This is a genomic window from Candidatus Limnocylindrales bacterium (genome assembly GCA_035626395.1).
Taxonomy (GTDB): Bacteria; Desulfobacterota; Binatia; order UBA1149; family CAITLU01; genus DASPNH01.
On record DASPNR010000002.1, the window covers coordinates 578,402 to 633,812 of the forward strand.

Consider the following 55,411-nt stretch of genomic DNA (forward strand, 5'->3'; position numbering starts at 1 on the left):
CACGATCACGCCGATGACCACGGCCATGAAGATGAGAATGACGGGACCGATGAGCGTCATCACGCGGGCCACGGCATTGGTGACCTCGCGGTCGTAATGGTCGCTGACGACGATCAGCATCTCGTCGAGGCGGCCGGTCTCCTCACCCACGCCCACCATCTGCAGGGCCAGCGGCGGGAAGACGCCCGTGCGTTCCAGCGGACCGCTCAGGCCCTTGCCTTCGCTGACGTCGCGCTGCACCGCGGCCAGCGCCCTCGAGATGATGACGTTGGGAACGATGCTGCGCACGATGTCGAGCGACTGGATCAGCGGCACTCCGCCGCGCAGCATCGTTCCGAGCGTGCGCGCGAAGCGGGCAACCTGCAGCTTGCTGACCAGGTCGCCGAAGACCGGCGCCGACAGCGCGAGCCGGTCGTAGCGCTCGCGCCCCGCCGGCGTGTCCACGTACCTGCGGATGCCGTACCAGACGCCCATGCAGGACAGGACGAGCAGCCACCAGTAGCTCTTCACGAACTCGCTGATGGCCATGACGGCCTGGGTCGACGCCGGCATCGCCGTACCGAGATCGGCGAAGATGGCGGCGAAGCGCGGCATCACCACGGTGAGAAGGATGGCGATGGCGCCGCCGGCCGTGACGATGAGGATGATGGGATAGACCATCGCCGACTTGATCTGCTCGCGCGTCTTCTCGCTGCGCTCCAGATAATCGGCGAGGCGTTCCAGAACGCCCTCGACGATGCCGCCGGCCTCGCCGGCCCGGATCATGTTCACGTACAGGGGCGGGAAGACCGCCGGATGCTCTCCGAGCGCCTGGGAGAGCGAGCGCCCCTCCTGCACCCGCGCCAGCACCTGCGAGACCACCGCCTTGAGCGTCGGGTTCTCCGAGAGCGCCGAAAGGCTTGCCAGGCTTCGATCCAGCGGCAGCCCGGCCTTGAGGAGCGTGGCCAGCTCACCGGTGAAGATCATCAGGTCGCGGCCCTTCACCTTCTTGGCGCGCCGCCAGGGCAGCGACATCGAGGCCAGGTCCGGAAGCGAGAAGCCGCGCGAGGATGCCGCGGCCGCGGTGGTTCCCTCGCGCACGGCAAGCGGGATGAAGCCCTGCCCGCGCAGGGAGGCGACCACGGCCGCCTCGCCCGAAGCCTCCATCAAACCTTCGACGATACGACCCTCACGGGTACTCGCCTTGTATGCGTACGCTGCCATGCAGGGTCTGCTCGAAAGCGCGCATCTTAACACCGCCACGCACACGCGCGACCGCTTGCGCACGTGCGGCGGGGAGAGCGACCAGGATGTCGAAGGCTTGTCGTCCCCGATGCCGGCAGCGAGCCCCGCAGCTCGCGCCTCGGAGCCTATGGACGTTGGTCATCCAGGATCGCTTCAACGAGTGCGTGCCACTGGCTGCGAAATGTCGCGGCGGTCATGACGGGCGCGGGTGCGCAGCCGTCTTCCAGAGCTTCGGCCAGGGCTGCGGCCAGAGCCACCGGATCGCCGGCGGGCACCAGCTCGCGACCGCTCGCCTGATCCGGCAGACCGCCGGCGTCGCTGGTCAGGACGCGGGCGCCGAGCGCGCGCGCCAGCGGAAGGAGTCCGCTCTGGGAGGCGGTCCGGTACGGCAGGACCAGCACCGTGGCGCGCTTCACGAGAAGCTGCAGCTCTTCGTCATCAAGATAGCGATTTTCCAAGATGATGGAGGAGTCGTCGGCGGCCGCACGAGAAACCCGTGCCAGTTCCCGGCGCAGAAGGTAGGACTCGCCCGCGATGACGAGCCGGCGTCCGGGGTGGTCGCCCGCGGCGGCCAGCATGCGCCAGGCGTGCAGGAGGACATCCAGTCCCTTGTAGCCGCGGAGATGGCCCGCGAAGACCGCCACCGCCGCGTCCTCGGCAATTGCGAACTTCTCGCGCGCCCAGGCTCTCGCCCTGCCCGCATCGATGGCGAGGGGCGCCGCCAGCGGCGGCATCGGCGCGATCGCGACGCGGGCAGCGATGCCGAGCTCTTCGACCGCGACCGCCACGCTTCGGCTGTGACACAGCACGCGACCGGCACGGCCCAGCGCCAGACGCGCCAGCGGGCGGGCCAGCGGAACGTGCTCATGCGGCTCGAGGTTGTGACACAGCGCGACGACCCGGCGGCGCGGAACTCCGGCAAGCGACGCCGCCAGCGCAGCGGCCGTCACCGGATGCCACCACTGGAACGCCACGACCTCGGCTCCGGCGGAACGGAGGAACCGGGCCGCCCGTTTCCAGCTGCGCGGGCCGACGACGTCGATCATCTCCTGGCCGACGCGACCGAGCGCGCTGTCGCGCTGGGCAGAGCCGGGAAAGAAGGCGCCGGGGTACAGGCGCGAGTACGACAGCACGCACGGCTCGATGCCGGCGGCCTCCAAGGCCTCGGCCAGGCGAGCGGTATGCGCCGAGATGCCGCCGCGCAGCGGCGGTGCCGGACCGATCAGCACCGCGCGCCTCACTGCGCATCTCCGGGCGCCTCTCCCCGGACCGCTTCGCTCCTGCGCCCTTGCGCGCCCGACTCGTTCGCCGCCTCGTGCTCGGCATCGCCGCTCTCGCTCGCGCGGGCATCGCCCGTTGCATCATCGGCGGCACCAAGCTCGGCCAGGCGCGTACGCGCTTCGGCATCGAGCGGCATGTGCCGCAGGTACTCGCGCAGCACCTTGCGCGCCGTCTCGGTGTCGCCACGCGTAGCCGCGAACTCGGCGCGCGCGAGGTAGGGCCAGTTGCGCTCGCGGTCGATACGCCGCGCGGCTTCCAGCGCACGCTCGGCGACGGCATCCAACCTGAGCGAATGCGCGACGTAGGCGACGAGCGTCCACGAGTCGGCGTAATACGGATCGAGCGAACGCGCGCGCAACGCGTGCCACAGCGCACGCAGGCTCGACCCGCGCCGGATGTGCGCCCACGCGAGGCAGCCGTGCGCCCACGCGCTTCGCGAGTCGGCCGCCACCGCACGCGCGAATGAGCGCAGCGCCGCCTCGGGCTCGCCGCGCGCATCCTCGCTGAAGCCGCGATCGATCCACGCCGCCACCAGCGACGGATCGCGTCTGGTCGCCTCCACGAGCAGCGCATGCGCGGTGTCGGACCGCCCGGGATCGGCTTCCTGCTGCGCCAGCGAGAGCAGAGGCCGGCCGTTGTGCGGCGAGATGGCGGCAAGCTCGAGCAGGCGCGTGCGCGACGGCTTCTCGACCATCGGCATCGCGCGCTTGTGCGGCCGCCAGCCGCCTTCGCACGTGGCCGGGTCGCCGAGCAGCTGGATGTCGGTCAGCGTCAGCGCATTGCCGAGCAGCGAGCGCACCGCGACATCGACGTGGCCGCGCAGCATCGCCGGATCCGCCACCGCCATGTCGATGGGAGCGTCGTGCACGGCCTGGCGACGCTCGATGCGACCGTCGACGCCGATTTCGTACGCTTCGCGGCGAAGGCGTGGGATGTAGGGAATCAGGCGCACCGCGGTGACGCGGCAGCGCGTCAGCATCTGCAGGCGCACGTGCACCTGCGCTGGAAGGTCTTCCCACGGCTCGCCGCCGCCGAGCCAGATCGGCTGCGGCGGCGTCAGCAGCTGCGGCGGCGGCCATGCCACGGCATGTCCGCCCGGATAGCCGACGGCCGAGGCAAGGACGCCGCGCGTGCGCGGCAGCGGGTCCTCGAAGAGAGGAGCCGCATCCGACGCGCGAGCGTCCAGCACCGTCAGCCACGTCGGCGACGCTCTCGCAGGATCGCCGCCGGAGGTTTTTGCCGCGCCACCAGTGGCTGCGTGGGCGCCGCTGCCGCGTTCGGCGTCGGCTCGTGCCGCTCCGTCCCGCGTCATGGCAGTCTCGGGCGGGTCAAGCCCGTCGCGCCGCTGCGTTGGAGCACCGTCACCGCCGCTGCGTCGCGCGATGAAGTAGTCGCTGTTCTCGAAGGCGATCGTCCACTGCTCGCCCAGTCCGCGCTGCGCAGCCTCTCGCCGGCTGCTCCACCACGGCTCGAGCGCATCCGCATCGCGTGCAGCCAGCAGCGCTTCGGGCCCGTAGCGCCGCAGCCACCGCTCCTCGCTGCCGGTGGCGACGAGGCGGCGCGGGAGCACCGCCCAGCGCGCGTCGTGGCGCATCGCCAGCTCGCGCCGGCGCTCCGCCGTCGTGTGAGAGGCGAAGAACTCGGAGCGGTCGCGAAGGCGACCGTAGGCGTTGCCCTCGTGGAGCGAGAACACCAGCGTCTGCCGCTCGGTCGATGCCACGACCGGCTTTCCCGTCAGCGCCGGCACCAGCTCGGCAAAGCCGCTCGGCGCCAGCACGCGGCCGCTGCCGTGCTCCGCTCGCAGAAAACGATAGGCGCCGAGCGCGGCGCCGCGCGGGGCCGGCGCTCCCGGGAATGGATGCTCGCCCATGTCGCGGCGCATCCTGTCGGTTGCCGTCGTGGCGGTGACGGCCAGAAGCGCGGCAGACATGGCGACCGCAGCCGCACGCAGCGCAGCGCCGCTGCTCCATGCCGCGTACAGGCCGCAGGCGAGCAGGAGCGGAACCGGCACCAGCCATCCGAGCCGATACAGCATCCACGGAACCCACAGCTTGCCTGCGGCCGCCGCCAGCAGCGGCACGAACAGCAGCGCGCACGGCACCAGCGTCAGCGCGATGAGCACGCGCGCCGCGGGCTGGCGGCGGCGACGCACGAGAAGCGGCAGCATCAGCATCGCCAGCACCGCCGAGGCGCCGAAGACTGCGCCCGGGTGGACGATCCAGCCGGGACTGCCGGCGAAGAGGATGCGCTCGAGCGCCAGGTGTGCGCGCACCACCGGGTTGTCGGCATTGGCCAGGGCGATGCCCTGATCGCCGAACGCCATGGCCAGCCGCAGCGCCTGCGCGACCGGATAAAGCGCGGGCAGCGCCAGCGCCGCGGCCACGCACTGCCCGTGGCGCGAGCGCAGGCACGCAGGCAGCCGCGACGGTGCCAGCCCCGCGACGGCAACGACGGTCGCGAACGCCGCCATCGTGTAGACCAGGCTGTGCACCGATACGGTCGCCGTCGCCACGCAGCCGACGAAGATCGCGCAGCCGGCGACGCCGCGATGGGGGACGCTGGTGACGTGGCGCCAGGAGCGCAGCGCCGCCGCGATCAGCACCGGCGCCAGCGCGAACGCCGCCACGTGCTTGTCCTGATAGATGCGCGTGAAGAACGGAATGGCCTCCGTGCTCCACAGCCACACCGCCGTCATCAGCGTCGACAGCGCGACGAGGCGGCGCTCTCCTCCGAAGACGGCGGCCGCCAGCGCGGAGAATGCGGACACCGTCATCGTCACCACCGCGGCCGTCCACGGCCCCGCCTGCGTGCGCCACGGCTCGGCGCCGGTGCATGAGGCGACCAGCGCCTGCAGCGCAAGCCAGACGCTCCACAGGAAGCGCGGGTGCGACTGGCCCGTATGCAGGAACGGCTCGTCGAAGTGGAAGTGGCCGCGCGCCAGCCAGCTCTGCACGAAGGCCAGGTCCCACCAGTCATCGACGTTGCCGCCGCAGTGCCGCAGCGCCACCGGCAGCAGCGCCGCCAGCGCGGCGGCGAACGCGGCGATCTCGATTGCCGAAGCCGGTGCCGCGGGCGGCACGCGGCCGCGGCGGTGCTGCTTCAGCGATGCGGCCGCGAGCAGGAGGAACACCGCTGCCAGTGCGAAAGGCGCAGCCGCCAGCGGTGCCTGCGCAACGTACAGCGGAAGCAGCGCTGCGGTGGCGACCGCGAGCGACAGTGCACCATCGACGGCGAGGCGCCCGGTGCCCCAGTCCTCTTCGGCGACCGGACCGATCAGCGGCGCGAGCACGCGGCCCGGGAGCCACAGCAGCGCCAGCACCAGCAGCGCCGGCGGAAGGTGCTGCCACAGGCCCGCGGCGCCGGCGGCGCCCATCAGCAGCAGCGCGAGCGCAGGGACGGGCATGGGTGTCAGTTCAAATATCCCAGATCCCGCAGCCGCTGCATGACCTCGGCCTCTTCGGCGGCATCGTAGTCGCGCGCGGCACCGCCGCCGTCGCCCTCGCCCGCGGCCTGGCTGTGGCGCACGGGATTGTCGGCGCGAAACTGCGCCGACAGGACTTCCTCCAGAACTCGCCCGTCCATGTCGTCGGGCACGGGCTGTCCGAGCAGATGAAGGATCGTCGGCGCCAGGTCCTGGATGCTCGCGCGCGGCGGCGGACTGCCGGCGGCGATGGCGCCGCCGGCAGCGATGAAGGTGCCGTTGTCGCGATGCATGCCCGAGTAGCGGTAGGTGGCGTCCCAGATGCGGCTCGAGCCGAAATCGGACAGGCCGTAGAAGATGTCGGCGTCGTCGTGCGGCAGCAGGATCAGATCGGGCGCCTCGTCGATGCGCGCGCCGTGGTAGACCTCCTCGCGACGGAGCACGCGCGACACCAGCGGACGGCCGAGCTCGGGATCGCGGTATTCGAGGACGGCGCGCGCGATCTCCTCGCGCGTGCGATCGTAGTCGGCGCCGCGCTCGACGCAGCCCTGTGGCTCGCGGCCCTGCACGTTGAGGAAGACCGACCCGTAGTGGCGGCCGTAGGAGTACGCGCGCGAGCGCGGCCAGTCCACGTTCAGGAACGACAGGAAGAAACGCTTGAGCACGCTGTCGAAGGAGTAGACGTTCTTGTACTCGGCATGCTTGGCCACGCCGAGCCGGTCGGCCAGCCGATGGACGTTGCGCAGGCTCAGCCCGCGCCGCAGCGCGAAGTGCTTCAGGCGCGTCGGCAGGTCGCCGGCCAGGCGCAGGAAGCCGAGCTCGAGCAGCAGGTTGTTGAGCACGATGAAGCGCGAGGCGCGTCCCATGCCGTGATCGGACATCAGCAGCACGGTGACGTCCTTGCCGGCCTTCTCGATGACGCGCGCGATGTCGGCATCCAGGCGCTGGAAGTAGCGAAGGACGGGGGCCGAGAGGTCTCGCGTGTCGCCGCTGGGCCGCCACGGGTGCTGCGGGTCCAGGTAGTGCCAGAGCTGATGGAGGATGCGGTCGGTGTCGAAGTACACCGTCATGAAGAAGTCCCAGTCGTCGCGATCCATCAGATGCAGCGTGGTGCGCGTGAGCAGCTCGAGCAGCTCGTCGCTGGCGCGGAAGAACGCCTCCCTGCCGCGCTCGGAGAACGTCTCGGACGGATAGATGCGGTAGTCGCCGACCTTGGCCTGGATCTCGGCGCCGAGCTCGCGCGGATACGTGTAGTCGGTGGCGAAGTACGGCGTCATCCAGCCGCTGATGAAGGTGCCGTTGACCGGCTCGACCGGATACGAGATCGGCACGTTGATGACGCCCACGCGAAGGCCGGCATCGCTCAGCAGCCGCCACAGGCTGCGGCCGCTTCGCATCGTCGCGTTGACGGGCGGAAACACGTAGCCGCCGGGCCGCCTGTACAGGAAGTCGTAGATGCCGGTCTTGCCGGGATTCTTGCCGGTGGCGAAGGTGCACCAGGCCGGGCCCGACGTCGGCGGCATCGTCGAGGCCATCACGCCGCCCGTGCCCTGCGATAGCAGCCGGGCGATCGTCGGCATGTGGCCGGCACGCGCCCACTGCTCGAGCAGCGGAAAGGGCGCCCCATCGAGGCCGATGACCAGGACACGCTTGCGAGCAGCCATGAGGAGCGGGTCTTACCAGCGCCAACCGCGGCTGCGAAACCGAGCGCGCATCGCAGCGATGCGTTGCGCCAGATCGGCGGCGTCGTCGCGGCGCTGGTCGACGATGTTGCGCGTCTCGCCCGGATCGGCGGCCAGATCGTAGAGCTCGCGACGCTCGGGCGTGTCCTCGGTTGGCGGCCGCCCGCTGTCGATCCTCTCCTTGGCCCTGCGCGGATCGGAAGGCGCGCCGGCTGGCGTGACGATCATCTTCAGGCCGCCCGAGCGCAACGCGAACGGATGATTGGGGCGCGGGCCGATCGCGAAGCAGTCGCGCGTCAGCGATCCCGCCGGTGCGTCGCCTCCGCGCAGCTCGCCTGCCAGCGAGGTGCCGTCGAAGTCGTGCGGCTGCGGGTCGACGCCGATCAGATCCAGCAGCGTCGGCACGATGTCGACCGTGCAGGCCTGCGTGCGAATGCGCGCGCCGGCCGGGATCTGGCCGGGCCAGGTGAAAACCAGCGGCACGCGTACGGTGCTGTCGTAGAGGAACCAGCCATGCTGCAGCAGCTCCTGATGCTCGGTCAGGCTTTCGCCGTGGTCGGCGGTCAGGACGACGAGCGTGTCGCGATGGCCGGAGCGCTCGATGCCGCCGAGAAGCGCGCCCACCTGGTGATCGGTGAAGCGGATGTCGCCGTCGTAGCGCCGCACGTAGTAGGACAGTCGCCGCTGCCCCTCCAGCACCTGGTATCTCGGAATGACGCCGAGGCCGAAGTTGCTGTCCGAGAACTCGAGCTCCGGATCCTCGCCGAACAGGCGCGCCGGGTACTGGAAATCCTTGCTCCACCACGCCTGCGCCGAGTTGTAGGGGCCGTGCGGGTCGAGCAGATGCACCCATAGGAACCAGGGTCTGTCGCGCGCGGCGGTGCGCAGGTGCCCGAGCGCGAGCGCCACCACGCGATCGTCCGTGCTGACCGTTGCGGGCGGCTCGATGGCGGCAACCTCGAAACGCTCGAAGCCCTGCCCGAACCCGTGCGCATCATCGACGATGCGGTTGGCGATGAACGCAGCGGTCGAGTATCCGCGCCCGGCCAGGATCTCGGCGATCGTCGTTGCCTTGTCGGGCAGATTGGCGCGGTTGAACGCCACGGCATGGCGGTCCTGATAGACGCCCGTGAGCAGCGTGGCCACCGCGGGCGCCGTCTCCGGCGCGCTCGCGATGGCGTGCTCGACGACCGTGCCGCGTGCCGCCAGATCATCCATCCACGGAGTGGTGGGATTGTCGTAGCCGTACATCCCCATGTGATCGGCACGCAACGTGTCGATGGAGAGGAACAGGATGTTGGGCGGCTCCTCCGGCGCGTGCGGCCGCCCCTGCGGCGCACCGTTGCAGCCCCCCTGGGTCATCAATACGGCCGCCGCAGCCAGGCTGCCCAGCATCCCGAAGGCCCGCCGAAGCGTCCAGCGCAGCCCGCGGCGCATCAGCTCGAGCGTCGACAGTTCGCGCACGTAGGCCTCGAGCATCTCGGTGCTTCCCTGCGGATGCGTGAGCAGGCCGAGTCGCAGCAGCCGGTCCTTTTCGTGATCGCCGGCGAACGCCGGCGCCTCCGCCCACTGCAGCAGCGGCGCTGCGGTGGCGGTAAAGCTGGCGTGCACGGCGGCGTGCCGGCGGCCTCGATCGCCGATGCGGTGCAGAGCCGACGGCTCGGCGGCCAGCTCGAGAAGCGCTTGCGCGAGCGACTCCGGATCCTGGCGCGCGCATCCCACCGCCAGCCCCTGCTCCACCAGCACCGCGCCGGCTTCGCTCAGCGCCGTGGTCAGACAAGGCAGTCCGTGCGCGAGCCATTCGACGACACGGTTCTCGGCGCCGAAGCGGCGTTCGTACAGCGGCAGCTCGATGTTGAGGCCGACGTCGGCGCAGGCGTAGATCGCCGGCAGCCGCGGCGAATCCACCCAGCCCAGCAGATGCACGCGATCGCACGAGCCGGCCAGCTCCAGGAAGCGCCCATAGCTGTGCTCGTCGTGACCGGGAATGGCGCCGCCCGTGACCACGACATGCATGCGCGAATCGCGCGCGAGCGCGTCTGCGGTCGCACGGCCGAGAGTGTCGACGTCGCACCAGGTGTTGAAGCCGCCCGAGCACAGCGCAACGAACGCATTCTCGGGGATGCCGAGCTCTCGCCGCGTCGCCCTTCGAAGGCGGTCGCGATCCTCGCGCGTGGCTGCAGGCGCCTCCGCGGCGCATGGGATCACTTCGACGAGATTCTCGCCGGCGGTGGCGGCGGAGAGGCGCCCGGCAAGGCCGAGCTGGCCGATGAGCGCGTGCGAGTGCGCGTGCGACACCGCCGAGAAGCGGTCGGCGGTTTCGAGCACCGGCGCGAGCAGGCTCCAGAAGTGGACGAGGCTCCAGTCGCCGCCGCTGCGTGCGGCCTTGGCCTGCGCCTCGCTGAGCAGGTCGCCGAAGACGTCGGCCCACATCGGAACGCCCAGGCGAAGTCGGCGCGCCAGCGCCGACGCATACACGGTGACACCGACCATCGCCTCGGGCGCGAACGCTTCCATGCGATGTCGCACCGCCTGACCGGCAAGCCGCTTCTCGTCGGTGAAGAACACCTCGATGCCTTCGGGCGCAGACGGCGCGGCGCCCGGCTCTTCGCCGTCGCGGCATACGCAGGCCAGGAGCACGCGGTGCCCTGCACGTGCCAATGCGCAGGAAAGGTGCGCCGCGCGGAGCCCCGGACCTGCGTGGCGAGAGGCTGGCACGTGAGCAGGCACGCCCATGGCGACCATGAGGACGCGACTCATCAGGCAATCCTCGGATGCGCACGATGCGCGCGTGCGAGAGCCGCAGCATCCGTCCGCTGTGCTACGGGCGCGGCCTCGGGCGGCAGTCCAGCGACCGCAGCGTCGCTGGCCGGTGCATCCACTCGCGGAATCCGTGCGGCCGCGGCGACGGCCGCGGCACTCTCCACCATCCGTCCCGCCTCCAGGCGAAGGACGTCATCGGCGACGCGCTCGACCAGCGCCATGTCGTGCGTGACCAGAACGATCGCGGTTCCGCGCGAGCGCAGGCTGGCGATGCGGTCGTCGCAGCGCGAGCGGAAGTCGGCGTCGCCCACCGACAGCACCTCGTCGACCAGAAGCACGTCGGGCTCGCCCGCCGTGGCCACAGCGAAACCGAGACGGGCCGTCATGCCCGAGGAATAGCTCTTGACTGCCACGTCCATCGCATCGGCCAGGCCGCTCATCTCGACGATGGAATCGTAGTCGCGGCGCAGCTCGCTCAGACGGCGGCCGAGCAGGACGCCGAACAGGAAGACGTTCTCGCGGCCGGTCAGCTCGGGGTCGAAGCCGGCACCGAGCTCGATCAGTGGCGCGAGGCGGCCGCGCACGGCGACGCTGCCGGCACTGGCCGGAACGATGCCGGCGAGCGCGCGCAGCAGCGTGGTCTTGCCCGCGCCGTTCGGCCCCACCACCGCGGTCACCCCTCCGCGCGCAACATGCAGCGAAACGTCGCGGAGAGCATCGAACCATTCCACCGACGGCGGGCGCCGCTGCACCGTGCGAACGAACAGCTCGCGCAGCGAGCGCACGCGGTGATGTTCACGGCGCAGCCGCACGGTAAGGGAGCGGGCATGCACGGCGCAGGTCATAGATAGAGGTGGAACCTGCGCGACAGCCGCTCGAACACGATCGCCGCCGCCAGCGCTGCAGCAGCGGCCAGCGTCGTGGCCGCCAGCAGCGTCGTCGCGTCCGGCCCGGTCCCCGCCCACAGCGACTGGCGAAGCGGCTCGATGGCCCAGTGCATGGGATTGAGGATGAGGAACGCATGCCACTGCGGCGGGATGACCGAGGCAGGGTAGACGACGGGCGTGGCGTAGAAACCGATCAGCAGCGCGCCTTCGACGAAATAGCGCACGTCGTGGAAGAAGACGTTGGCCGCCGACAGCAGCAGCGCCGCCGACGTCGCCAGCAGAACCAGCGGCACCAGCGACGGAATGGCGGTCACGGCCGCGGCCGGCGCCAGCAGTCCGGCCGCCATGCTCAGGCCGACGAGCAGACCGAGCGAGAGCGCCAGGTGCACGAGGTTGGCCAGGACCACGGCCAGCGGGAACAGCATCGGCGGCGCGCTCACCTTGCGCAGGATCGGCGCGGCGGCGTGCAGGCTGTCCATCGCCTGCATGACCGTCAGCGAGAAGAAGCCCCACGCGAACACGCCGACGATGACGTAGACCGGATAGCGCTCGATCTGCGGGAACACGCGCGCGAAGACGATGCTCAAGACCGCCATCGCCATCAGCGGCTGCAGAAGGCTCCAGGCAAAGCCGAGCACCGAGCGGCGATAGCGCACGGCCAGCGAGCGCGACACCAGCACGCGCAGACAGTCCCAGCCGGCGCCGTAACGCGGGCGCGCGATGCGCAGAGGCGTGATCACTTGCTGCGGTCTGACCACAGGTGCGTGTTTTTGGGAAGCGCACGCATCGGCGCATCGGCATCCGCGCACCCGCGGCATCGGCGACGGCGAGCGCCACACCGGCGCCGCAAGCGTGGGCGCGGATGCTCGCGCGGCGTCGTCCGCTGCTCGTGCCGCGGCGCCTGCGCCCCACCGGCAGGGGAAGCTGGCGATGCGCCTTCCCTTCGGCCGCGGCGTGCGCTACGTCGTGCGCCTTTCTCGCGGAGGCTGCCATGCCCAGATACGCCTATGACCGCCTGAGCTTTCTCGACAACTCCTTCCTGATCATGGAGAGGGAGAACACGCCGATGCACATCGCCGGCACCGCCACCTTCGATGCGGCGGCGCTGACCAAGGAAGACGGCGGCATCGACATCGACCGCATCCGATCCTACGTCGAATCGCGCCTTCATCTGATCCCGCGCTACCGCCAGCGGCTGCAGCAGAGCTGGTTCCTCAGCGCACCGATCTGGGTCGACTACGATCATTTCAACATTCACTACCACGTGCGACACACCGCGCTGCCCAAGCCCGGGGACGAGCGCCAGCTCAAGCGGCTGTCGGCTCGCATCATGTCGCAGCACCTGGACCGCGCGCGCCCGCTGTGGGAGATCTGGATCGTCGAGGGCCTCGATGACGGCGCCCGCTTCGCGATGGTGAGCAAGGTCCACCACTGCATGGTCGACGGAGTTTCCAGCGTCGACCTGATGAACGTGCTGCTGACGCCGTTTCCCATCGAGGAGTTCGAGCCGGCGCCGCGGTACGTTCCGCGGCCCGCGCCGAGCGAGCTCGATCTTCTCATGGAAACGGCCGGCGGAATCCTTCGCCTGCCGCTCGACGTCGGCAGCAAGATCACCGACCTCGCCACGCAGGCCGGCGATCCGCGCTCGGACGTGCGCGCCAGGCTTCGCGCGCTGCGCGGAATGGTCGGCGAGATCGTCGGCACGAGCCTCCGTAACGCCGACACGCCGCTGAACCAGAACGTCGGCCCGCACCGTCGCTTCGACTGGCTGGCGATGGAGCTCGACGCGATCAAGGCGGTCAAGAATCGCCTCGGAGGGACGGTCAACGACGTCGTGCTGGCGACCGTTGCCGGAGCGCTGCGGCGTTTCCTGGAACGGCGCCGCTTCAGCTGCGAGGGCATCGATTTTCGGGTGATGGCGCCGGTGAGTGTGCGGGCGCAGGACGAGCGCGGCGCTCTCGGCAACCGCGTCTCGGCCTGGATAGTGCCGATGCCGCTGACCGAGCGCGATCCGCGACGGCGGCTGCAGGTCATTCGCGAGACGACGTCGCATCTGAAGGAAGCCAAGCAGGCCATGGGCGCCGAAGTGCTGGCGCAGGTCGCCGAGTGGACGCCGTCGACGATCCTGTCGCTTGCGGCCGGCATGGCAACGCGTGCCCTCCCCTTCAATCTCGTCGTCACCAATGTCCCGGGGCCGCAGGTTCCGCTCTACATGCTCGGCGCGCGCATGCGCGACAACCATGGCTTCGTCCCGCTGCTGGATGGCCTGTGTCTGGGCATCGTGCTGTTCAGCTACGCGGGGCAGCTCTTCTGGGGTCTGACGGCGGACTGGGATCTGATTCCGGACCTGCACGACTTCGTCGAGGATATCGAGGAATCGTTCGCGGAGCTGCGTCAGGCCGCCGGGACGATCGAGGTTCGCGACGGTGCTGGCGTCGAGGCTGGCGACGGTGCTGCGCCGGCGACGACCGCGCCGGAAACGAACGGTTCGGAGACGGCGACTGTCACGGGCACGACGGCAGCCGGCAAGGCTGCGGTGATCCCGGGCAGCGCCGAGAGCGAAAGCCGCATGCAGAACGCGGTGGCGGCGGCGGCGCGCAAGGCGGCCGAAGCCGCTGCGCAGGCCAAGGGCGGCGCGGGGCGTACGGCCGGTGGCGCTGGTGCCGCCAGCCCCGGACTCGGCGTTGCGCCTGCCCGCGCCGGCGGCGAAGCGCACGGTGCAGCGCAGGCTCACGCCGCATGGCAGCCGGAGCGTCCGCTGCCGGTGCAGGAGGAAAAGGCGGCCAAGCCCGCGCCTGCGCTCAAGGCTTCGGTCAAGCGCGTGTCCCCGAAGCCGAAAGCGGTTGCGCGCAAGGCCAAGCCCGGTCCCAGCTCATCGACGACGAAGCGAAGCAGCGGACGCAAGCGCCCTTCGGGTGCGAACGGCTCGGATTTCCAGACGCAGCACTGAGGTGTGGTGGTGTCGCGCTGCCGCGGCGGCGCGTCGGCTTGCTCGAAGCAGTCAAGCCGCCACATCGCGCGTCCCGGCGGAACCGCGCCTACCTGGAGTTCCTCCGGCAGCCCCGCGAGTGCACGCGTGATCCGGAGGCGTCAGCGCAGGAGCTCGAGTCTCTCACCGACGCAGGCCTCCGCGTCGCGCGCTCCACGAACGAAGCCTGCGGTCCACCATACGAGGCCCAGCAACAGCACCGGAGAGAGCTGCGTCAGGGCAACCACGCCGGAGAAGCCGCTGCGCAGCTGCCAGGCCGCGATCCGCAACAGCCGCGCCGGCAGCAGCAGCGGAGCCAGCCAGCGGTAGCGAACGAAGACGGCGCCCGATACCGACGTCATCCGTCGCGCGGCGGCGGAGGTCAGGCCGAGCCGATGCTGATGCGCGAGCATCTCGGCGAAACCGGCCGGATGGCGGTGGTGCGTGCGCACGCGCGCGCTGAGCCCGACGCGGCAGCCGAGCCGCTGCAGGCGATGCATCAGCACCAGGTCCTCACCCGGCCACATATCGGGAAACCCTCCCGCGCGATCGAAGACCTCGGCGCGGCAGAGCATCGTGGTCGAAGGCGGCAGCCATGCCGGCGGCGCCGCATGCCTTCCCTCGGCTTCCTTGAACTCGAGCAGGTGCCGGGCGCGAGCGACGACTCCGTTCCCGTCGCACACCACGCGTGCGCTGATCGAAGCCAGGCCGCGCCCGCACAGCTCGCGCTGAAGCGCAGCCACGCCGCCGGCGTCGAGGCTGCAGTCGGCGTCGATGAACAGAAGGAAATCGGCATCGCCGGCATGGTCGCGGCCGACGTTGCGGGCGGCGCCGGCGCTCAGCGCCGCCGGGCCGGCGACGACTTCGATGCGAGGATCGACCTCGACGCAGCGCCGCGCGACCTCTGCCGTCGGATCGTCCGCAGACGTCACGACCAGGATGCGGGCGATCGGATCCTGCAGCCGCAGCGATTCGAGGGTACGTTCGAGCGTCGCCTCCGCACGGCGCGCCGGGACGATGGCGACGCAGGTCGTGCGCGCCGTCAAATCGCGCCTACTGGTCCTGCGTCACGCGCAGCACTTCACCGACGGTCGTGACGCCGTCGGCGACCTTCCAGTAGCCGTCGTCGCGCAGCGTGCGCATGCCGTGGCTGATCGCCTCGCGCTTGATCTGGTCGGCGGTAGCCTTGGCCACGATGAGCTTGCGGATGTGGTCGTCCACCGACAGCAGCTCGTAGATGCCGCTGCGGCCGTAGTAGCCGGTTCCGGCGCACGTCGGGCAGCCGACGGCATCGTAGACCTTGACCGGCCGCCCTCGCCTCTCGCCCAGGGCCTTGAGGAATTCGGCCTGCGCCGGAATCTCCTGGCGGCAGTTCGTGCACACGCGGCGCACCAGTCGCTGCGCCATCACGCCGAGCAGCGAGGATGCGAGCAGATAGTCCTCCACGCCCATGTCGAGAAGTCGCGACACCGCGCCGGCAGCGTCGTTGGTGTGCAGGGTCGAGAACACCAGGTGACCGGTCAATGCGGCCTGGATGGCGATCTCGGCGGTTTCGGCGTCTCGGATCTCGCCGATCATGATCACGTCGGGGTCCTGACGGACGATGGATCGCAGCCCGTTGGCGAACGTCAGCCCGATCTGGCTCTTGACGTGAATCTGGTTGACGCCTCGCAGCTGGTACTCGACCGGATCTTCGATGGTGATGATCTTGAGCTCGGGCGAGTTGATCTTGTCGAGCGCACCGTAAAGCGAGGTCGTCTTGCCCGAGCCGGTCGGGCCGGTGACCAGGATCAGGCCGTGCGGCTGCGCGATCATGTGCGTGAACGTGGCCAGCGTATCGTCGGGCATTCCCAGCTTCGTGAGATCCACGACGACGCTGCTGCGGTCGAGAATACGCAGCACCACGCTCTCGCCGTACAGGGTCGGCAGCGAGGAGACGCGAAGGTCGATCTCGCGTCCGACCAGCCGCAGCTTGATTCGCCCGTCCTGCGGAAGGCGCCGCTCGGCGATGTTGAGCTTGGCCATCAGCTTGATGCGCGAGATGATCGCCGCCGTCATGCTGCGCGGCGGCGGGTCCTGGTCGTGCAGCACGCCGTCGATGCGGTAGCGCACGCGCAGCTCGTTCTCGAAGGGCTCGACGTGAATGTCGGAGGCGCGCTGCTCGACGGCACGCGAGAGCATCTGGTTGACGAGGCGGATGACGGGAGCCTCCGAGGCCATGTCGCGCAGGTGCTCAACATCCTCCTCGTCGTCGTTGAGCACCTCGACGCCTTCGCGCTCGTCGGCCGCCGCGCCGCCCTCGAGCGTGCCGTAGACCGCCTCGAAGCGTTCCATCAGGTCGCGCGTGCGCATCAGCGCCGGCTCCACCATCAGGCCGGTGACCTGCTCGACCAGCTCGATGGCGGCCCTGTCGCCGGGATCGGCCATGGCCAGGCGCAGCGTCCCATTGGTCCGCTGGACGGGCAGGATGCGCGCCGAGCGCATGTATTCGACCGAGATGTGCTCGAGGTTGAACGTCTCCTCGGGCAGGTCCGTGCTGCGCAGCAGCGGGACGTTGTGGTAGCGGGCAAGGACCGGAAGCAGGTCGTCCTCGGACAGGAAGCCCAGCTCGACCAGCATGCGTTCGAGCCGCTCGCCCTTTTCGGCGGAGAAGCGGCGAACCTTGCGGAGGTCATCGACCGAGACCTTGCCGGAGGAAAGAAGGATATCGTCGAGGCCGCTGGAGACGGCCGGCACCACCGCCGGCTCGGCCGGCACTTTGGAAAGGTCCACGGTCTGTTGGGTTGCCATCGCGGGCCAGCCTGCCCCGATCCCCTGCGGCGCTCAACCGGGATTGCGCAGGCGATGCCGGTGCAGCCAATCCCCCGCGCCCGCCCGATCCCCGCGGGTGCTCGCGCGGCGGCCGCTCGACGCCGCGGCCGCCGCGACAAGCGCATGACGGCGGCGCCGATGAACGCCGGTCATGAATGTCGGGACCGGCCGCCGCGCAGGTGGTCGCGTTGAGGCGCGCATCACAGGCCGCGTTCGTGCGTGACCGCCACGCAGGCGCGCCCGGATGACGCACGGCGGCACACTGCATACTACACGTCAGTCACGGACGCGCCGCCGCAAGGCCGCAAAATCGCACGTCAAATCTCTGGCTGTCCGAGTGACAACTATGTAGAACACCGTCTGCCCGGGGGAAAAATACGGGCGAGTCGGCCGGACGTTCCGGGGACCGGGCTCGCCCCTCAAACCCTATCCAAGGAGGGAAGGGAATGACCATCCGTTCGACCAAGGGGAGCATCGCTCTGCTTTCGATGCTGGCGGCACTGGGAATGGGCTCGCAGGCATTGGCGAGCACGCTCACCCAGAACGTCTCATGGACGATCGACCGATCCGGTACCTCGACCAAGTACCGCATCACGGCCTACGGCGATTCCATCTACGCCGGCTACAACGGCTCGACCACCAACGCCGCCAAGTACGCCGCGACGACGGTGGATGCCGAGTATCTGTCGGCTCTGTGGAACGCGGACATCGAAAACGTCCGCCGCTGCAAGTCGGGCGCGGTAGCCAAGGACATCTACGACAACAAGATCGTGGCCGAACGCTCCTACATGCAGAGCACCAACACTCGCGTGGTGACGTTCGAGATGTGCGGCAACGACGGCCTCCAGGCGCGCAGCAGCTTCAAGAACCAGACCGGCACGTGCAGCTACACGGGCATGAACACCGCGCTGAACAACTGCACGACGTACCTGCAGGCGGCGATGTCGTACATCAACTCGAACGCCTATGCGGGCACGAAGCTGAAGGTCGTGGCCAATCTGTACTATCCCGGCTACGACGCCGATAACGTGTTGAGCAGCTGCACCGACTCGACCACGGGTCAGAAGGTGAACATGCGCGATACGTTCCTGCCGTACCTCGCGAAGATGAACTACCGTGCGTGCAACTTCGCGCAGCAGTACGGGTTCAAGTGTGTGGACAGCTTCGCCGAGTACATGGGCCGCGATTACGACTGGAATGGCGACGGCGCGGTAGACTCCGAGGCGCTGAAGTACATCCCGGGCGAGAGCGAGTCGGCGTACGTTACGCGTATCACCTCCACGCTGAAGTCCACCCTGCGGGACGCCAATTTCAAGGCCGTCAACTCGAGCACGACCTACGATTACATCCAGTCCGACAACACCCATCCCACCTACACGGGCGGAACGGTGACGGCGGGCCTGTTCGGCGGCACGACCGGCAGCGGCGCTCCGCGCTACACGTCGTTCACCAACGGCAAGAGCCCGATCTGGAATCAGTACGGCCACGAGCGCATGGGCTGGTCGTTGTCGACCTGGAACCCGCTGGCCCCGTAATCACGTCATCGCAACCGACGGCGCTCCGGCCGTCACGCAAGGCCGCGCTCAGCATGCTGAGCGCGGCCTTGTCGTCTGCGGCGCGTCGGGTCGACTGCGCGACGATCGAGATGGCGAGTTGCCGTACGTGCACCCCGAAACTAAACCTCGTGCAATGAACGATGGCGCCAGAGGCAGCGGGCCCGCGCGCGGCGACGGAGCCGTACGCATCGTGCAGGGCGATGCGCGCGCGCGCCGGCATGCGGTTCTCTATCAGGCGGCGGCCGTGCTGCTGGTAGGTTGCATGGCCGCCTACCTGCTGATGCCAGGCTCGCCGACGCCGTCCGCGCCGCAGGCCGCATCGTCGCCGCTGCCGGCCGACGCCGCGGCCATCGACGCGACACCGGCCTTGACGCATCGCCCGCTGGCGTTGCATGCGCGGCGCAGTCCCTCCGGACTGGCCGCGTCCACGGGCCGCCTTGCCACGCCCAAGCGGGCTGCACCGGCACAGCCGCAGGAGCCGGAGGGGGATCCCACGCTCGACATCTCCGCGTTCATCCCGCCCGGCGAGACTCCCACCGCCGGCCAGCTGATCGAGGAGCTGCACAAGCGCGGCATCTACGACGGCATTGCGGCCTTTCCTCCGCCCGGCACCAGCCCGCCGCTGGAAGGCCTGGCGGTCCCCGAGGACTTCGAGCTGCCCGAAGGATACGTGCGCCACTACCAGGCCACCGACGACGGTCAGCGCATCGAGCCGATCCTGATGTTCTCTCCCGATTACGAGTTCTTCGACGAGAATGGCCAGCCGATCCCGATTCCGGAGAACGGCGTCGTGCCGCCCGAGCTGGCGCCGCCGGGACTGCCGATCCGCCGCGTCGACATCCCGCAGAACCGGGAGTGAACGCCGCCGCCCCTGAGATGTCCGCCCGCGCCGCGCCCCTCGCCGACGCCGTCGTCCTTCCGCCGGTGTGGCGAGCCGTCGCGGCTGCGCTGCGCATCCTCGCGCGCGGCACGCTGCTCTACATGGCCGCAGCCATCGTGCTGGCGGAGACCCCGCCCAATCCGCTGAAGCAGATGCGGTTGTTCGCCGCGCTGTTCCTGGCGCCGGAGCTCGCGGCGTGGTCGATCCTGCGCGCATTTCGGGCGCACGTGCTCATCGGCCAGGGGCTGCTGGTGTTCGAGCAGCGATGGCGGCGCATCGAGATTCCGCTCGATGCCATCGCAGGCGTGCGGCCGTGGATCCTGCCCGTGCCTTCGACGGGGTTCACGGTCACGCTGCGCTCGGGCGCACGCTTCGCCGACGGAATCGCCGCCAGCGATCCGGTCGCGCTGATCGAGGCCGCTACCGGCGCCGGCGCGGCAGACGGCCTTCGCGACGTGCTCTCGCAGCGCACGATGTTCTATGCGCGAGCGCGGCTCGCGAGCTGGCGAAGCCGGCTCGACCAGCCGTTCCTGAAGTTCGTGGTGTTCGCGCTGGTGCCGGCGGTGCCCGCGTTTCGCCTGCACCAGATCATCGCCTACGGCGGCGCGCTGGGCGAGTACTACACGTTCGGCCTGAAGGCGTATCTGATCGCGTTCGGAATCTGGTGGGGCTCCTGGATCATCGGACTCGTCTTGTCCGCCGCCGTGCTGCGGGCCGTGATCGAGATCGTTACCGTCCTTCTGGCAGGCGTGCGATTCGCGTACACGGGCGGCGTGCGCCGCCTGCTCGAGGTGATCGCGCTGGCGATCTACTACATCGGAATCCCCGGCTGGCTGTTCCTGCGCATGCTCGAATAGGCCGCCGCCTCGCGCCGGCTTCGCGCGCTTGCAACGCTACGTCTCTCGCGCGCCACACTGCACGGTCTTGCCGCGCCTGCGGCCCGAGATCGCGCCGCGCGCTACCTCGCCGCCGGAAGCGTCTGGCCGGGGCGAGCACATCGCTCGAGCGCTCCGATGATCTGCGCCTTTCTGTCGACGATGTCGCGACCGATGAACACGCCCTGCACCGCTTCTTCGAGGCTTGCGAGCGCGATCGGCGCCAGTTCACTGCGGCCGCAGACGTAATTGAAGAGAAACGCCTGGCCGCCATCGGCGAAGCGCACGAATCCCTTGGCGCGAAACACCTGCGGCGGCAGCGCGGCCAGAAACGCTTCGAACGCCGCTCGTTCCAGCGCATGGTCCAGGCGGCACGAGAACGATTCGAAACGCTCTTCGTCGAGATGACCGTGCGGCTGCGATGCGCGCGCGTGAGCCTGCGCTTGCGCCCCGGTAACCCGCGCCTCCCCGCCGCCGGCAGCCTCCTTCGCCGCGCTGGCAGCCCACGCCCGCCGCACGCCCGCCGCCGTCAGCAGCGAGGCTCCTTCGCCGAGATCGCCGCGCATGCATTCCACGATCGCCGCGCGCGGCTGCAGCCGGCCGAGCCTTGCGCGCAGCGACGCGAGCTGTCGCGGCGTGACCAGGTCGGTCTTGCTGATGACGAGGAAGTCGGCGGCTCGAATCTGCCGCCGCGCCACCGCGCTGATCCGCCACGCGCTCGCCCACGCGGCCGCATCCACCACCGCCACGACGGCATCCAGCCCGAGTCCGCACCGCTCGATGCGTTCGATTGCCGGGGCCGGGTCGGCAACGCCGCTGGTCTCGATCAGCAGCAGCGTCGGATCGATCGTTCGCAGGAGCTCGTCGATGGCGAAGTCGAAGCGGTACTCGTCGATGCTGCAGCAGATGCATCCGCCGGCCAGCTCGACCACGCTCTCCAGGTGCTCGAAGCCGCCGAGAACGCGCCCGTCGATGCCGACCTCACCGACCTCATTGACGATGACGGCGATGCGCTCGCGCGACGGCGCCTGCTCGATCAGCCGGCGAAGAAGCGTCGTCTTGCCGCTGCCGAGAAAGCCGGTGAACAGATCGACGGCAACGCGCTTCAACGTCCCTACCGCCCGTAGCGATCCTCCAGCCGCACGACGTCGTCGAGCTCGGGCGTGGAAGCTTCCAGAAGGTCGACCGCCGTGGGCGCCTCGAACCGGTGCCGCAGCCCCGGCCGGATGTGAAACACCGACCCGGGTGGAAGATCCATGACCTGCGGCGGCTGCTCGTCGTGCGACCAGTGAAGGCGCAGCGTGCCCGAGAGCACGTAGATCGTCTCCTCCTTCTGGCGGTGGAACTGGTAGCTGAGCGCGTGCCCCGCCTCGATGTGCAGGATCTTGCCGACGTAGCGCTCGCAGTGCGCCCAGATCAGCTCGTATCCCCACGGCTTCTCGACGCGACGAGGCGCGGTGACTGCGGGTTGTTCGTCCTTGTTCATCGGCATCCTTCTAGAGCGCCGGACAGGCCCGCTCGCTCAAACGCGCGAATTCTTCAACGCCAACCGCCGGGCGCACCCCCGGCCTTCCCAGCAGCAGCGACACTGACTCGGGGGTGGCATGGCCGCCGACACTAGCGGAGCCGCGTTCCGAATGTGACCTGCGACGTCACGCACCCGGCGGCCGCAAGGCCACACCGATCCGGCCGCGCTGCCTGCGCCGGCACGTCCGTCGGTGTGGACACGCGCTGCGACATGGTCGTGGCCCACCGCCCGAGGCCGAGCCGGGCGCGGCGACGCCATTCTCATTTCGAGACAGAGACGACGCGTTCTCTCGACGCGCGGTCAGTAGCCGGTGCAGAACCGCCTCCTCGGTTCGGCCGCGATCCTCCACGGCTCCCGCAGCCTCATTGCCATAAGAGCCCAATGCGCGTTGACGAAGCTTCGCGAAAACGGTTCTAATGCGCCGCCGCGAGCGGTTCATCTCCAGGGGGAGGAAGACCGCGCCCAGACCGCGAGCTTAGGAGCACAAAGCTGATGACCACCGCGACCCGTCGCGAATCGGGGGTACTCTCCCTTTTGTCCATTTCTGTATGCGCCGCCATGCTGGCGGGCCTTCTGGCCCCGTCAGGCGCTCTCGCGCAGGTGCAGAATGCGGATCAACAGGACTGCGCCAACGCCGTCTTCAAGATGGCTGCCAAGATCGGAAAGTCGCAGACCAAGACCAACTCGGGCTGTCTCAAGTACTCGCACCTCAAGCTCAACGACAAGCTGGGCGCGGACGGTCAGGACAAGACCTCGGACTCTTGCCTGACCAATGATCCGAAAGGCAAGCTCGTCAAGGCGAACGAGCAACTCGCCGGCATCGTCGCCGATTGCGTTGCGCAGCCGGACTTCGGCAGCAACGGTACCAATGCCGGCGGCGCCGGCTCCGGCCACGCGCGCGCAACGATGCGCGGCATCTTCGGCCTCAACCTGGAGCAGCTGTGGCGTCGCCTCTCGTATACCGACGAGGCCGCTTCGGCGTGCCAGGTCGCCCTGGTCGGCCCGACGGGCAAGCTCTACAACACGATCATCAAGGAAGGAGCGTCAGCTCTGAAAACCGCGTTGGTCACCGCCGCCGACGGGCCTTCCCTGGCCTCCTCGATCACTGCCGCGCTGATCGCGGATGCAAAGGGCAAGATCCAAAAGGGAGAGGATGCCATTCGCGCCGACGTCGCCGAGACCTGCGCCGTCACTGCACAATCGCTCATCGAGCTCGCGCGCGGCTCGCACGGCGCCACCACCTCGGAGGATCTGGCAGACGCAGCGGTCCGCGTCACGCGCTGCGAGGCGTGTCTGGCCGTCGCCGGCGCAACGGCCCTCGAGCTGGACTGCGATCTGTTCGACGACGCGACCGACGACGATTCCTGCAGCGCCTACGTGGCAGCGTACGTCATCACCGACGAGTCCGATCTCATCACCGGCCCGCTGGCCGACGGCCAGGTGGGCGACTTCATGATGCGCAATGACCTTGCCCGCTTCATCATCCAGCGCGGCAACGTCCGCGACATGTACAGCGTCGGCGGTTTCGGCGGCAACATCATCGACGTCGAGTACAACGGCGTTGCCGGCACCGACAACTTCCTCGAGATGCAGCCTGCGATCAATATCGAGACGGTGATCAACGCGACCGCGGTCGAGGTGGTGAACGACGGCAGCAACGGCGCCGCGGCCGTGGTGCGCGCCTGCGGTCCCGACGACGTCCTGGACTTCGTCAACCCCTCCACGATCATCGAGGATGCGGGGCTGAACTTCCCCGAGGACGCCAACGACAACAATCAGGACGTCGAGGCCTGCACCGAGTATATTCTCGAGCCCGACGCCGCCTACCTGAAACTTGTCACGACCGTGTTCAACAATGAGCCCGGGACGACCGGCTTCTACATCGGCGACTACGTCAACGCGGCCGGCGAACTGGAGCAGTGGGGCAGCGGCAACGAAGGCATCGGTATCCGCCTGACCGCCGATGACATGGGCGTGTTCAGCTACACGGGCTTTGGCGAAGCCGCCGGCATCGACTACGGCATCACCGCCATCGATCTGCCCAACACCAGCGCCGTGCCCAACGGCGGCGCTACCAGCTATTTCTCGACCAGCGGCGTGACCTACATCCTGCACAGCCAGGGAGTCTTCGACGCCATTCTCGGCCAGCCGGCAGAGTTCCGCGTCGCCTCGGGCGCCAGCCGCTCCTTCATCCGCTACTTCGGCGTCGGCGACGGCAGCGGTGCCAATGCCGTCACGCTCGAGAACCTGGTCAAGGGCAAGCTCGCCGGGACGGTCTCCGGCTGCGTCACCAAGAACGGCGCTCCCGCTCCGGGTGCACGGGTCAGCGCCGGCCCGGTCGTCTCCGGTGCGATCGATCGCGTCACCTCGACGTGGGTCGTCGGCGACGACGGCTGCTACGAGGGTACACTCCCCGAGGGCAACTACGGGATGGCCGCCTGGCGGGAAGGCACGCCTTACGAGGGCGGCGGCGCGACTCCGACGATCCACAACGTCACCGTGGCCGTCGAGACGCCGGTGGTCCAGAACTTCGACCTGCCTCAGAACGGCACGATCAGCGTCGGCGTCACCGACGAGAACGGCAACGCCGTTCCCGCCCGCGTCAGCGTGGTCGGCTTCGATCCCTCGCCCGACATCATCCTGGGCGAGAATACGGGCCTGCACCGCGACCAGAACGACGTGCATCCCTTCGGCATCGCCCGCGCCGTCTACACCGACGCCACCGGCAACGTGACGTTCGAGATGGAGCCAGGCAGCTACCAGGTCTACGTCTCGCGCGGACCCGAGTATTCCGCCTACAGCGTGCCTGTCACGGTGTCGGCCGGCGCCGACACGCCCGTGGCGGCCGAGATCGCCCGCGTCGTCGACACGACCGGCTTCATCAGCTCCGACCACCACGTCCACGGCATCGCCAGCGCCGACTCGCGCGTGAGCGAGTCCGACCGCGTGCGCCAGTTCGCCGGCGAAGGCGTGGACAACGTGATCATGACCGACCACCACGCGCACACCGACCTCAACCCGCGCATCGCCGCGATGGGCTTCAGCAACTTCGTCGCCTCGACGGTCGGCGAAGAGATCACCACGTGGGACACCGGCCACTACAACGCCTACCCGATGACGGTCGATCCGACCCGTCCCTCGGGCGGCTCGACGGACTGGGGCGGTGCGGCAGCGGCCGGCGAGGACTTCGCTTCGCTCGGCAGCTACATTCTGTCGCCGGCCGAGGTGGAGACGCTGGCCAAGACGGGCCCGACCGCCACGGCCGACACGGTCGTGCAGATCAACCACATCGACTCGCACTTCGTGCCGATGAAAATCGACACCTCGGCCGTGCCTCCGACGACCGGAATGACGACGGCCGAGCGCCTCGCGTTCCGCATGGATCCGAACGGCGGCAACCTGTTCAACCACTTCGACGCCCTCGAGCTGTGGAACGGCTACAACCGCAACCACCAGAACCAGTTCCTCAACGAGCGCATCGGCGTGTGGTTCAACCATCTGAACCAGGGCCTGCCCATCACGATGATCACCGACACGGACACGCACGCCTTCGCCAACCTCGAGTCGGCCGGCGGCCGCACCTGGTCGGCGTCCTCGACCGATGAGCCGGCGCTGATGGTTCCTGGCGAGATCGCGCAGTCGGTCGCGGCCGGCCGCGCGGTGGGCGGACAGGGTGTCTATGTGCAGACCCGGCTCATCGATGCCGCCGATTCCGGCAACGTCGCCGACCTGACCCTCGCCGGCGACACGCAGATCACCGTCAGCAACCCGACCGCCGGCGTGAACCTGGAGATCTCGATCCAGGCGCCGCTGTGGGCCGAGTTCGACACCGTGCGCGTGTACTCGAACGCGGCGACGGCTCCGGTGGCCGCGCGTCCTCAGCTCTTCACGGCAACGCCGACGATGACGCTGGTCAAGGGCACGCACTTCACCGTCAGCACCGTCAACGTCGCGCCCGGCGTCGCGGGCGGCTCGCGCCAGGAGGCGGTCATCACGGTTCCGTTCGCGAACATGACGCAGGATGCGTGGTTCGTGGTCGTCGTGAAGGGCAGCGACGGCGTCTCCCGCCCGATGTTCCCGGTCTTCGCGGCCGATCTGGCCAAGGCCAGCAACACCACGCTGGCGCACCTGATTGACGGCAACCTCGGTCAGAGCGGCGTCACGGCCCTCGGCGTCACCAACGCGCTGTATGCCGACGTGGACGGCAACGGCGAGTTCGACGGACCGCTCGAGCCGTGATCCGAGCCGCGACCGCGGCCTTCCTGATCGTTGCAACCGGCGCCGCCCTCACGGGCGGCGCCGGTTCGACTTTGGGGCAGGCGCAAGACACTCCCCGACACGACGCGGCGCCTTCCTCGGCGCAGGAGTCGATCCATTCGGCCTCGCCGGCAGCCGGCGCTACGGCGCCTGCGGAGACGAAGCCGGACACGCCCACGCAACGACAGCCGGCGACGAAGACGCCGACACAGCAGCCGACGGCGCAGCCCTCTTCGCCTGGCTCGCCCTCGCCCGCTCCTGCCAGGAAGGTTCGCGCCGCCGGTGGTCAGGCCATTCTTTCGTCGGCCGAGAATGCGGCGCTGATGGTCAGCGGCATCATCCAGAGCTCACGCAAACTGGATGCGACCGGATGGACGGCGGAGCTGGCCGTGGATCGCAAGCTGCTCGGCGACGTCCAGGTCGGCACGACCGTGCAGATTGCGTGGGAAGAGCTGGCCGCGTCGCGGCAAGTGCGCTTCGACGACGGCGAGCGCGTGCTGGTCGTGCTCGAACCGTTGCCGGCGCAGAGCCTGTGGGCCAGGCGTTTCGCGGATGCGCAGAAGCGAGTGTACGTCGTCGCGCGCAATGGCGAGGCGTTCCTGCGCAGCCCCGACGCGACGACGCTCAACTCGCTCGAACACTATCTGGCGATGGGCCGCGAGGCTCGCAAGGGCGCGCCCGGAGCGAGGCGCCTGGCCGAGCTGATTGCATCGGGCCATCGGGCGATAGCGATGGAGGCGCTCGACGTTCTCGAGAACCGGACCGATCTCGCCGCCGCTCTCGGCGACGACGGCGGCTCGCTGCTTCTTCAGGCCGCGCGCTCGGAAGGACGCGACCACGCCATCCGTGCCCGTGCGCTGCGGCTTGCCGCCAAGAGCGGGCTGCGTGGCGTCAAGGAGGCCGCGCTGGCGCTGGCGCAGCCGGGCTCATCCATGCGCGCCGAAGCGTACCGTGCGCTGGGGATCCTGCCGCACGGCCTGACGCCGCAGGAGGCCGAAGCGCTGCTGGACGATCCCGATCCCGAGCTGCGTGTCGTGGGAATCGCGCTGGCCACCGACCCGGCCAAACGCGAGCGGCTCATCAAGATGGCGCGCAGCGACGATTCACCGACCGTCCGCGCAACGGCCGGTGCCACCCTTCTCGTCCGCCACCGCGAGCAGGCCATCCAGGACGCGCTGCCGCTCCTGGAGGACAAGGACCGCAACGTGCGAGCCGCCATCGGACACGCGCTCGGAGAGCTCGGAGATGCTGCGATCGAGCCGCTCAAGCGCGTCGTGGAGACCGGTAGCGAGGACGCGGCAGTGGCAGCCGTCCTCGGCCTGGCCAATGCGGGTGCCGAAGGCGGCGTCGCGCTGGTGTCGATCGGCCATCTGCATCCGAGCGAGAAGGTGCGCACCGCAGCCAATCTCGCGCTCGGCAAGGGACCGCCGAAGGCGCACGGGCACACGCACTGAGCTGCATCGCGGGTGCAGCGGGCAAAAAAAAGGGATCGCTGCGGAGCGGATGAGAACTGCCCAGAGCGGCACCGGCCGAGGCGGCGTCGCACCGCCGCCGCGGCCGGCGATCGTCTCACGCTCGTACGTAGCGCGAGGCCGGGCTCAGGCACGCGCGGCGTGCGCGGCCAGCGAGTGGGTGGCGGCCGCCGCGACGCGCTCGCGGCGGATCAGATAGATCATCGCGCCGATGCTGCCCGTGGTCAGCACGAGCATCAGGTACGGCAGCGGGTTGATCCCTTTCTGCCGCGCATCGCCGATCATCCAGATCGTGAAGAACGTCAGCGCCAGCACGAGATCGAACATGATCTGCATGGTGGCGGCGTTGGCCGTTGCCGCCTCGAAGAGGCCGACGACGCCGTAGTGGTAGAGGACGTAGCCGGTAAACGCTGCGAACTCCGCCAGGACGAAGAGAAGGCCGATCTGCTTGAGGTTCATGGGCTGCTCCTTGCGTGGACTTTCGTAGTCCAGGTTTGTGGGGCCTGCTGCGGCCCGTCGTTGTCGGCAGCCCACGATCCAAGCGTCGTGCCACGGACGTGACCGGCCCTCCCGCTTCCGTCTGGCTCGTCACGGCGCGCGGCGTTGCGGCGCATCCACCCGCGTTGCGGACGTGCAACGTCCCACGTGACCGATGGCTGTACTGGCCCGCGGGGTTGGGCGACAATGCTGCATCGGCCGCGGCTCAAAGCTTGCTTTTGTACGCCCATGGAACCGGAACCGATTCCTTCTCCCTCCCCTGCCCTGCGCGCGAGCCGCGGCTGGCGCTGGATCGGCGCCGCGCTCGGCCTCGGCCTCGGCCTGTTCGATGCGATGCTGCTGTCGTCGGCGATGGGCGTCGACTTCCGGCTCAACGGCGAATCGGGAACGTTGTTCGTCGGTGCCTACTTCGGCGTCAGCCTGGCGATCGTCGGCTTCCTGCTCGGAGAGACGATGGAAGCGCGGCGGCGCGATCGTGAGGCGGCGGCGCTGATCGAGCAGCAGAACCAGACGATCCTGGCTACGCGCGCCCGCCTGCTGCAGAGCGAGAAGCTGGCAGCGCTCGGGCAGCTGGCCGCCGCCATCGCGCACGAGGTGCGAAACCCGCTCGGAATCATCCGGTCCGCCGCTCAGGGCATTGCCGAATCGCTCGAGCATCCCGACGAGGACACACGCAAGGCGTGCTCCTTCATCACCGCCGAGACCGACCGCCTCAACAACGTGGTCAGCTCGCTGCTCCAGTTCGCACGGCCCATCAAGCCGGCGCCGCGGCCGGTCCGCGTCGAGGAGCTGTTCGACACGGCGCTGCTGCTGGTGCGTGACGAGATCGCGCGCAAGCAGGTCCAGCTGCGATGCGTCGTGGCCGCGTCCCTGCCGTCGCTCGACGTCGATCGCGATCTCATCACCCAGGTCCTGGTCGACCTGCTGTCGAACGCCGCCGAGGCCGCGCCGACGGGCGGCGAAGTCACGCTGGCGGCCAGCTCCGCCAACGGCAGCATCGTTCTCGAAGTCGCCGACTCCGGCGCCGGCATCCCTGCCGATCTTCGCGCGCGCGTGTTCGAGCCGTTCTTCACGACCAAGGCCTCAGGCACAGGCCTCGGCCTGGCCATCGCAAAGCAGATCGTCGGCGCGCACGGCGGGCGCATCGAGGCCGGCGAGCGCAAGGGCGGCGGCGCGCGACTGATCATCACCCTTCCGCTGGCGCCTGCGGCTGCGATGGCCGCATGAAGCCGCGCGTCCTCATCGTCGACGACGAAGAGCGCATGGCCGGCGTCGCAGCGATGGCACTGGCACGCGCCGGCTACGCCTGCGAGACCTGCTCCAGCGCGGCGGGCGCGCTCGAATCGCTGGAGGCCAACGGCGCCGACGTCGTCGTGACCGACTGGAAGATGCCCGGGATGGACGGCATCGAGCTGCTGCGGCGAATTCGCGCGCGCCACGCGCACGTTCCGGTGGTGATGATCACCGCGCACGGCAGCGTTCCTTCGGCGGTGGCGGCCATGCGCGAGGGCGCCTTCGACTACGTCACCAAGCCCTTCGACAACGACGAGCTGCGGGCGGTGGTCGCGCGTGCCATCGAGATGACGCGGCTGGAGCGCGAGAACCGCTACCTGCGTCAGGAGATTGCCGGCGCCTATTCTCCTGATGCGATCGTGGCCGAGAGCCCGCGCAGCCAGGAGCTGCTCGATCTGGTGCGGCGCGTGGCCGCCAGCCGCTCCACCGTCCTGGTGCAGGGTGAGAGCGGCACGGGCAAGGAGCTGGTCGCCCGCCTGCTGCATTACTGGAGCGACCGCGTCGGCAAGCCGTTCGTGGCCGTCAACTGCAAGGCGTTCGCCGAAGGCGTGCTCGAAAGCGAGCTGTTCGGACACGAGAAGGGCGCGTTCACCGGCGCGATGAGCGCGCGCGCCGGCTGCTTCGAGCGAGCCAGCGGCGGCACGCTGTTCCTGGACGAGATCGGCGAGATCGGCGAGAGCTTCCAGGCCAAGCTCCTGCGCGTGCTGCAGGACGGCGAGGTGCTGCCGGTGGGCAGCAGCAAGCCGCGCAGGGTGGACGTGCGAACGGTCGCCGCCACCAATCGCGTGCTGCGCGACGAGGTCGCTGCCGGCCGCTTTCGCGAGGACCTCTACTTCAGGCTCAACGTGATTCCGATCCAGCTTGCGCCGCTGCGCGAGCGGCGCGAGGACATTCTTCCGATGGCGCGCCACTTCCTGGCGCGCCAGGCCGGCGAGGCCGGGCGCCAGCTCGCCTTGAGCGATGAAGCCGAGGCCGCGCTGCTGTCGCATTCCTGGCCCGGAAACGTGCGCGAGCTCGAGAACGCCATCGAGCGTGCCGTGGTGCTCGCGCGCTCCGACAAGATCTGGAGCGAGGACCTCCTGCTGGAACAGCCGAAGGCGCCGGCTGCAACACCGATGCTCGGCAGCGGCGGGACGCTGCAGGAGTCCCTCGACGACGCGGCCGCCGAGCGCATCCGTGCCGCGCTCGAAGAAGCGGGCGGTCAGCGCGCCGAAGCTGCGCGCATCCTGGGCGTGGAGCGCACCACGCTGTATCGCATGATGAAGCGCCTCGGCATCCGCTGACCTCGGCGCCATGGAGAAGTCGCCAAGCCGCGGAGCAGCCGACCGCTGCGTCCCCTTCAGGCGTCGGTAGCCGCGGCCGTCTCCTGCCGGTGCAGGCGGCGGATGCGCAAGCCGACGGCCAGCATCACCACGCTCACTACCGCTATTCCGCCGGCCGCCATCGGCTGAGCCATCGCACGCATGTTCTCGAGCTCGCCGGGGCGCACCGGCAGGCCCTGGTAGGCGCGCCTGGCCATCTGCTGCTGCTCGGCCCATTCGGGAATCGCCGGCCACGCGAGCATGAGCACCACCGCTTGCAGGCCATAGACCGCAACGCCGAGCGGAAGCGCCGGCGCCATCAGGCGCAGCACGCAGATTCCGACGGCGACTTCGGCCGCGCCAACCGCGATCGTCAGCACGACGCTGGCCGGCCACGGCACGTCGATGCCGATGGGCGGTATCGGATTGCTCCACATCGTCCATCGCGTCATCCCTTGTACGCCGCTCAGCACGGCGAAGACTCCGAACAGCACCGTCCACCAGCGCTCGCTCGCAAGGATGCGCGGATCGACGTGATACCGGGGCTTTTCCATGCCTGGATCCTCGGGAGCGGGAACGGCGGAGGTGCGATGGGCGTCGATGCCGAGCGCCCAGAAACCGGGCGTCCACTGCACGCGGTCGAGCAGCACGAACTCGAGGGCCGCGAAGAACAGAATCGACGTCCAGAACGGGACCTCCGCAAGGCCCGGAAGCGTGCGCGTCAGCAGCGCCTGCACGATCACGAGCGGTGCGCTGACCAGCAGCCAGTCGACGTAGATTGCCAGCAGGAGCCGCTTGCGCGACGCCGCGGGCCAGGCGCTCCTCGCGTCGTTCCTCACCGCGGCGGCCGCCTCACCGCTGCGACCCGTGCTTCTCGCGCCACGGCTTGACGATGGCGAAGGGATCTTCGGGCGGCGTCTGGAAGACGGCGACGCCGTCGGGAATCACCACCCAAGGCTGTCTGCTGCGGACCCCGATGTGCGCGCAGCGTCACTCGGCGCTCTCTCGGAAGAAGCCGAGCACCAGCCACAGCGCCAGCAGCCACAGTGCCACGACCAGCACGGCGCCCGCATACGACGACGGACCCGGCCCCGCCGATGCCGCCTTGGCACGGGCATCGACCATGACCGGCTCGGGAATCATGCGCAGGCACAGCGCCAGGCCGAGCGGCACCAGCAGCAGGTCGTCGAGGTAGCCCAGGATCGGAATGAAGTCGGGGATGAGGTCGATGGGACTGAGCGCGTAGGCGACGACGAGCGCGGCCAGCAGACGCGCCGGCGCCGGCGTGCGCGGATCGCGAGCCGCGTAGTAGATGGCCAGAGTCTGCGCGCGAAGGTGCCTGGCGTGGGCTTTGAGCGACTCCAGCATGATGCTCACTCCTGCCGCCGGCGCACGAGGCTGACGACGAGCGTCAGCAGACACAGGGCCGCCATCGTCCTGTGGCGCCAGTCTCCATTCTGCGCTGTTGCCTGTGAGCTCATCGGGGCTCGTGCGGCCGGAGTCTAACCGCCGCCTCCCCCGACGCCAATCCGAAGGATGCAGTGGGCGCCGACGAGACAGTCCCACGTGAGCCGCCCTGCAAGCGAGCGAGGAGTTGCCTGGGTCAGCCACTCCTTCGTCTGCCGTGCTCTCGCCGTCTGCTCGCTGGGCGCAGAGCACACGTGGTCTGTTGCAGGAGGCCGTGCTAGTCCAGGCGCCTCTTGAACCTGCTTCGCCCCGCGCTGCTTCGAGTGCTCCTGCGCCTCCTGCCGCTGCTCGCGTCCGCCCAGGCCGCGCACGCGACCAGCGTCGAGATGTTCAGCCCGCAGGGCTTCAGCCTGGAGGCGCGTCAGGCCGTCGCCCGCTTCTCCGAGCCGATGGTCCCTTTCGGCGACCTGCGCGAGCAGGTGACGCCGTTCGTCGTCGAATGCGCGGAGAAAGGACGCGGGCGCTGGATCGACGGCCGTACGTGGGCGTACGACTTCGAGCGCGACCTTCCCGGCGGCGTGCAGTGCACTTTTCGCCTGACGCAAGGGCTGCAGGATCTCGAAGGCAGACGCGTCGAGGGCGCCGACGCCTTCACGTTCCACACCGGCGGCCCATCGCTCCTCCACATCGATCCGACGGCCGGCCAGACCATCTCCGAGGATCAGGCATTCATCCTGCACCTGAACGCCGAGGCAGATCCCGCCTCGGTGCCGCAGCACGCCTGGTTCGGCGTGGAAGGACTTCCCGAGCGTGTGGAGGCCGAAGTCGTGACAGGCGCCGAGCGCGAGGCGCTGCTGTCGTCGCTGTCGCAGTGGCGCAAACCCAAGGGCCCGTCGGTCATCGTACGTGCGCGCCGGAGGTTTCCGAACGACAAGGCGGTGACGCTGGTGTGGGGAAGCGGCGTACGCACCACCGGCGGCATCGCCGGCGTCAGCGATCAGGCCACGGCCTATCGAACGCGCAAGGACTTCGACATCGACGTGCGCTGCACGCGCGAGAACGCACGCGCCGACTGCAATCCCGTCTCGCGCATCACGCTGGACTTCCAGGGCTCGGTTGCGTGGCAGCACGCGCAGAAGATCGAGCTCGTCTCACCGGCCGGCGAGGTGCGCAAGGCCACTGCTCCGGCCTGGCAGGAGGACCTGCGCGCCGAGACGCTGGTAGACAGCGTCCAGTTCCCCGGCCCCTTCGCCGAAGCGACGACCTACGACATCCGCCTGCCGCAAGGTTTCTCCGACGATTCCGGACGGACGCTTGCGCCGGCGCGCGCGTCGGCGCTCCAAGCGAAGACGGCGCCGCAGGCTCCGCTGGTCAGGTTCGCTTCGCGCTTCGGCATCCTCGAGTCCAGGGCCGATCCGGCGCTGCCGGTGACGTTGCGCAACGTCGAAGCCGAGCTTTCCGGCATGCAGGCGGTTCTGACTCCGCAGCAGCAGACCGGCTGGATGACGATGATCGGGCGCGCCTACGATACGCTGACGGGAAAGACGGTGCGGCTTCCCGCCGACGATCCGGGTCGCATGCTCTACTGGCTGCAGCGGCTGTCGAGGGCACAGCGTGCCCGGTCGATCTTCGAAGGCGAGCCGGAGCGCGAAAGCGGCACGGCATTCCGGCTGCCCAAGCCGTCGCCGGCCAAGGAAATGGAAGTGGTCGGCATCCCGCTGCGCGAGCCCGGCCTCTACGTCGTCGAGCTCTCCAGCCCGCGCCTTGGCGCCTCGCATCTGGGCACCGATCTTCCGATGTACGTTCCGGCCGCGGCGCTGGTCACGAACATGGCCGTGCACTTCAAGCGCGGACACGAGAGCTCGCTGGTGTGGGTGACGCGGCTGGACGACGGCAAGCCGGTGGCGGGCGCACAGGTGACGCTGCACGACTGCAACGGCGCCAGACTCGCCGATCTCGTCACCGACCAGTATGGCCTTGCGCGCGCCGGCGGCTTCGACCGCTACGGCCCGGTCTCGTGCGATCGCCGCGGCGCGGTCAGCGAGGATCCGGTCAAGGACCCTGCCGGAAACGATTTCACCGACGAGCACGGCGACCGCTACAGCGGCCCGCTCGATGTCCTTTCCAGCGGCATCTTCGTCGTCGCCCGCAGCGGCGGCGACATCAGCTTCGTGCATTCGGGGTGGGACGACGGCATCGAGCCGTGGCGCGTGCTGCCGCAAGCCGACACCTACGGCAGCAGCGAGGACGCGCGCCACACGATCCTGGACCGCTCGCTGTTCCGTCCCGGCGACACCGTGCACATGAAGCACGTGCTTCGCCTTCCGGTGATGGGCGGCTTTGCCGTGCCGTCCGCCGACAAGCGACCGAAAAAGGTCAAGGTCGTGCACGAGGGCAGCGAGCAGAGCTACGAGCTCGATCTTGCGTGGGACGAAAACGGAGCGGCCGCCACCGACTGGCCCATCCCCGCCGGCGCCCGCCTTGGCACCTACGCCGTGCGGCTGACCGGTGGGGCCGCACAGGACGGCTGGGCCGACTGGACCAGCACGGCACGCTTTCGCATCGAGCAGTTCCGCGTTCCGCTGATGCGCGGAGCGGTGAGCCTGCCGGCGCAGACGCAGGTGGCGCCGGCGTCGGTTCCCGTCGACGTCGCCGTTGCGTATCTCGCCGGCGGCGGCGCCGAGCAGCTGCCCGTCATCCTTCGCAGCGAGCTGCGCGCGGGCAGCATCGACGTGCCCGAGGAGCTCGAGGCATTCACGTTCGCCGCAGGCTCGGTCCAGACCGGAATCGTGCGCGAGACCGACGACTACGCCGAGGAAGGCGACCTGCCTTCGCCCAAGCTGCATCAGGAGCGCCCGCTGACGCTGGATGCATCGGGCGCCGCGCGCGCCGAGGTGACCGAGCTGCCGGCGAGCGAAGAGGTGCGCGAGCTGGTGGCCGAGATCGAGTTTCGCGACCCCAACGGCGAGCGTCAGACGGTGGCGTCGACGACGACGCTGTGGCCGGCCGCGCGCGTGGTGGGCATCGAAGTGGAGCGCTGGCTGGCCACCGATGCCGACATTGAAGCCAAGACCGTCGTCCTCGGCAGCGACCGGCGCCCCGTTGCGGGCGCGCCGGTCACGGTCGAGCTGCTGCACCGGCGCAGCTACTGGTCGCGCACGCGCCTGATCGGCGGCTTCTACGGATACGAAGGTTCGGTGGAGACGCGTCTGCTGGGACCGTTCTGCCACGGCGTCACCGGCGCGGACGGCATGTTCCCGTGCAAGGCGCGCCCGCCGCAGGACGAGTCGGTCCATCGTGGCGGCGAGCTGGTGCTGCAGGCAACGACCGTCGACGAGCAGGGCCGCAAGTCGGTGACGCACGTCTCGGTGTACGTACCCGGCGACGACACCTCGTTCGCCGTCGAGCCGAGCGACCGCATCGACGTGCTCGCCGAGAAGCGCGAGTACGAGCCGGGAGAGACCGCCCGACTGCAGGTGCGCATGCCGTTCCAGCACGCCACCGCGCTCGTGGTCGTCGAGCGTGAAGGGACGGCCGAGGCGCGGGTGCTGGAGCTGTCGGGCGCCGATCCGGTCATCGAAGTCCCCCTGCTCGCCAGCTACGCGCCCAACGTCTTCGTCTCGGTGCTCGCTGTGCGCGGCCGCATCGGCGCACCGCAGCCGACGGCGCTGCTCGATCTCGGCAAGCCCGCGTTTCGCATGGGCGCGGTCGAGCTGCGCGTGGGCCGCAGGGAGCATCGTCTCGACGTGCGGGTCGGCGCGGACAAAGCCGTCTATCGCGTTCGCGAGAAGGCGTCGGTGCACGTGCAGGTGCGCCGCTTCGACGGCAGCGCGCCGCCCGCCGGCAGCGAGATCGCGCTGGCCGCGGTCGACGAGGGCCTGCTCGAGCTCGACGCGAACGAGAGCTGGGACCTGCTCGAAGCGATGATGGGCCGGCGTCCGTATCTGGTAACGACGGCAACGGCGCAGAGCCAGGTGGTGGGCAAGCGGCACTTCGGACGCAAGGCCGTCGCCGCCGGCGGCGGAGGCGGCGGCGGCCAGACCCGCGAGCTTTTCGACACGCTTCTCCTGTGGAACGCGCGCGTGCCGCTCGATGCCGCCGGCGATGCACGCGTGGAGGTGCCGCTCAACGACTCGCTGACCAGCTTCCGCATCGTCGCCGTGGCCACCGCCGGCACCAGCCAGTTCGGCACCGGCGCGACGTCGATCCGTTCGGCGCAGGACCTGCTGCTGCTGCCGGGCCTGCCTCCGCTCGTGCGTGCGGGCGATGCGTTTTCGGCCGAGCTGACTCTGCGCAACACCACGGCCGCCGCCATGGACATCGAGGTGGCCGGCGAGGCCGACGGCGTGCCGGAGCTGACGCTTTCGCCGCGCTCGCTGCGCCTGGAGCCGTCGCAGAGTTCCGTCGTCGAGTGGCAGCTGCGGGCTCCGCAGATCTCCGGCGACGTCGTCTACCGCCTGCGCGCAGTCTCGCGCAGCGGCTCGCAAGACCAGATCGTGGTGCGGCAGCAGATCGTGCCGGCGGTTCCCGAGACGACGCTGCAGGCGACGCTGCTGCACGAGCAGCAGGCGGTGCAGCGGGTGCAGATGCCCGCAGGCGCGGTGCCGGGCCGCGGCGGCATCGAGGTGGCGATGGCGCAGAGCCTGACCGGCAGCCTCGGCGAGGTACGGGCGGCGCTCGAGCGTTATCCGTACGAGTGCCTCGAGCAGCGCGTCTCGGTTGCCATCGGGCTTGCCGACCAGGAGCGCTGGGGGCGCATCCTGGCCGGCATCTCGCCGTACATCGACGGCGACGGGCTGCTCAAGTACTTCCCGTCGATGTCGCGCGGCAGCGAGGTGCTGACCGCGCACGTGCTGGCGCTGAGCAGCGCAGCCGGCTTTGCCGTACCCGACGACGTGCGCATGCAGATGATCAGCGGGCTGACCCGCTTCGTCGAAGGCAACGTCGTGCGCGATCCGGGATTCGCGGTCGTCGACCTGCCGCTGCGCAAGCTGGCGGTGATCGAGGCGCTGGCGCGCGCCGGCGAGGCCAAGGCGTTCATGGTGCAGAGCATCGCCATCGAGCCTGCGCGCTGGCCGACCTCGGCGCTGCTGGACTGGTGGAGCATCGTCCACCGCATCAAGGACCTTCCCGAGCGCGAACAGCGCCTGCAGGAGACCGAGCGGCTGCTGCGTGCGCGACTGGAAGTTGCCGGCACGCACATCGCCTTCCGCAGCGACGCGCGCGAGAACCTGTGGTGGCTCATGCGCGCCGGCGACCTCGACGACGTGCGCCTGACCCAGCTCCTGTCCGAACTCGACCTGCGGCGCGAGGAGCTTCCGGCCATCGCGCGCGGCGCGCTGTCGATGCAGCACAAGGGCTCCTGGAGCACGACCGTCTCCAACGCCTGGGGCATGGTGGCGATGCGCGCGTTCGACCAGCGCTTCGGCACCGAGCCGCTGACGGGAACCACCGCCGCGGCGCTGGGCGCGCAGGCTCGCGCTCATGAGTGGAAGGAGCCGGCGCCGGCTACGCTGACGCTGCCGTGGCCGGCCGCCGCCGAAGACCTTCGCATCCAGCACCGCGGCCGCGGCACGCCGTGGCTCACCATCACGTCACGAGCGGCGCTCCCGCTGCAGTCGCCGCTCGGCGCCGGCTACTCGATCCGCAAGACGGTGACGCCGCTGGACGTGCACGAGTCGGGTGCTCTGCAGCGCGGCGATCGCCTGCGCGTGCGTCTGGAGATCGATGCGCAGACGCACATGACATGGGTGGTGATCGACGATCCGGTTCCCGCCGGCGCCTCGCACCTGGCCGCCGGTCTCGGCCGCGGCGCCGGCGTCGGTCTCCCGGCCGCCGAGGACGCGGACATCGACACGCCGACCTACACGGAGCGTTCGTTCGCCGGATACCGCGGCTACTTCGAGTACATGCCCGCCGGAACGACCACCGTCGAGTACATCATCCGTCTGAATCAGGCGGGAACCTTCCAGCTTCCGCCCACGCGCGTCGAGGCGCTCTATGCACCCGAACGCTTCGCGGCGTCGCCGAACGCTCCGATGCAGGTGCATGACTAGTGGCGCCGGACATCGCCGCTGCATGATCGGCGGCGTCGCGGTCGACGCGCAGCTGGTCATCAGCGCCGCAGCCGCCACGGTGCTGCTGGTGACCGTCACCGCCGCGACCGTTGTTCGCATCGCCCGCGACGGCTCGCCGGCGCCGACGACGTTCGAGGAGACACGAGCCCTCCACTGCCCCTCCGACCTGCGGCTGCTCGACCGGCACGGCGCGGTCCTGCACGAGCTGCGGCTGGACGAGGCGCGCCGGCGGATGCGCTGGGTGTCGCTGGCCGGGATCTCGCCGGCGCTGCAGGAGGCGGTGCTGCGCTCGGAGGACCGGCGGTTCTTCGATCATCGCGGAGTCGACGCCCGTGCGATGATCGCGGCCGTCTGGCAGCGCATCCGGCACGGCAGCCTGCGCGGCGCCAGTACCATCACGATGCAGCTGGCCGCGATGCTCGACCGCGGCCTGGCGCGCGGCGGCTCGCCGCGCACGCCGGCGGCCAAATGGCGGCAGATGCGCGCGGCCTGGGCGCTGGAGGCGCGCTGGACCAAGCGACAGATCCTCGAAGCCTACCTGAACCTGGTGACGTTTCGCGGGGAGCTGCAGGGCGCGGCCGCGGCAGCGGCGGTGCTCTTCGACAAGGCGCCGCACGGGCTCTCGCATCCCGAGGCAGCCGTGCTGGCGGCGCTCATCCGCTCGCCCAATGCGGCACGCGACGTCGTGGAGGCACGCGCGAAGCGGCTGATGGCCGCGTCTTCCGCCGCCGCCGGCGACCCTGCGCGCGCGGCTTCGTTGTCGTCACGCGCCGATCCGCTGCGTGCGGCCCTGGACGACGCGTTCGCCTCGCCCTCGGGCACCGGTCCGCGCGTCACGGACGCGGCACACGCTGCACGTAGGCTCTTCACGGCCGACGACGTCGCCGGCTGCCGTGATCGTGCTTCGACGCTGGATGCCGAGCTTCAGCGGCGTGCGGCCTCCTCGCTGCACGATCACCTGCGAGACATGCGCGAGCAGTCGGTTCGCGACGGCGCCGTGCTGGTCGTCGACAATGCCAGCGGCGACGTGCTCGCGTACGTGGCCTCGAGCGGGCGCCTGTCTTCGTCCGAGCACGTCGACGGCATCCGTGCGCTGCGCCAGCCGGGCTCGGCGCTCAAGCCTTTCCTCTATGCGCTGGCCCTCGATCGCCGCCTCGTCACCGCCGCCACGCTGCTCGAGGACGCCCCGACCGACATCGCGATCGGCAGCGGCGTCTTTCGTCCGCGCAACTACGATCATCTCTTCCGCGGCCTCGTCACGGTCCGGACCTCTCTGGCGGCGTCGCTGAACGTGCCGGCCGTGCGCACGCTGCAGCTCGTCGGCGCCGATCGCTTCGCCGACTCCCTTCGCGAGCTCGGCTTCGACGGCATCGACGGCGACGGCGACTTCTACGGCCCGTCGCTGGCGCTGGGGTCGGCCGAGGTCAGCCTGTGGGAGCTCGTCGGCGCCTATCGCACGCTGGCGCGCGGCGGCCTCGCATCGCCGCTGCGGCTGACCGCTGCCGACGCGCGCGACGGCGACCAGGAGAGCATGACACCGCCTGCGCGCCGCGTGCTCGGCGAGGAGGCCGCGTTCATCACGGCCGACATTCTCGCCGACCGCGGAAGCCGCGCCACGACGTTCGAGCTCGAGAACGCGCTGGCCACGCGCTTCTGGTCGGCGGCCAAGACCGGCACGAGCAAGGACATGCGCGACAACTGGTGCATCGGCTTCAGCGACCGCTACACGGTCGGCGTCTGGGTCGGCAACTTCACCGGCGCCCCGATGCACGACGTCAGCGGCGTCTCCGGAGCCGCACCGATCTGGAATGATGTCCTGTCGCAGCTGCATGCAGATCGGCCGAGCATCGCGCCGCCGCCGCCGACGGCGGTCATACGCATGGCGGCGCCGGGCGGTGCGCCGCCGGAGTGGTTCGTGCAGGGCACGGAGCCGCTCGTGCCCTCGCAGCTGGCTCGTCTTCCGCGCATCGTCTCGCCGGCCGACGGCAGCATCCTGACGGTCGACCTGGACACCCCGCCGCAGCGGCAGCGCGTGACGTTCGTCGCCGACGCCGCGCCGGAAGGTGCCGCTTGGAAGCTCGGGGACGCGCTCCTGAGCGCGGCAGAGCCGGCGCTATGGTCGCCGGTGCGCGGGCACCATCGCCTCGCGCTGCTGGACGGCGATCGCCGCGAGCTCGCGGCGGTGACCTTCGAGGTGCGCGGCGGGCCGCGGCCGCCGCAGGATTAGAAGCCGCGGGCGCTATTCGATCTCGGCCAGGCCCGTCAGCACGTGTTCGAGGCCGCGCGTCAGGAGCGTCATGCGGTGATAGTCGAGGCGCTCGGCGGTGTCGGAGGAACGGTGGTAGTGCGGATCGCGGAACGTAGCGGTATCGGTGATCATCAGCGCCTGCACGCCTCGCTCCCAGAACGAGCGATGATCGGACCAGTCGACTCCCGGTACGCTGGCCGGCAGCACCGCGACCTCCGACGGCAGCCGTGCGACCTCGCGGAACCGCGCCACCACCTGCTGCACGAGATCCCGCGACGGCGGGTTGCCGACGAAGCCGATGAAATTGCCGCGATCCGGATACAGCGGCGCCAGCGCCGCCGGATAGCGCTGGCTGCCCGGCTCCTCGCTGTAGTAGCCGACGGTCTCGATGGACATCATCGCGTGCAGCTGCGCGCGCGGGTCCGAGAACGTGTTTACGTACTCGGCGCTGCCCATCCCGCGGCCCATGTTGAAGTACGGCGGCTCTTCGTTCGGGAAGGCGACGAAATGAACCGGCCGCCGCGGCGTGCGCTTCGCCAGTGCGCGCGCGAGCTCGAGCATGACCGCCACGCCGGTGGCGTTGTCATTGGCACCGGGCGAGCCGGTGACGGAATCGTAGTGGGCGCCGACCACGATCGCCGCCGCCGACGCCTCGCCGGCCAGCACGGCCTCGACGTTGTGGAAGGCCTGCCCGTCGTGCTCGTAGCTGCGCAGGCGCGGCTGGTATCCCGCGGCCGCGAACTGCTCTTCGATGTAGCGACGCGCCTGCTCCAGGCTGGCGTAGCGGCGCGCGTTGCGCTCGCCGATGCGTGAGGAAAGCGCCGCAACGTGCGCGTGCAACCGGTCACGCAAAGCCGTGTCTTCCATGGTCAGCTCGGGCAGCGGCCCCTGATAGGAGGCGCCGGGCGCGGCCAGCAGCCAGCCGCACGCACAGGCCACGCCGGCGGCAACCGCTGCGACCACCGCCATCGCCCGGCGCAGCGGCGTCACATTGCCCTCTCATCGCGCGCCTTCGGCGGCGCCGGACCGTCCACGCTCACGCAACGATGACGTCCGCCGCCGCGGTCCTGTTCGATGGGTTGGTATGCGGCGGGAGTCGAGAGCGCGACTGCGCCCGCGCCGCCTGCCCTACCAGGCGTCGACGCAGCTTCGCTTCTTCCCCACGCGCGGCGCCGGCGACGGCGCTGCCGTCAGCGCTCGCAGGATCCAGCGTCGCGATTCGGCCGGATCGATGACGTCGTCGATCTCGAAGTAGGAAGCCATGCTGACGGCCTTGCCGATCTCGTACATGCGCGCGACCATGTCATCGAACATGCGGCGGCGGTCGGCGGGATCCTCGATCGCCGCCAGCTCCTTCTGAAAGCCCAGCTTGACGGCGCCCTCGAGGCCCATTCCGCCGAACTCGCCGGTGGGCCAAGCCACCGTGAAGATCGGCGCATGGAAGCTGCCGCCCGCCATCGCCTGCGCGCCCAGCCCGTAGCCCTTGCGCAGCACGATCGTGAAGAACGGCACCGAAAGGCTGGCGCCGACGACGAACATGCGTGCCGCGTGGCGCACCATCGCCTTCTTCTCGATCTCGGGGCCGACCATGATGCCGGGCGTATCGCACAGGAACAGGATCGGCACGTCGTGCGCGTCGCAGAGCTGCATGAAGCGCGCGGCCTTGTCGGCGCCGTCCGGATCGATGGCGCCGGCAAGGTGTGAGGGATTGTTCGCGATGATGCCGAGGGGGCGCCCCTCGATTCGCGCCAGCGCGGTGACCATGCCGGCGCCGAAGCCGCGCCGCAGCTCGAGCACCGAGCCCGTGTCGGCGAGCGTCTCGATGACCGAGCGCACGTCGTAGATGCGCAGTCGGTTCTCGGGAATGGCTGCGCGCAGCAGCCGCTGATCGGCGCTTTGCCAGGACGGCAGCGGCCCCTGGAAATACGACAGGTACTTCTTGGCCGCCGCCACGCCCTCGGCTTCGTCGGCCACGGCGATGTCGACGACGCCGTTGGCGCTCTGCACGCTCATCGGTCCGACCTCGTCCGGATGGAACACACCGAGACCGCCACCTTCGATCATGGCCGGGCCGCCCATTCCGATGCTCGAGTTGGCCGTGGCGATGACGACGTCGCAGCAGCCGAGCAGCGCCGCGTTGCCGGCAAAGCAGCGGCCCGAGTTGATACCGACCAGCGGGACCAGGCCGCTGAGGCGCCCGAAGAACTGGAAGGCGCGGCAGTCCAGGCCGGCAACGCCGGAAGCGTCGGTGTCGCCGGGGCGCCCTCCGCCGCCCTCGGTCAGGATCACCACGGGCAGGCGCTGCTCGTAGGCGATTTCGAACATCCTGTCCTTCTTGCGATGGTTCTGCAGGCCCTGCGTCCCCGCCAGCACCGTGTAGTCGTACGACATCACGACCGCTCGCGATCGCTCGGGTGCGAACAGGTCGCCGTTGATGCTGCCGATGCCGCAGATCATTCCGTCGCCGGGCGTGCGGCGAATCAGATCGTCGAGCTCGCGGCGGCGGCGCTGCGCCGCAATGACGAGACCGCCGAACTCGGCGAAGCTGCCGGGGTCGCACAGGTCGTCGACGTTCTCCCGCGCGGTGCGCTGGCCGGTCTTGCGGCGACGCTCGACGGCCTCGGGCCGTGCCTCGTCCAGCCCGAAGCGGTGTCGCTCGACGGCCTCGGCCAGGTCGGGCCGGATACGATCGAGGTCGCCCGAGGACGACTCGAAAGTCTGAGCCGCGGCGACATCGCCTTCCTGCAGATACAGCAGCGGCTCGCCCTCGAAGACGGTGTCGCCGACCGCGACCGCCAGTGCTCGCACGGTGCCGCCGGCCGGCGCGCCGATGACGTGCTCCATCTTCATCGCTTCCATGACCAGCAGCGGAGCGCCTGGCGCGACGCCGTCGCCTTCGCCGACGTCGATGCCGACCACGGTGCCCTGCATCGGAGCGCGCACGGTCGCGGTGCCGGGCGGCGCCTCCTGCTCTGCGCGTCTGGCGCGCTGCGCCTGCGGCGTCGGCATCGCCGCCGCCTGGCCCGGCTGTTTGCCGTGCCGCACCACCGCCAGCGGATCGATGCGATCCACTCGCGCTCCGGCGCGCCCGGCTCGAGCGACCGATGCGGTCTCCGCGCCGCCGGCCACCCAAGCCTCGCCCTGTCCGGTCGCGGACGCGCCGGCGCTCGCAGCGTCCTTGCGCTCGGCCGTCGAAGCTTCGCGGTGCTCGCATGCATCGGCGCTCGCGAAGTAGAGCTGCGGCTGCGGCGTCTGCGCGCGATCGAGGAGATTGCTCACGCGGTCTTCGACCAGACGCGTGTGCACGCGCGATGCGGCGACGTCTTCGTCGTCCAGAAGGCTGTGGAGAAAGGCGATGTTGGTGGCCACCCCTTCGATGCGGAACGCGGCCAGCGCACGCTGCGCCTTCGCGACCGCCGCCGCGTAGTCCGCCGCATGCACGACCACCTTGGCGAGCAGCGAATCGAATGCGGGCGAGGTGGTGTAGCCGCTGTAACCGAACGTATCGACGCGCACGCCCGGTCCCGCCGGCGGCTCGAACGCCGTCAGGGTCCCGCCCGTGGGGCGGATGCTCCCGTCGGCCGCCACCGTCTCCATGTTCACTCGCGCCTGCAGCGCCACGCCGCGCACCGGCGGCGACGCCACCAGCGCAAGGTCGCCGAGCGTGGCTCCCGAGGCGATGCGGAGCTGCAGCGCGACCAGATCGAGGCCGGTCACTTCCTCGGTGACGGTGTGCTCCACCTGCAGGCGCGCATTCGCCTCGATGAAGTAGAACGCCTCCTCCTCGTCGAGGAGGAACTCGAACGTACCCAGACTTCGATAGCCGGCCTCTCGCGCCATCCTGCATGCCGCCGAAGTGATGCAGTCACGCGTGGCGCCGGACAGCGTCGGGCTCGGCGCCACCTCGATGAGCTTTTGATGGCGGCGCTGCAGCGAGCACTCGCGCTCGCCGAGATGAACCACGTTGCCTGCGGCATCGGCCACGACCTGCACCTCGACGTGGCGCGCACAAGGCAGGAGCTGCTCGATGTAGAGGTCTGCGCGGCCGAATGCCGCGGCTGCCTCGGAGCGGCAGCGTTCGAAGGCCGCGTCGAGCTCCTTCGCTTGCAGCACCACGCGCATGCCGCGCCCGCCGCCGCCGGCCGCCGCCTTGAGCACCACCGCAGCGCCGGAAGGCAGCGCGGCGAAGAACGCATGCGCCTGCTCGAGCGTCGTCGGCTCGTCGGTGCCGCGCAGCACGGGCACGTCGCAGCGGCGCGCCAGCTGGCGCGCGCGCGTCTTGTCGCCGCACAGCTCGAGGGCATCGGCGCCGGGGCCGACGAAGGTGACGCCGGCATGCGCGCAGGCGCGGGCCAGGTCGGCGTTCTCGCTGAGGAAACCATAGCCGGGGTGGAGCGCGTCGCAGCCGGTGCGGCGCGCGGCCTCCAGGATCTCGGCGATGTCGAGGTAGGCACGCGGCCCGCTGCCGCTGAGCGCATGGGCATGATCGGCGCGCCGCACGTGCAGCGAGCGCGCGTCGTCCTGCGAATGGACGGCCACGGTCTCGATGCCGAGGTCGGCGGCAGAAGCCGCGATGCGAATGGCGATCTCGCCGCGGTTGGCGATGAGGAGTCGTTTCATGGCCGTCGGCGTGATGGCCGCGGGTGCCGGTTGCGACGCGACCGAGTCGTGCGGTGCGGGAGGCCGCTCATACCTACCAGCCCGGCCGCCAGAACCCGACGTCTTCGTAGGCGACATCGTCGAGAGCCGGCGAGGTGCGCGAGGTGGCGCCGCTGCCGATGCCGCCGAGCCCCGCCAGCTCGATCGCCACGCGCACCTGGAACTCGTCGGGATTGACCCGCTCGATGATGCCGACGCCGATCGACCAGCAGTCGCACGAGGACGTGAACGTGATGCCGCCGGCCTTCTCGACGAAGCGCGTACTGATGAAGTCGTACCGGCCCTTCAGACCGATCGCGATGTTGCGCGTCAGGCCGAGGCGCGCGAGCAGCTCGCCGGATTCCAGGATGTCGGCTCCTTCGGGCGCCGTCGGCGCGGGATCGCTCGGGAGCTGGTCCTCGCGGACATAGCGATACGCTGCAGCCACGCGGGTGGACGGGCCGCGCAGAACGACGTTGGGGCCGCTCTCCCACGCCACCGACGCGTAGGCGCCTCGGACTTCGTTGGAGCCGAAGTTGTAGGACGTCAACGTGCGAAGGGCGAAGCCGGGCAGCGGCTGAACGAACGCGGCGAGATCGACGTCGGAGAAGTGATCGTCGACGACTTCACGGGTGATGTTGTAGGCCTGGAGAAGCGAGATGCGCGCGAGCTCGAAGGGATTCTGGTCGTGGTTGCGGCCGCGCAGGAAGAAGCGCGAGTCCACGCCATAGGTGACGACATCACGCCCGTCGATCGAATCGAGGCGGTCGAACAGCGGCAGGTCGCCGAACTCGTCGGTGGAGTTGAGGTAGCGGACGCCGGCGAACGGCTCGATCGAATTGTAGAGGTCCTTCCAGCGCTCGCTGTCGAGCGCGTAGGGCCGCGCCAGCTTGGTGCGCACATCCAAGCCGCCTTCGATCAGGCCGCGCGCGGGGAACTCGTCGAAACGGGCGATCGGAATGCCGTTGGGATCGAGCTCGTCCTGCTCGTCGAGGTGGTAGGCGCTGGCCCGTCCGTTCAACCACGCCCTGGACAGGACCACGTCCCGGGTCAGAAGCGGAAGTCCCACGGAGGTGGCGACGTCGAGGCGCTGCCCGTCGGTGCTGCGCTCGCGCAGGAACGTGGCGACGCTCGAGTCGATGCCGAAGATCACCGGGCCGACGCTGCCGTCGTGCTGCAGCCAGGCGGTGGCGGGCTTGTGGAGCGTCAGGTCGTTGGATTCGAACCCTGGCGCATGCAACCCCGCCTCATCCCGCCATGGCGACTCGGTCCCGAGCGCCTGATAGCCGACGGACTGAAGGCCTCCGCTGGTAAATCCATTCCACGCATCCACGCCGATACGAGAAGTCGTATAGCGCCGTGACTTGCGCAGCTCGCTGTTGTGGCCGTTGCCGCCGAACGTGTCGATCTCACGAAGAACCAGATCGTCGCTGACCGCCTGGATGTCGGCGTACGCGGTCCACTGGCGTCCGAGCTCTCGGTGGAGCAGATCGATGGACCAGCGGTTGTCGGGAATGTGCGAGGAGAAGAAACGCGGGGAATCGATTTCGGTGCTGTCGACGCACACGCCTTCATCGAATGGCCGCGCGTTGATGCAGTCGGCGTCGCTCTGACAGGACTTGCCGGGCGCGCGAGAGCAGAACTTCCCTCCCCCGCGCAACTCCTCGTTGTAATAGGCCACCTGCACCGAGCCGAAGCGGCGGCGCGAGGGGCGGTAGCGGTATTCGGCGTCCAGGCCCACGCGCGCCTCGGTCTCCAGGACGCCGGTGAACGTAAGGTCCTGCGATTTGTCGATGGCCCAGAAGTACGGTTCGGCCAGCACGAAGCCGCGGCGGCTGCTGTGTGCGATCTCGGGCGCAAGAAAGCCGCTCTGGCGCGTCTCCTTGGTGGGAAGGACGAGATACGGCACGTACAGGACCGGCGTTCCCTTGATCTCGAAGCGGCCGCTGCGCAGGCGCGCGTAGTCGTCGAGCTGCACGTCCAGGCTGCCGGCGCGAAGCTGCCAGTCGGGCTCGCTGTTCTCATCGAATCCGCAGGTGGTGAAATAGCCGTCCTGGAGGCGGAAGCGCCGTCCCTCGAGCTTCTCGGCGCGGGCGCCGCCGAAGCGGCCCGACTCGCCGCGGATGCGCACGTCCACGTTCTCGAGCGTGCCCGTCTCCTGGTCCACGTCGAGCGCAACGCTGTCGGCCGTGGCGCGTACTTCACTGGAATCGTACTGGACGGCACCTGTGGCCGAGACCTTTCTCTCGTCCTGATCGACCGCAATCGTGCCGGCTTGGAGGCGGCTCGACTCCCACTGCACCTGCACATTGCCTTCGGCGCGGACCTTGTCGCCTTCCTCCTGTACCTCGAGACGATCGGCCTCGACGATGACGGGGCTCTTGCCGGTTGCAGCGGCGGCTTCGGCGGCCTCGGGCGCGACGATCTCGGGCGGCGGCGGCTCATCGAAGGCCTGCGCGCATGGCTCGGTTCGACGGCGCCGCCGCTCGCGCTCGTCGCCGTCGTGCGAAGGCGCCTGCTCGCGCTCATCACGTTCCACGGACGGCGACGTAGTCGACGCAGGCATTTCGGACGTGCCCGGGGCCGGCTGCTGAACCTGCGCGCCGACGATGCCGGCCGCGAGCAGGAGCGCGATCGACGTCGAGAGAGCGCAACGGATCAGGCGCCGCCTTCGCAAAGGCGCAGGAGCACCTTCGTTGGCGTCAGTCGGACAGGTCCTGCTCGAGGAGGGAGCCACCGGCGCTTCTGTATAGGTGCCCTAGGAGAAAGATGGAACCGGCGATGACCACCGAGCCGTGGCCTGCGGACAGCTGTCGCGCCAGCGCCAGGCCTTCCTCCGGCGAGGCAGCGACGCGTGCCTGCGGCCAGGCCTCGAGAAACCGCCGCGGCGCCTCGGCGCGCGCCATCGAGAGCGGCACGAACACGGCGTCGTCGAAGCACGGCCGCAGCGCCGCCAGCATCGCGCGCCAGTCCTTGTCCGCCATGGCCGCAAAGACGAGCGTGCGCGGGCGCGCGATCCGTGTTTCCTCGAGCGCCGCCGCCAGGGCCGACGCAGACTCCGGATTGTGCGCGGCATCCAGCACCACCACCGGCGCGCCCTCGATGAGCTCGAGGCGGCCCGGCCAGCGCGCCTCGACGATCGCGCGATCGCGCTGCGACGGCTCGACCGGAAAGCGCTCGCCGAGCTGCTCGACCACCGTTGCCGCCACCGCGGCATTGCGCCGCTGATGCGTGCCCGGCAGGCGTGCCGTTCCGTCGAGCTGCGCCTGCACCATCGGAGCGAAATCGCCGAAGTCGCGGCCGTAGGCGAGCCAGCGCGCGGACGTTTCCTCCACGCGTGCGGCCACGACCTTCTCGGCCTCGCACGGCAGCGCGCCGGTGACCAGCACGGAGCCCGGCTTCACTATCCCGGCCTTCTCGAACGCGATGCTGGCGATGGTGTCGCCGAGGTACTCGGCGTGGTCGATGTCCACCGAGGTGATGGCGCAGACCTGCCCGTAGGCGACGTTGGTCGCGTCGAGCCGGCCGCCGAGACCTGCCTCGATGACGGCGACGGCCACACCGCGCTCGCGCATCGCGTGCAATGCGGCCAGCGTCACGATCTCGAAAAACGTCAGCTCCTGGCGCGCGGCTTCCATGGCAGTGCGAACGGCGGAGATCGACGCCACCACCTCGCGGCGCGACGCCGGAACGCCGGCCATGCGGATGCGCTCGCGGAACGAAACCAGGTGCGGCGACGTGTACAGGCCCGTGCGATGACCGCCGGCGCGCAGCGCCGCCTCGATCATCGCCGCGGTCGAGCCCTTGCCGTTGGTCCCGGCGATGTGCACGCACGTGAACGCGCGCTCGGGATGGCCGAGGCGATCGAGCACCGGATCGAGGCGAGCAAGGCGGAAGTCCATCCCGCGCTTGGCCTCGAGATGATAGAGCCAGTCGAGCGTCTCTTCGTAGGTTGCCGTCACTGGCTGTCGCCGTTTGCGATGCCGCTGCTGGCGGGGGAGCTGCCGGCTCAGGCGCTGCGGCGCACGCCGTCGATGCCGGCCCGCAGCGAGCCGACGAACTCTCGCGCCGCTGCCGGCCCCTCCCTGCCGCCCTCGTACACCCGGCGTACCAGCGCGGAGCCGACGATGACGAGGTCGGCGTACGCCGCGACCGACGCCGCCTGCTCGGGCGTAGAGATTCCGAAGCCGACGCCGACGGGAAGACTGGTGATGGCACGCGCCTGACGCACCAGGTCCTGGACGCCGTCGGAAGGCACCGATGCGCGCGCGCCGGTGACGCCGAGGACCGAGACCATGTAGACGAACCCGCTGGCGTACTGCGCGACCGCGCGCATGCGCTCCTCGGTGCTGGTCGGTGCGAGCAGGAAGATGCGGTCGAGGCCGTGCCTGCGACACGCGGTCGCCAGCGGCCCGGCCTCCTCGGGCGGAAGATCGGTGCACAGGATGCCGTCGGCGCCGGCGGCCACGGCGTCGCGTGCGATGGCTTCGTCGCCGTAGCGGAAGAACGGATTGCAGTATCCGAACAGGACCAGCGGGACGTCGGTGCGCTGGCGCAGCCACGTGACCATTTCCAGAATCCGCGGAAGGGAAGAACCGGCGGCGAGCGCGCGCTGGCTCGATTCCTGGATCACGGGCCCGTCGGCGATGGGATCGGAGAACGGCACGCCCAGCTCGAGGATGTCTGCGCCGGCTTCGGCCACCGCCATGATGGCGTCGCGGCTGGTCTGCAGATCGGGATCGCCGACGGTAAGGAACGGCACCAGAGCGGCGCGTCCTTCCTGGCGAAGGCGCGACAGCGTATCGGCAATGCGGCTCGGCACGAGCGGCGTCTTAGCGGGATCTGCCGGCGAACGACAATCACCGCCGCCTTGCCGGCACGTGCCGAGCCTGTTCGCGATCGTTACGGCGTACAGCCACCGCTGCCGTTGCACACCGAGGTGCCGACACACTCGGCGTCCGGATCGGCGCCCATCGGAATGAACGAGCACTGGCCGTCGAAGCCGCCGGTCTTGGCTGCCGAGCAGGCCTGGCAGGTGGAGGCGCAGGCGCTGTTGCAGCAGACGCCGTCGACGCACTGGAAGCTGGAGCACTGCGAGTTGCTGCTGCACGCCGTGCCGTCCGGGAGCAGGCAGACATTGCCTTCGTCCACAAAGCCGTCGCAATCGTTGTCCAGGGAGTCGCAGATCTCGGCGGACGGTCCCTGGTTCTGGATGCACTGCAGCGAGCCGGCGCAGGTCGTGGTGCCGGCCGAGCAGACGCCCGGCATGCCCGTCGAGCAGGCGGCGCCGCCGCCCGGATTGCCTTCATCTGCCTGGCCGTTGCAGTTGTCGTCCTGGTTGTTGCAGGACTCGGTGGCGGCCGGATTGATCGCCGGGTCCCCGTCGTCGCAGTCGACGTTGGAGCAGTACGAGTCCATGTCGGCGTCGACGCATGGCTGCGTCGTGCTGGTCGTGGAGACGAGGGGCGACGCCACCGGCGCGCAGAGCAGGCCCGTCGCCTTCACCTGGACGCTGTGCACGCCGAACTGATCGGTGAGGGTCGCCGCAGGCTGGAACTTCGGGCAGCGCGTCTTGTAGCAGAGGAACTTCTGCAGCGGCACGCCATCGGGAGCTCCCGGGGGAGCCGGGTTGACGTTGTCCTTGGACACGTCCACGCACAGCAGTTTTGCCGGCACCGTGATGGAGCAGCCGGGAGTGAGGCTGTCGAAGGCGGGGTCGTTGGAGTCGAGGTCGGCCGTGTAGATCGCCTTGGCCGACGAGTCCTTGATCTTGAAGCACTGCAGGTGGTCGAACGGCGCGGCATCGGCGGTCGCGGCAAGCACGAACATGGCAATGGCGGGCGACAGCGTGGGCAGCAGACGAAGCATGAGAGTCCTCCTCCGGGAAGATGCGACGGAAGCGCTCAGCACGGTATAGCGCAGCGCGACGCTGTACCAGAATTCAGCAGCAGGTTTGTTTCGCCAGCCGTCGACGAGAGCTGCCGCGAGGGAGAGGAGCCGCTCGGCCGCCGCTTGCAACGCCAGCGCACGAACGCCTCTGCGGCGGTGGGTGCGGCCGCCCCGTCCGCGGGTCCTGCTCCGCCGGCGTGAGGGGCGCCGCTCAGGCTGCCGACAAGCGCGGGATCGGCTGATCGGGCTGCGTCGTAGCCGGACCGTCGCCGACGGTGAAGAAGAAGCTCGAGCCCTTTCCGACCGCCGCCAGCGCCCAGATCCGCCCGCCGTGCCGGCGCACGATCCGTTCGACCGTGGCGAGCCCGATGCCGCTGCCCTCGAACTCGTCGGCTCGATGGAAACGCTCGAAGGGACGGAACAGCTTGGCGGCCTGCGAGGAGTCGAAGCCGACGCCGTTGTCGCGAACGAAGAACGCGCCGCTTTCGCAGCCAACCTCGATGCAGGCGTGCGCGGAATTGCGCGTGAACTTCCAGGCATTGGCCAGAAGGTTCTGCAGCAGGATGCGAATCATGCCCGGGTCGCCCCGCAGTGCCATGCCGGGCTGGATGCGGATCTCGACGGCGCGACCGGGATCGCCGTGGGAAAGATCATCGATGACGGTGCGCGCCAGCGAGCTGAGATCGATGTGCTGATCGTGGCGCGGCGCGCGCGTCAGGCGGGCGAGGGACAGCAGATCGTCGATCATCGAGGCCATGCGAACCGAGGACGCACGGATGCGCTCGAGGCGCTCGAGGTTGGTTGCGTCCAGCTGATCGCGCGCCTCTTCCAGAACGAGCTCGCTGTAGCCGGCCATCGCGCGCAGCGGCGAGCGAAGGTCGTGCGACACCGAGTAGCTGAATGTCTCCAACTCCGCCACGGCCCGCTGCAGAGCGGCGGTGCGGTCCTCGACGCGCTGCTCGAGGTCCGCATTGAGCTTGCGGATCTCCTGCTCGGCCCTGCGGATCTCGGTGATGTCGAGCGTAGCTCCCGTCATACGCACGATGCGACCGCTGTCGTCGGTGTCCGTGCGGGCCACGGCTCGCACGATCTGCTCGCGGCCCTCGAGATCCACCTGACGGTATTCCTCCGTGATCTCGCGCTTGCCGCCGGCGGCGATCAGACCGGCCAGCGTCGTTGCCACGCGCTCGCGATCGTCGGGGTGCACGAACTTCATCGATTCATCCAGGGAGAAGCTCGGAACGCCGCCGGCGCCCGGCACCGGATTGTCGCTCAGCCACAGCTTGCCGGTGGTGACGTCGAGGTCCCAGGTGACGACGCCAGCCACGCGCTGTGCCTCTTCGAGACGTGCACGGCTCGTGTGAAGCTCCATCTCGGTGCGGCGGCGCTCGGTGATGTCATGCAGGACGGTCAGCATCAGGGGCTTGCTGCGCTCGTCGAGCGTGTAGCCGACGACTTCGACGAGACAGGTCGTGCCGTCGGGGCGATGGATCGTATACTCGACGGTGCCAGGGTCTTCGCCGCGTTCCATCTTGGCGAGATTTGCGGCGGCGCGCGCCATGCCGTCCTCGTCGAGAATCTTCAGCTCGAAGAGATGACGACCTTCGGCCGACTCGGCAGTGACGCCTGCGATCTGGCAGGCCGCCTTGTTCATACGCACGAGCGTGCCGTCGAGGCCGACGATGATGTAGCCATTGGGCGCGAATTCGAAGACCCGGCGCCACAGCTCTTCGGCCTCGCGACGCGCCCGCCGATCCTGCTCGGCCGCTTTACGTTCGCGGCGGGCGCGAGCCCAGAGCTGCCGCATCGTCACGACGCCGCCCAGCGACAGCATCGCGACCAGCAGGCCGAAGAATTCACCCAGAACATATCCCCAGCCCGCAGCCACATCGGGCGGCTCCGCGTACAGCGTCACGAGCTTTCGCACCGACATCAGTGCGAGGGACGCAGCCACCAGCCGCCAGGCGAGACCGGCACGGCCGCTGCCAGGGGCGCGCCAAGCCAGCACCGTCGCCGCAACGAGGAAGAACAGGGAAAGGAAACTAAAGAACCAAGCCACGCCGCCCCCCGGAAAACCGGCGAGCCTTACCACGGCGGCCGCACCGCATGGAAGGGGCGAAATAGCGAAAGTTGCGCGGCGGCGCTCGATTTCAAGCGATGCCGTGGCAGCGCCGGAGCATGACCGGCGGCGGCTGCAGGATGCCTACATCTTGACCCCGAGATACTCGGCCACCGCCGGCTGCAGGATGCCTACAGCTTGACCCCGAGATACTCGGCCACCGCCGGCATGTCCTTGTCGCCGCGGCCGGACAGATTGACCACGATGATCTTGTCGCGACCCATGGTCGGGGCCACCGAGACGGCATAGGCCACCGCGTGCGCGCTTTCGAGCGCACACAGGATGCCTTCGGTACGGGCGAGGAGCTGGAGCGCCTCGATGCATTCCTGGTCGGTGACGGCGGCATAGCGCGCACGGCCGATCTCGTGGAGCCAGGCGTGCTCGGGGCCAACGCCTGGGTAGTCGAGGCCGGGCGCGATCGAATGAGCCTCCTTGATCTGGCCGAGCTCGTCCTGGAGCAGATAGGTTTTCTTGCCGTGCAGAACGCCGATCTGGCCGCGGGTGATGGACGCGGAATGGGCGCCGGCATCCAGGCCCCGCCCTGCTGCCTCCACGCCGACCATCTCGACGCCGTCGTCGCCGATGAACGGATAAAACAGGCCCATCGCGTTGCTGCCGCCGCCGACGCAGGCGACCAGCAGGTCTGGAAGGCGCCCTTCGGCGGCGACGATCTGGACGCGCGCCTCGGCGCCGATGATGGACTGGAAGTCCCGCACCATCTGCGGATACGGGTGCGGGCCCATGGTCGAGCCGATCAGATAATAGGTGTCGCGGACGTTGGTGACCCAGTCCCGCATCGCCTCGTTGATCGAATCCTTGAGCGTTTTGCTGCCGCTCTCGACGGGCCGCACCGTGGCGCCGAGCAGCCGCATCCGAAAGACGTTGAGCGCCTGGCGGCGTACATCCTCGGCGCCCATGAAGACTTCGCATTTGATGCCCAGCAAAGCACAGACGGTGGCCGTGGCCACGCCGTGCTGCCCCGCTCCGGTTTCGGCGATGATGCGCGTCTTGCCCATGCGCTTGGCGAGCAGGCCTTGCCCCAGGCCGTTGTTGATCTTGTGCGCGCCGGTGTGGCAGAGGTCCTCGCGCTTGAGATAGATGCGCGCGCCGCCGAGCTGATTGGTGAGGCGGCCGGCGAAATACAGCATGGTCGGCCGACCGGTATATTTCGTGTTGAGCTCGACCAGCTCCTGCGCGAACCCGGGATCGGACCTCCACTTCTCATACGCTTCCTGAAGCTCGAGCAGCGCCGGCATCAGCGTCTCGGGCACGAAGCGCCCTCCGAACTGGCCGAAGCGACCGTTCTCGTCGGGAAAGGCGGGCGTCGATAGGACTTCGGTGGTCTGGGTCATCGGATCCATCTCGCTTTGGGCGTCGCGTCGCGGCCGCGCCGGCTGGTCGTCCCCGTCGGCTACGAGCCTGGTTTTGCAGCGGCACCATCGCCTGCGGCTTCACCCGCCGCGGTCGATGCCGCCTGGTGCGGACGCGCGCTCTGGACGAACTCGTCGACGAGGCGCGCATCCTTGATGCCGGGCGCCGTCTCGACGCCGCCGGCCGTGTCGACGCCGAAGGGCGCCAGGCGCGCGACGATACCAGCCACGTTGGCCGGAGTCAGACCGCCGGCGATCACCGCCTTCGACAAATCGAGGCCTTCGAGGAGGGCCGGATCGATGAGACGCCCGCTGCCGCCGCCGGCGGCGTTGTCGATGAGGACGCGGTGATCCTGCGCGCACTCGAGCGCTTCGCGAAGCACGTCGCGTGAGGACGCGCCGACGGCTCGAAGGACAGGGAGCGACCAGCCTTGGGCGTCTTCGACGGGTTCTTCGCCGTGCAGCTGAACGCCGGTGAGGCCGACCTTGGACACGATGCGCTCGATCTCCTGCCTGGTGGTGCGTCCGAAGACGCCGTAGACGCGCGAGCGCCTGGGCAGAGCAGCCACGATGGCTCTTGCCTGTTCGGGGTCGCAGCAGCGCTTGCTCCACGAGCAGAAGTTGATGCCGATGGCATCGGCACCGGCATCGAAGGCGGCACGGGCATCTTCCAGGCGCGTGATGCCGCAGATCTTGACCCACGTACGCATGCTGCGCGTTTGTAGCGTGGGCAGCGGGAGCGCGAAACATGCCCCGGCGTTAGCAGCCATCATGCCTCATTTCTGTAGATACACATCGCCGCGCAGCCGCATGAGCGGCGGCTTGCCGGGCCGGCAGCCGAGTTCCCACAGCAGGTTGTCGGGCGCGCAGCCGGTCAGGCGGATGCGGCCGCGGTGGATGAAGTCGCGGTGGTGCTCTTCGCACACCGCCGTCAGGTTCCAGAGAGCGTCGGGGCCGCCGAGAGAG

34 protein-coding genes (1 of these 34 only partly in view) are annotated in these 55,411 nt (G+C 69.5%); 10 read left to right on the forward strand and 24 right to left on the reverse strand.

The window, feature by feature from the left end:
* The 7 genes from VEC57_02950 to VEC57_02980 all read right to left on the reverse strand — a co-directional run.
* A protein-coding gene (locus VEC57_02950) for a type II secretion system F family protein (protein ID HYB98072.1) crosses the window boundary here: on the reverse strand, positions 1 to 1,203 show its 5' portion. It extends 48 nt beyond the left edge of the window; 1,203 of the gene's 1,251 nt are visible here — the first part of the coding sequence; the start codon lies at positions 1,201 to 1,203; its stop codon lies off the left edge, out of view.
* A 146-nt stretch (positions 1,204 to 1,349) separates the two neighbouring features.
* On the reverse strand, positions 1,350 to 2,453 hold the full coding sequence (locus tag VEC57_02955; GenBank protein ID HYB98073.1) for a glycosyltransferase family 4 protein: 1,104 nt from the start codon (positions 2,451 to 2,453) through the stop codon (positions 1,350 to 1,352).
* An 8-nt stretch (positions 2,454 to 2,461) separates the two neighbouring features.
* Positions 2,462 to 5,908 carry a tetratricopeptide repeat protein gene (locus tag VEC57_02960; GenBank protein HYB98074.1) on the reverse strand — a complete coding sequence of 1,149 codons (3,447 nt, stop codon included), beginning with the start codon at positions 5,906 to 5,908 and terminating at the stop codon, positions 2,462 to 2,464.
* 5 nt (positions 5,909 to 5,913) lie between these two features.
* Positions 5,914 to 7,590, reverse strand: coding sequence for an alkaline phosphatase family protein (locus VEC57_02965; protein ID HYB98075.1), 1,677 nt, complete (start codon positions 7,588 to 7,590; stop codon positions 5,914 to 5,916).
* A 12-nt stretch (positions 7,591 to 7,602) separates the two neighbouring features.
* The gene (locus tag VEC57_02970) at positions 7,603 to 10,248 is read right to left on the reverse strand and encodes a sulfatase-like hydrolase/transferase (protein ID HYB98076.1); all 2,646 of its coding nucleotides are present in this window, start codon (positions 10,246 to 10,248) and stop codon (positions 7,603 to 7,605) included.
* A gap of 119 nt (positions 10,249 to 10,367) precedes the next feature.
* Entirely contained in the window at positions 10,368 to 11,204 is an 837-nt protein-coding gene (locus VEC57_02975; GenBank protein HYB98077.1) for an ATP-binding cassette domain-containing protein, read from the reverse strand.
* A gap of 8 nt (positions 11,205 to 11,212) precedes the next feature.
* A complete protein-coding gene (locus VEC57_02980; GenBank protein ID HYB98078.1) occupies positions 11,213 to 12,016 on the reverse strand; it encodes an ABC transporter permease in 804 nt (267 codons plus the stop codon).
* Between the two features lie 233 nt (positions 12,017 to 12,249).
* On the opposite strand from VEC57_02980, the gene VEC57_02985 reads away from it, so the two are divergent.
* On the forward strand, positions 12,250 to 14,208 hold the full coding sequence (locus VEC57_02985; GenBank protein HYB98079.1) for a wax ester/triacylglycerol synthase family O-acyltransferase: 1,959 nt from the start codon (positions 12,250 to 12,252) through the stop codon (positions 14,206 to 14,208).
* Positions 14,209 to 14,348: 140 nt separating this feature from the next.
* On the opposite strand, the gene VEC57_02990 is transcribed toward VEC57_02985, so the two are convergent.
* Positions 14,349 to 15,272 carry a glycosyltransferase family A protein gene (locus VEC57_02990; protein ID HYB98080.1) on the reverse strand — a complete coding sequence of 308 codons (924 nt, stop codon included), beginning with the start codon at positions 15,270 to 15,272 and terminating at the stop codon, positions 14,349 to 14,351.
* Positions 15,273 to 15,279: 7 nt separating this feature from the next.
* Positions 15,280 to 17,016, reverse strand: coding sequence for a type II secretion system ATPase GspE (gene gspE, locus VEC57_02995; protein ID HYB98081.1), 1,737 nt, complete (start codon positions 17,014 to 17,016; stop codon positions 15,280 to 15,282).
* Positions 17,017 to 17,483: 467 nt separating this feature from the next.
* Here gspE and VEC57_03000 point away from each other — a divergent pair, with 467 nt between their 5' ends.
* The 3 genes from VEC57_03000 to VEC57_03010 all read left to right on the forward strand — a co-directional run bounded on the left by VEC57_03000 (position 17,484) and on the right by VEC57_03010 (position 20,330).
* Complete coding sequence (locus tag VEC57_03000; protein HYB98082.1) at positions 17,484 to 18,572, forward strand: hypothetical protein; 1,089 nt, start codon at positions 17,484 to 17,486, stop codon at positions 18,570 to 18,572.
* Between the two features lie 154 nt (positions 18,573 to 18,726).
* Complete coding sequence (locus VEC57_03005; GenBank protein ID HYB98083.1) at positions 18,727 to 19,452, forward strand: hypothetical protein; 726 nt, start codon at positions 18,727 to 18,729, stop codon at positions 19,450 to 19,452.
* A 17-nt stretch (positions 19,453 to 19,469) separates the two neighbouring features.
* Entirely contained in the window at positions 19,470 to 20,330 is an 861-nt protein-coding gene (locus VEC57_03010; GenBank protein ID HYB98084.1) for a hypothetical protein, read from the forward strand.
* 101 nt (positions 20,331 to 20,431) lie between these two features.
* Here the strand turns inward: VEC57_03010 and VEC57_03015 are convergent, their stop codons facing one another.
* Entirely contained in the window at positions 20,432 to 21,457 is a 1,026-nt protein-coding gene (locus tag VEC57_03015; GenBank protein HYB98085.1) for a GTP-binding protein, read from the reverse strand.
* A gap of 5 nt (positions 21,458 to 21,462) precedes the next feature.
* On the reverse strand, positions 21,463 to 21,834 hold the full coding sequence (locus tag VEC57_03020) for a cupin domain-containing protein (protein ID HYB98086.1): 372 nt from the start codon (positions 21,832 to 21,834) through the stop codon (positions 21,463 to 21,465).
* Between the two features lie 687 nt (positions 21,835 to 22,521).
* Here VEC57_03020 and VEC57_03025 point away from each other — a divergent pair.
* Positions 22,522 to 26,115, forward strand: coding sequence for a hypothetical protein (locus VEC57_03025; protein ID HYB98087.1), 3,594 nt, complete (start codon positions 22,522 to 22,524; stop codon positions 26,113 to 26,115).
* The gene (locus VEC57_03030; GenBank protein ID HYB98088.1) at positions 26,112 to 27,587 is read left to right on the forward strand and encodes a HEAT repeat domain-containing protein; all 1,476 of its coding nucleotides are present in this window, start codon (positions 26,112 to 26,114) and stop codon (positions 27,585 to 27,587) included. The genes VEC57_03025 and VEC57_03030 overlap by 4 nt, the downstream gene beginning before the upstream one ends.
* 144 nt (positions 27,588 to 27,731) lie before the next feature.
* On the opposite strand, the gene VEC57_03035 is transcribed toward VEC57_03030, so the two are convergent.
* Positions 27,732 to 28,064 (reverse strand): DUF2834 domain-containing protein, encoded by a 333-nt coding sequence (locus tag VEC57_03035; GenBank protein HYB98089.1) that lies wholly within the window; start codon positions 28,062 to 28,064, stop codon positions 27,732 to 27,734.
* 267 nt (positions 28,065 to 28,331) lie between these two features.
* Here VEC57_03035 and VEC57_03040 point away from each other — a divergent pair, with 267 nt between their 5' ends.
* Both VEC57_03040 and VEC57_03045 read left to right on the forward strand, forming a co-directional pair.
* A complete protein-coding gene (locus VEC57_03040; GenBank protein ID HYB98090.1) occupies positions 28,332 to 29,330 on the forward strand; it encodes an ATP-binding protein in 999 nt (332 codons plus the stop codon).
* Positions 29,327 to 30,679 carry a sigma-54 dependent transcriptional regulator gene (locus VEC57_03045; GenBank protein HYB98091.1) on the forward strand — a complete coding sequence of 451 codons (1,353 nt, stop codon included), beginning with the start codon at positions 29,327 to 29,329 and terminating at the stop codon, positions 30,677 to 30,679. The genes VEC57_03040 and VEC57_03045 overlap by 4 nt, the downstream gene beginning before the upstream one ends.
* A gap of 56 nt (positions 30,680 to 30,735) precedes the next feature.
* On the opposite strand, the gene VEC57_03050 is transcribed toward VEC57_03045, so the two are convergent.
* Both VEC57_03050 and VEC57_03055 read right to left on the reverse strand, forming a co-directional pair.
* Positions 30,736 to 31,536: a hypothetical protein gene (locus VEC57_03050; protein HYB98092.1), complete on the reverse strand. Its 801-nt coding sequence runs from the start codon at positions 31,534 to 31,536 to the stop codon at positions 30,736 to 30,738.
* A gap of 151 nt (positions 31,537 to 31,687) precedes the next feature.
* On the reverse strand, positions 31,688 to 32,065 hold the full coding sequence (locus tag VEC57_03055) for a YkvA family protein (protein ID HYB98093.1): 378 nt from the start codon (positions 32,063 to 32,065) through the stop codon (positions 31,688 to 31,690).
* Between the two features lie 332 nt (positions 32,066 to 32,397).
* On the opposite strand from VEC57_03055, the gene VEC57_03060 reads away from it, so the two are divergent.
* Positions 32,398 to 38,160 carry an MG2 domain-containing protein gene (locus tag VEC57_03060; protein HYB98094.1) on the forward strand — a complete coding sequence of 1,921 codons (5,763 nt, stop codon included), beginning with the start codon at positions 32,398 to 32,400 and terminating at the stop codon, positions 38,158 to 38,160.
* A gap of 22 nt (positions 38,161 to 38,182) precedes the next feature.
* Positions 38,183 to 40,408 (forward strand): penicillin-binding protein 1C, encoded by a 2,226-nt coding sequence (pbpC, locus tag VEC57_03065; GenBank protein ID HYB98095.1) that lies wholly within the window; start codon positions 38,183 to 38,185, stop codon positions 40,406 to 40,408.
* 12 nt (positions 40,409 to 40,420) lie between these two features.
* Here pbpC and VEC57_03070 read toward each other — a convergent pair whose 3' ends face one another.
* The 10 genes from VEC57_03070 to VEC57_03115 form a co-directional block, all read right to left on the reverse strand.
* The gene (locus VEC57_03070) at positions 40,421 to 41,419 is read right to left on the reverse strand and encodes a M20/M25/M40 family metallo-hydrolase (protein HYB98096.1); all 999 of its coding nucleotides are present in this window, start codon (positions 41,417 to 41,419) and stop codon (positions 40,421 to 40,423) included.
* Positions 41,420 to 41,557: 138 nt separating this feature from the next.
* Positions 41,558 to 45,049, reverse strand: a complete 3,492-nt coding sequence (locus tag VEC57_03075) for a carboxyl transferase domain-containing protein (GenBank protein HYB98097.1) — start codon at positions 45,047 to 45,049, stop codon at positions 41,558 to 41,560.
* A 73-nt stretch (positions 45,050 to 45,122) separates the two neighbouring features.
* On the reverse strand, positions 45,123 to 47,606 hold the full coding sequence (lptD, locus tag VEC57_03080) for an LPS assembly protein LptD (GenBank protein ID HYB98098.1): 2,484 nt from the start codon (positions 47,604 to 47,606) through the stop codon (positions 45,123 to 45,125).
* A 163-nt stretch (positions 47,607 to 47,769) separates the two neighbouring features.
* Positions 47,770 to 49,029, reverse strand: a complete 1,260-nt coding sequence (locus VEC57_03085) for a folylpolyglutamate synthase/dihydrofolate synthase family protein (protein ID HYB98099.1) — start codon at positions 49,027 to 49,029, stop codon at positions 47,770 to 47,772.
* Positions 49,030 to 49,076: 47 nt separating this feature from the next.
* Positions 49,077 to 49,889 (reverse strand): tryptophan synthase subunit alpha, encoded by an 813-nt coding sequence (gene trpA, locus VEC57_03090; protein ID HYB98100.1) that lies wholly within the window; start codon positions 49,887 to 49,889, stop codon positions 49,077 to 49,079.
* Positions 49,890 to 49,969: 80 nt separating this feature from the next.
* Positions 49,970 to 50,935, reverse strand: a complete 966-nt coding sequence (locus VEC57_03095; GenBank protein HYB98101.1) for a putative metal-binding motif-containing protein — start codon at positions 50,933 to 50,935, stop codon at positions 49,970 to 49,972.
* A 232-nt stretch (positions 50,936 to 51,167) separates the two neighbouring features.
* Complete coding sequence (locus tag VEC57_03100; GenBank protein HYB98102.1) at positions 51,168 to 52,910, reverse strand: PAS domain S-box protein; 1,743 nt, start codon at positions 52,908 to 52,910, stop codon at positions 51,168 to 51,170.
* 296 nt (positions 52,911 to 53,206) lie between these two features.
* Positions 53,207 to 54,427 (reverse strand): tryptophan synthase subunit beta, encoded by a 1,221-nt coding sequence (trpB, locus tag VEC57_03105; protein ID HYB98103.1) that lies wholly within the window; start codon positions 54,425 to 54,427, stop codon positions 53,207 to 53,209.
* Between the two features lie 59 nt (positions 54,428 to 54,486).
* Positions 54,487 to 55,155, reverse strand: a complete 669-nt coding sequence (locus VEC57_03110; GenBank protein HYB98104.1) for a phosphoribosylanthranilate isomerase — start codon at positions 55,153 to 55,155, stop codon at positions 54,487 to 54,489.
* A 66-nt stretch (positions 55,156 to 55,221) separates the two neighbouring features.
* The coding region (locus VEC57_03115; protein HYB98105.1) for a hypothetical protein at positions 55,222 to 55,411 on the reverse strand (190 nt) is incomplete at its 5' end.

Excerpts from the sequence above, each read along its gene's own strand:
- VEC57_02960 (HYB98074.1), bottom strand. The coding sequence starts at position 5,908 with ATGCCCGTCCCTGCGCTCGCGCTGCTGCTGATGGGCGCCGCCGGCGCC.
- VEC57_02965 (HYB98075.1), bottom strand. The coding sequence starts at position 7,590 with ATGGCTGCTCGCAAGCGTGTCCTGGTCATCGGCCTCGATGGGGCGCCC.
- VEC57_02985 (HYB98079.1), top strand. The coding sequence starts at position 12,250 with ATGCCCAGATACGCCTATGACCGCCTGAGCTTTCTCGACAACTCCTTC.
- gspE (HYB98081.1), bottom strand. The coding sequence starts at position 17,016 with ATGGCAACCCAACAGACCGTGGACCTTTCCAAAGTGCCGGCCGAGCCG.
- VEC57_03000 (HYB98082.1), top strand. The coding sequence starts at position 17,484 with ATGACCATCCGTTCGACCAAGGGGAGCATCGCTCTGCTTTCGATGCTG.
- VEC57_03005 (HYB98083.1), top strand. The coding sequence starts at position 18,727 with ATGAACGATGGCGCCAGAGGCAGCGGGCCCGCGCGCGGCGACGGAGCC.
- VEC57_03010 (HYB98084.1), top strand. The coding sequence starts at position 19,470 with ATGTCCGCCCGCGCCGCGCCCCTCGCCGACGCCGTCGTCCTTCCGCCG.
- VEC57_03020 (HYB98086.1), bottom strand. The coding sequence starts at position 21,834 with ATGAACAAGGACGAACAACCCGCAGTCACCGCGCCTCGTCGCGTCGAG.
- VEC57_03025 (HYB98087.1), top strand. The coding sequence starts at position 22,522 with ATGGCTGCCAAGATCGGAAAGTCGCAGACCAAGACCAACTCGGGCTGT.
- VEC57_03035 (HYB98089.1), bottom strand. The coding sequence starts at position 28,064 with ATGAACCTCAAGCAGATCGGCCTTCTCTTCGTCCTGGCGGAGTTCGCA.
- VEC57_03040 (HYB98090.1), top strand. The coding sequence starts at position 28,332 with ATGGAACCGGAACCGATTCCTTCTCCCTCCCCTGCCCTGCGCGCGAGC.
- VEC57_03045 (HYB98091.1), top strand. The coding sequence starts at position 29,327 with ATGAAGCCGCGCGTCCTCATCGTCGACGACGAAGAGCGCATGGCCGGC.
- VEC57_03055 (HYB98093.1), bottom strand. The coding sequence starts at position 32,065 with ATGCTGGAGTCGCTCAAAGCCCACGCCAGGCACCTTCGCGCGCAGACT.
- pbpC (HYB98095.1), top strand. The coding sequence starts at position 38,183 with ATGATCGGCGGCGTCGCGGTCGACGCGCAGCTGGTCATCAGCGCCGCA.
- VEC57_03075 (HYB98097.1), bottom strand. The coding sequence starts at position 45,049 with ATGAAACGACTCCTCATCGCCAACCGCGGCGAGATCGCCATTCGCATC.
- VEC57_03095 (HYB98101.1), bottom strand. The coding sequence starts at position 50,935 with ATGCTTCGTCTGCTGCCCACGCTGTCGCCCGCCATTGCCATGTTCGTG.
- trpB (HYB98103.1), bottom strand. The coding sequence starts at position 54,427 with ATGACCCAGACCACCGAAGTCCTATCGACGCCCGCCTTTCCCGACGAG.
- VEC57_03110 (HYB98104.1), bottom strand. The coding sequence starts at position 55,155 with ATGCGTACGTGGGTCAAGATCTGCGGCATCACGCGCCTGGAAGATGCC.